41 protein-coding genes (1 of these 41 running past the window's edge) are annotated in these 57671 nt (G+C 38.1%); 15 read left to right on the top strand and 26 right to left on the bottom strand.

The annotated features are described in order from the left end of the window. Positions 1-779 carry the beginning of a DUF1553 domain-containing protein gene (locus tag LVD51_RS12920; RefSeq protein ID WP_236971797.1) on the bottom strand. Its footprint begins 2467 nt before the window's first position, so the window shows 779 of its 3246 coding nt (coding positions 1-779); its start codon is at positions 777-779; the stop codon falls past the left edge of the window. Positions 780-1002: 223 nt separating this feature from the next. On the opposite strand from LVD51_RS12920, the gene LVD51_RS12915 reads away from it, so the two are divergent. From LVD51_RS12915 to LVD51_RS12905, 3 genes are all read left to right on the top strand, one after another. Next, a complete protein-coding gene (locus LVD51_RS12915) occupies positions 1003-2205 on the top strand; it encodes a helix-turn-helix domain-containing protein (RefSeq protein WP_236971796.1) in 1203 nt (400 codons plus the stop codon). A 413-nt stretch (positions 2206-2618) separates the two neighbouring features. After that, entirely contained in the window at positions 2619-3188 is a 570-nt protein-coding gene (locus LVD51_RS12910) for a LemA family protein (RefSeq protein WP_236971795.1), read from the top strand. Between the two features lie 3 nt (positions 3189-3191). After that, a complete protein-coding gene (locus LVD51_RS12905; RefSeq protein WP_262912778.1) occupies positions 3192-5027 on the top strand; it encodes a DUF2207 domain-containing protein in 1836 nt (611 codons plus the stop codon). A gap of 679 nt (positions 5028-5706) precedes the next feature. Here LVD51_RS12905 and LVD51_RS12895 read toward each other — a convergent pair. From LVD51_RS12895 to LVD51_RS12865, 7 genes are all read right to left on the bottom strand, one after another. Then, positions 5707-6093: a VOC family protein gene (locus tag LVD51_RS12895; RefSeq protein ID WP_236971794.1), complete on the bottom strand. Its 387-nt coding sequence runs from the start codon at positions 6091-6093 to the stop codon at positions 5707-5709. Positions 6094-6105: 12 nt separating this feature from the next. Beyond that, the gene (locus LVD51_RS12890) at positions 6106-7464 is read right to left on the bottom strand and encodes a BNR-4 repeat-containing protein (RefSeq protein WP_236971793.1); all 1359 of its coding nucleotides are present in this window, start codon (positions 7462-7464) and stop codon (positions 6106-6108) included. Positions 7465-7720: 256 nt separating this feature from the next. Further along, positions 7721-9175, bottom strand: a complete 1455-nt coding sequence (locus LVD51_RS12885) for a sulfatase family protein (RefSeq protein ID WP_236971792.1) — start codon at positions 9173-9175, stop codon at positions 7721-7723. Between the two features lie 4 nt (positions 9176-9179). Next, positions 9180-10355, bottom strand: coding sequence for a sialidase family protein (locus LVD51_RS12880; protein ID WP_236971791.1), 1176 nt, complete (start codon positions 10353-10355; stop codon positions 9180-9182). Between the two features lie 524 nt (positions 10356-10879). Then, entirely contained in the window at positions 10880-12391 is a 1512-nt protein-coding gene (locus tag LVD51_RS12875) for a RagB/SusD family nutrient uptake outer membrane protein (protein WP_236971790.1), read from the bottom strand. 27 nt (positions 12392-12418) lie between these two features. Continuing rightward, on the bottom strand, positions 12419-15805 hold the full coding sequence (locus LVD51_RS12870; protein ID WP_236971789.1) for a SusC/RagA family TonB-linked outer membrane protein: 3387 nt from the start codon (positions 15803-15805) through the stop codon (positions 12419-12421). A gap of 97 nt (positions 15806-15902) precedes the next feature. Continuing rightward, positions 15903-16898, bottom strand: coding sequence for a FecR family protein (locus tag LVD51_RS12865; RefSeq protein WP_236971788.1), 996 nt, complete (start codon positions 16896-16898; stop codon positions 15903-15905). A 205-nt stretch (positions 16899-17103) separates the two neighbouring features. Here LVD51_RS12865 and LVD51_RS12860 point away from each other — a divergent pair, with 205 nt between their 5' ends. Beyond that, on the top strand, positions 17104-17634 hold the full coding sequence (locus tag LVD51_RS12860; protein ID WP_236971787.1) for an RNA polymerase sigma factor: 531 nt from the start codon (positions 17104-17106) through the stop codon (positions 17632-17634). A gap of 106 nt (positions 17635-17740) precedes the next feature. Here the strand turns inward: LVD51_RS12860 and LVD51_RS12855 are convergent, their stop codons facing one another. The 9 genes from LVD51_RS12855 to LVD51_RS12815 all read right to left on the bottom strand — a co-directional run bounded on the left by LVD51_RS12855 (position 17741) and on the right by LVD51_RS12815 (position 28528). Then, a complete protein-coding gene (locus LVD51_RS12855; protein WP_236971786.1) occupies positions 17741-18163 on the bottom strand; it encodes a hypothetical protein in 423 nt (140 codons plus the stop codon). A 4-nt stretch (positions 18164-18167) separates the two neighbouring features. Beyond that, positions 18168-19193: a cytochrome-c peroxidase gene (locus LVD51_RS12850; protein WP_236971785.1), complete on the bottom strand. Its 1026-nt coding sequence runs from the start codon at positions 19191-19193 to the stop codon at positions 18168-18170. 8 nt (positions 19194-19201) lie between these two features. Further along, positions 19202-20056, bottom strand: a complete 855-nt coding sequence (locus LVD51_RS12845) for an MbnP family protein (RefSeq protein ID WP_236971784.1) — start codon at positions 20054-20056, stop codon at positions 19202-19204. Positions 20057-20078: 22 nt separating this feature from the next. Then, positions 20079-20975, bottom strand: a complete 897-nt coding sequence (locus tag LVD51_RS12840) for a transporter (RefSeq protein WP_236971783.1) — start codon at positions 20973-20975, stop codon at positions 20079-20081. A 192-nt stretch (positions 20976-21167) separates the two neighbouring features. Further along, positions 21168-21536 (bottom strand): hypothetical protein, encoded by a 369-nt coding sequence (locus tag LVD51_RS12835; protein ID WP_236971782.1) that lies wholly within the window; start codon positions 21534-21536, stop codon positions 21168-21170. An 86-nt stretch (positions 21537-21622) separates the two neighbouring features. Continuing rightward, complete coding sequence (locus tag LVD51_RS12830) at positions 21623-23002, bottom strand: alkaline phosphatase PhoX (protein WP_236971781.1); 1380 nt, start codon at positions 23000-23002, stop codon at positions 21623-21625. Between the two features lie 203 nt (positions 23003-23205). Further along, positions 23206-24102, bottom strand: a complete 897-nt coding sequence (locus LVD51_RS12825) for a metallophosphoesterase (RefSeq protein WP_236971780.1) — start codon at positions 24100-24102, stop codon at positions 23206-23208. Positions 24103-24187: 85 nt separating this feature from the next. After that, the gene (locus tag LVD51_RS12820; RefSeq protein ID WP_236971779.1) at positions 24188-27067 is read right to left on the bottom strand and encodes a DUF1349 domain-containing protein; all 2880 of its coding nucleotides are present in this window, start codon (positions 27065-27067) and stop codon (positions 24188-24190) included. Between the two features lie 54 nt (positions 27068-27121). Then, the gene (locus LVD51_RS12815; RefSeq protein ID WP_236971814.1) at positions 27122-28528 is read right to left on the bottom strand and encodes a sulfatase; all 1407 of its coding nucleotides are present in this window, start codon (positions 28526-28528) and stop codon (positions 27122-27124) included. 336 nt (positions 28529-28864) lie between these two features. Here LVD51_RS12815 and LVD51_RS12810 point away from each other — a divergent pair, with 336 nt between their 5' ends. Further along, a complete protein-coding gene (locus LVD51_RS12810) occupies positions 28865-32269 on the top strand; it encodes a SusC/RagA family TonB-linked outer membrane protein (RefSeq protein ID WP_236971778.1) in 3405 nt (1134 codons plus the stop codon). A 19-nt stretch (positions 32270-32288) separates the two neighbouring features. After that, positions 32289-34142: a SusD/RagB family nutrient-binding outer membrane lipoprotein gene (locus LVD51_RS12805; protein WP_236971777.1), complete on the top strand. Its 1854-nt coding sequence runs from the start codon at positions 32289-32291 to the stop codon at positions 34140-34142. A 150-nt stretch (positions 34143-34292) separates the two neighbouring features. Here the strand turns inward: LVD51_RS12805 and LVD51_RS12800 are convergent, their stop codons facing one another. From LVD51_RS12800 to LVD51_RS12790, 3 genes are all read right to left on the bottom strand, one after another. Further along, on the bottom strand, positions 34293-35213 hold the full coding sequence (locus LVD51_RS12800; protein WP_236971776.1) for a DUF4412 domain-containing protein: 921 nt from the start codon (positions 35211-35213) through the stop codon (positions 34293-34295). Between the two features lie 490 nt (positions 35214-35703). After that, on the bottom strand, positions 35704-35868 hold the full coding sequence (locus LVD51_RS12795) for a hypothetical protein (RefSeq protein WP_236971775.1): 165 nt from the start codon (positions 35866-35868) through the stop codon (positions 35704-35706). A 146-nt stretch (positions 35869-36014) separates the two neighbouring features. Next, positions 36015-38585 carry a phosphocholine-specific phospholipase C gene (locus tag LVD51_RS12790; protein ID WP_236971774.1) on the bottom strand — a complete coding sequence of 857 codons (2571 nt, stop codon included), beginning with the start codon at positions 38583-38585 and terminating at the stop codon, positions 36015-36017. Between the two features lie 240 nt (positions 38586-38825). Here LVD51_RS12790 and LVD51_RS12785 point away from each other — a divergent pair, with 240 nt between their 5' ends. Then, a complete protein-coding gene (locus tag LVD51_RS12785; protein ID WP_236971773.1) occupies positions 38826-39716 on the top strand; it encodes an FKBP-type peptidyl-prolyl cis-trans isomerase in 891 nt (296 codons plus the stop codon). Between the two features lie 107 nt (positions 39717-39823). Here LVD51_RS12785 and LVD51_RS12780 read toward each other — a convergent pair whose 3' ends face one another. From LVD51_RS12780 to LVD51_RS12770, 3 genes are all read right to left on the bottom strand, one after another. Beyond that, a complete protein-coding gene (locus LVD51_RS12780) occupies positions 39824-41386 on the bottom strand; it encodes a metallophosphoesterase family protein (protein WP_236971772.1) in 1563 nt (520 codons plus the stop codon). 100 nt (positions 41387-41486) lie between these two features. Further along, positions 41487-43232: a RagB/SusD family nutrient uptake outer membrane protein gene (locus LVD51_RS12775; protein ID WP_236971771.1), complete on the bottom strand. Its 1746-nt coding sequence runs from the start codon at positions 43230-43232 to the stop codon at positions 41487-41489. A gap of 30 nt (positions 43233-43262) precedes the next feature. Continuing rightward, complete coding sequence (locus LVD51_RS12770) at positions 43263-46514, bottom strand: SusC/RagA family TonB-linked outer membrane protein (RefSeq protein ID WP_236971770.1); 3252 nt, start codon at positions 46512-46514, stop codon at positions 43263-43265. A gap of 276 nt (positions 46515-46790) precedes the next feature. Here LVD51_RS12770 and LVD51_RS12765 point away from each other — a divergent pair, with 276 nt between their 5' ends. After that, positions 46791-47294, top strand: coding sequence for an RNA polymerase sigma factor (locus LVD51_RS12765; RefSeq protein WP_236971769.1), 504 nt, complete (start codon positions 46791-46793; stop codon positions 47292-47294). Between the two features lie 7 nt (positions 47295-47301). Here LVD51_RS12765 and LVD51_RS12760 read toward each other — a convergent pair whose 3' ends face one another. Next, positions 47302-48132: a DUF4249 domain-containing protein gene (locus tag LVD51_RS12760; protein WP_236971768.1), complete on the bottom strand. Its 831-nt coding sequence runs from the start codon at positions 48130-48132 to the stop codon at positions 47302-47304. Continuing rightward, entirely contained in the window at positions 48133-50475 is a 2343-nt protein-coding gene (locus LVD51_RS12755; RefSeq protein ID WP_236971767.1) for a TonB-dependent receptor, read from the bottom strand. A 701-nt stretch (positions 50476-51176) separates the two neighbouring features. On the opposite strand from LVD51_RS12755, the gene LVD51_RS12750 reads away from it, so the two are divergent. Both LVD51_RS12750 and LVD51_RS12745 read left to right on the top strand, forming a co-directional pair. Further along, positions 51177-51482 (top strand): EF-hand domain-containing protein, encoded by a 306-nt coding sequence (locus LVD51_RS12750; RefSeq protein WP_236971766.1) that lies wholly within the window; start codon positions 51177-51179, stop codon positions 51480-51482. Positions 51483-51555: 73 nt separating this feature from the next. Next, the gene (locus LVD51_RS12745) at positions 51556-53064 is read left to right on the top strand and encodes a CotH kinase family protein (RefSeq protein WP_236971765.1); all 1509 of its coding nucleotides are present in this window, start codon (positions 51556-51558) and stop codon (positions 53062-53064) included. Between the two features lie 441 nt (positions 53065-53505). Here LVD51_RS12745 and LVD51_RS12740 read toward each other — a convergent pair whose 3' ends face one another. After that, complete coding sequence (locus LVD51_RS12740) at positions 53506-53670, bottom strand: helix-turn-helix domain-containing protein (protein ID WP_236971764.1); 165 nt, start codon at positions 53668-53670, stop codon at positions 53506-53508. A gap of 380 nt (positions 53671-54050) precedes the next feature. Here LVD51_RS12740 and LVD51_RS12735 point away from each other — a divergent pair, with 380 nt between their 5' ends. The 5 genes from LVD51_RS12735 to LVD51_RS12715 all read left to right on the top strand — a co-directional run bounded on the left by LVD51_RS12735 (position 54051) and on the right by LVD51_RS12715 (position 57593). Next, entirely contained in the window at positions 54051-54983 is a 933-nt protein-coding gene (locus LVD51_RS12735) for a hypothetical protein (RefSeq protein ID WP_236971763.1), read from the top strand. A gap of 11 nt (positions 54984-54994) precedes the next feature. Further along, positions 54995-55513, top strand: coding sequence for a hypothetical protein (locus LVD51_RS12730; protein ID WP_236971762.1), 519 nt, complete (start codon positions 54995-54997; stop codon positions 55511-55513). Between the two features lie 31 nt (positions 55514-55544). Next, positions 55545-56033, top strand: a complete 489-nt coding sequence (locus LVD51_RS12725) for a hypothetical protein (RefSeq protein ID WP_236971761.1) — start codon at positions 55545-55547, stop codon at positions 56031-56033. A gap of 346 nt (positions 56034-56379) precedes the next feature. Then, entirely contained in the window at positions 56380-56544 is a 165-nt protein-coding gene (locus tag LVD51_RS12720) for a hypothetical protein (RefSeq protein ID WP_236971760.1), read from the top strand. 53 nt (positions 56545-56597) lie between these two features. Next, positions 56598-57593: a transposase gene (locus LVD51_RS12715; protein WP_236971759.1), complete on the top strand. Its 996-nt coding sequence runs from the start codon at positions 56598-56600 to the stop codon at positions 57591-57593. Positions 57594-57671 lie beyond the last annotated feature (78 nt).

The raw sequence follows: 57671 nt of genomic DNA, 5'->3' as shown, positions 1-57671 counted from the left end.
CAAGGAGAAAAACTGCGATGCTTATCATCCAAATAGCCATCGCTGTCAGCATATCGAGCCACATCCATCCAGATAGCAGCCATGCGCTCACCGTAAGCTGGACGGGCCAACAAACGATCGACTAAAGTTTCATAGGCCTCTGGATCGTCATCAGCTAAAAACTCATCCACTTCCTCCAAGCTAGGAGGCAGACCTGTGAGATCAAATGAAAGTCGTCGAATCAATGTTTCTTTGTCTGCCCGAGGATTGGGCTGTAATCCTTGGGAATACCATTCTTGCTGCACGAGATAATCTATCGTACTGGTTTCCGATGGACAATCCTCTATATCCGGCATCGACGGGGGAATAAATGACCAATGATCTTTGTACTCTGCGCCTTGCTCTATCCAACGAGACAAAATAGCCTTTTCTCGATCCGTCAATACTAAATTGGAATTTGGTGGTGGCATCATCACTTCCTCATCATCAGAAATTATTCGATGAAACAATTCGCTTTTGGAAAGTTTTCCCGGAACGATGGCATATCGATCTCCGTGATCACCCAATGCGCTGTATGCGGATTCTGCAATATCCAATCTCAAGTCGCCTTTTAGTCCATCTAAATCCGGTCCGTGGCACGAAAAGCATTTATCGGAAAGTATGGGTTTGACATCGTAGTTGAAATCGATATTATCTGGTATATCGACACTAGCCTCTACCAATTCTTCCGGCAATGGAGATTTACATCCCTGTAGCCCAAGAAGAAAAACCATAGCAAAACCCATCCCCTTTTTCAACATATTTCCCATTTTAAAGTGTATCTATATATATTCCCATCCCTTGATCGATTCAGACAAAATCAAATCTCAGTTAATATTTACTTTTGCCAAATTAACAATAATGATGTAAAACACATACCTTTACTTCTGACAAAAATTGACTTATTTACCGCTTTATTAACCGTTAATAAACGTTTATAACATCGACATAAGACATTAATAGTCAGCTTATACCCACTATGCAATGATAGAAAAAGAAAAATATACGGAATTGGTCGAAAGGATAATTGAAAGTCCTTCTTTTGGTCATTCCAACACTTACGCCAACCTATTGCGATACTTGGTTGATGCCTCTTTAGAAGGTGAAATCCCAAAAGAAGTTACTATTGCCAGTCAGATATTTGGCATTCAAGATATCAGATCCGACAACACAAAAGTGAGGGTATATATTTACAATTTGCGCAAAAAAATAAAGAAATATTACGAAACTGAAGGCACAGAAGAAACCATAAAATTGACTATTCCCACTGGGGGATATGCCGTACTTTTCGAAGAAAACAAAGATGATGAAAAGCCTTTAAAATCTTTCAAGCAAAGAAAAGTAGTAGGCAGTGTCATAGGTTTGTTGGCATTAATAGCGATTACTATATACTACCAAAAATCAAATTCGTCATCAGAGAATACCTCCTACCCCATTTGGACTTCATTTTTTGCTTCCAACAAACAAAATGCATTGGTTATCGGGGATTTATTTATCTATAAAGAATTGGATAGTGCCACTCAAACTGAACGCACCATTAGAGATGTAGATATCAATTCGGCCAGCGAATTTCTCGCCGTTCGCAAAACCAATCAGAACACCCTGCCCTATTCATTTCTAATTAGAGGCTCTGTGGAATGGGTCAAGAGCATTACCCACTTATTTAGGGAATTCAACGAATATTTTAGTATTAAATTTATGACTGAGCTCAATCCCAAGGACCTTCAAGACCAAAATATAGTCTACGTTGGAATGTTGAAGAATGCAGGATTTTTCCGCAACTACTTCAACAATAGTCGATTTTCTTACAATGAAGCAGAATCCCCGAGCACCATATACTATCTCGACGACGATGACAAAACCCATGCATACAGCCCCATAGGTAAGGCAGAAGAATATCATACAGATTACGGTTTTGTAGCCAAATTTCCCGGTCCCAACAACAATGAAATCCTTTTATTGGGTGGGATTTGGGATACTGGTGCTTCTCAGAGTCTTAAGAATTTCACAGACGAAAAACTAATGCGTGAAATTGAAGCTGGATTGATTGAAAAATTTGGATACATCCCTCCCTATTTTGAGATATTGTTTGAAGTCAACGGCATTAACCGGACCCAACTCAATACCAAAATGCTACACGCCCATGTAATTGAGGAAAGCCAATCGGTGTGGGACGTCCACGAATAAGATGGGAACTTACCTTAGAGTATTGTACCAAATGTGAGATAGAATCTTGAAGTAAATATTATAAAATTCCACAATTCTTTTCGATAAACCTAGACCTTGGTATTTCCCAAATATACAAATGATGGCATATTCACTAGTTGCAACAAAAATTCGATACTAAATTCAGGAGCGAGGTATTGCCTAATTTTATTTACATAAAACTGCAATATTAAAATAGAAACACAATGGAACACCAACGATATCATTACAGAAAACCAATTCTCTAAAACAATTTAACCAATTGACATACTGGCGCAGTCCATACAAAAGGAAGAACTGGGATAAACAATATATTAAATATTTGGCAACAAGGTGTAAATGAAAATATTTACTGTAATTTTAGAAAATACATTAAACACTGAAACGCTAATCTTATGTTGAATCTACTTATACCTGTAATTATCCTCGTAGGTCTCATTCTTTTTGGGATTTCCATCTACAACAAATTAGTGCGCAATCGCAATATGATGGAGGAGGGGTTTAGTGGTGTCGATGTTCAATTAAAAAAACGTCACGACCTCATTCCCAACCTTGTAAATACTGTAAAGGGATACGCCAGCCATGAATCAGAGACTTTAGAAAAAGTAATGGCAGCTAGAGCTCAAGCCATGCAGGGAGGATCTGCTCAGCCCAATAACCTCAGCGATGCAATGGCCCAAGAAAATATGCTAAGTGCAGCGTTGGGTAAATTAATGGTCGTTGTTGAAAACTACCCCGACCTCAAGGCCGACGCTAATTTCAGAGAATTGCAAACTCAACTTTCTGCCATTGAAGGCGATATTGAAAAATCAAGAAGGTATTACAATGCCACTGTGAGAGACTACAATATTAGCGTTGAATCATTTCCATCAGCCTTAGTCGCCAATTGGGGTGGATTTAAAAAAGGAGAATTCTTTGAATTAGAAGACCACAATGAACGATCAAATCCAACCGTCACATTTTAAACTATGCGCTACCTTATATTTTACATCTTAATTGGTCTTTCCTGGCAGCTAACTGCCCAAGAAGAAATTCTCTCATACGATGTAGACATACTTATAGGCACAAAAAACAATATTGAAGTAACGGAAAAAATTACCATCAGATCTGAGGGTAATGAAATTAGGCGGGGGATTTATAGAAATTTTCCCATTAGTCGCCCCAATGCCAATAATGTATCTGAGCCTACTCCTATTCGGATTCAAAGCATTAAAAAAGATGGAAAATCAGAGCCATTTCACACCGAAAAAAATGGCCAAGAGCTCAAAGTCTACATTGGAGACAAAGATGTCTTGCTAGACCCTGGAGTGTACACTTATGAAATATCGTATAAATCTGAAAACCAAATATCATTTTTTGAGGAATACGACGAATTGTATTGGAATGTTATAGGCCATTTTTGGCTCTTCCCCATCAATCAGTATTCGGCGACCATCCATCTGCCATCGGGAGCCACATTTCTACAAGGCAGTTGTTATACCGGCAGTGCTGGGTCTACTGACGACCAATGTAGTCTGACCACTGGATCTGATAACTCAACCGTAATTTTGAAGAGCAAACAGGGATTAACGCCATTTGAAGGCGCAACCTTCGCCGTGGCCTGGCCTAAGGGATTTGTTACCGATGAATTCAAAACCCAATCGGTATTTTCATCATTGAATATTGGATTATTTATTCTTTCATTGGCGCTATTTTCATTATTCGCCTATCGATGGTGGCAAAAGGTAGGCCAAGATCCTGCTGAAAGAGCTATTGTTCCCCGATGGGATCCACCTGCTGACCTCAGCCCATCAGCCATGAATTATATTCTCAATCATCATATAAACAACGACAGTATCTCAGCTACATTAGTAAGTGCTGCCGTAAAGGGAAGCATAAAAATCGAAAATCACAAAAAGAAATTCACCTTTACTAAAGTCTCCGATGACATTGAATTATTCCCAGAAGAAGCGGCCTTTGTCGATCGGCTGTTTATAAGAAGTCAAGTATATACTTTAAAAAAAGGAAATTATTCAAGGTATCAATCAGCCCTAAGTAATTTCCAATCCACCCTCAAGAGTCAAAATCCGCTCAAAGATTACTATCGATACAATTGGAAATACATTATAATAGCCTGTTTACTACTAGCTATTATGGTGAGTATATGTTTTAGTTTTCAAACCAATTTAATGGTCAAAAACAGGTTGTTTGCGTTTTTTTTTACTTTTTTATTTGCCTTTATCGCCTATATCATTACCAGTATTCCCTACTTAATTCGCAAATGGTATAAGTGGCTTATTATCCTACCGATGACCTTAATTGTCGTCGTTGTCTTTACTGGATTTGTCACAAGTGTACCTTATCATATAACCAATTCAATGACGGTGGGAATCCTCTTTGGAATTTCCTCTATCGTCTTAGGTGTATATCAATTATTAATCGTTGCACCCACCGAAAAAGGTCAGAAAACCACAGCAGAAATAAAAGGTTTTAAGCTATATCTCGAAAAATCAGAAAAAGCATTGCTCGAGTTTTTTACCCCACCAGAACAAACACCAGAACTTTTTGAAAAATACCTTCCCTATGCCATCGCACTTGGGGTCGAGAATAAATGGGCCAAGAAATTTAAAGATGTTTTGGCCAAAGCCATTGAGAACAATACCTATCACCCTGTTTGGTATAGTGGCAATATCAATCAAATACATAACATCAGCAGTCAGTTTAGTTCAGCCGTATCGACAGCAGCTCCCAAATCCTCAAGTGGCAGTGGAGGTGGTGGATTCTCCGGTGGCGGAGGCGGCGGTGGTGGCGGCGGTGGCTGGTAATTGTCTCCGACATGGAACGAGATATTACCAATAAATTCTGCCGACGTAGAGACGCAATGCATTGCATCTCTACAATAAATCGAAAGATAACCGAGTAAAATACGAAGTACTGAAGGTAGTAAATCTACCTTCAACGAGGGCACCACGCCCCCCGTGTCGTGGGTGGGTGAGCTTATCAATTATAAACGTAATTCGTATTAATCGCATTGACGAGGTTGATGCGACTATACACATTTGGATAGAGAATGACGCGTCCTAAAAAAAGCTTACTGTTTTAATTAATAATCCTGTATTAGATTGACTAGTTGATTTTAATCCTATTACTAATTTATAGATCGCTTATAATCAATAGAGATCTACTTTTAAAAAAAATTGGTTTTACAACTCTGCGTTTTTCAGCTTAGGAAGTTCTTAATCGTATTGACGAGGTTGATGCGACTATACACATTTGGATAGAAAATAATGCTTTACATCCACCCCCTAACCCCCGCCGGCGGGGGACATAAGATGTCTTTAATACTTTATATCAAACAAGTAAGCGAAATAGCCTGTTCAACTTTTGAAATCTTTTTTCCAGACTATTCAACAAACATTTGTGGATGTTTTAAATGAATAATTTGAATTGCCCTTCTCAAAGCATAATGATGGAGTTGAAACAAGAACAAACTATTGATATCGATCAAACTATTTTGGGAACCGCTCGCTTACAGAGCTGAAGAGCCACACCCCAAGGATCTTTTAACATTACCAATCGACTTCCATCTGCCAATACATCATCACTTATCTCTGTTGCACCGGCATTTAACAATCGTTCTTTGTCGGCACTCGGATCATCAGATACAAAAGCCAAATGTACTGTTAGAGGATTTAACTCATTAAAATCGAGAATATCAGCATCAGTCCTTCGATACACCTCCACCATTACTTGACCACTATCATCCATTAAAAAATGCATGTATGGAGGACTATCCATAGACGATTGCACAGATAATCCCAAATGGGCTACGTACCACTGAACTAATGCCAATGGCTCAGGTACATTTAAAGCAAAGTGTTCTATTTTCATTAACCTATATTTTTATTTGACACTCACTGGAGTCTGCTCATCCTTATGCATATCATAGGGCAATTGCCAAACTTGTCCTTCTTCATCACCAAAATACATAAGGGATTCAGTCATACGATTCGGATTTCCATCGGCCCAAAAGTACATAAATGGAGACTGCCCATTGACTACCCGCCTTACATAATTGTGATTGCGCTGGCTATTTTTGGTTACCTGTTTTACTCGCTGCCAAGACTGACCTTTATTTTTAGATTTCCACATAACGATTTCTCCGCCACCACCCCATTGTTGAGGGGTGTTTTCTGTTGGCCCTACGACCATCCACTCATCGTCTGATATCCATAAGCTCCCCATATCGTAATTGTGATCTGAAGTAGTAATATGATGGGTTTCCCAATCTTGACCATTCCAATAAACTACAGACCACGTCCTAGGTCCATTAAGAGGTCCTGGCTGATGCCCTTTACCATGCACAAACAAACCAATAGGTCTCCCTTGACTATCATAATCCATATCCTTTAAATATACATTTTCTCCAAGGCTGAAAAAATCACCAACCAAGGTAGGACTTTTCAAATCTCGTATCGGTAAATCTAGGACTTGACCATCAATCGTCTTCCAAGTCTTCCCCATATCAACGGTTTCCATATAATATAAATTCGTGCGCAAATCTACATTGCCATTGGGGTGCCAATTGCAAAAGAAACCGACTTTGTTTCCCCATTGACCACTCATTTGATAGTGACCACTTCTAGTATCACCACTTCTTTTAATAGAAGCCAATGCCTGATCATCAGACCATGTGCGACCATCGATTGAAGTCTCAAAATACAATTCTCTAATCCCTGTATATTTGGTAAATAGATTTAAAAACCCTTTACCCGAAACATATTTTGGCTGAGGATAAGTCATTTCTTCTTCGGTTATTTGTGTAAAGGAAGTAATAGAATAAGGTTGATCGCTGCGATACTTAAAGCCTGGTCTAGTTTTTCCCCGACCACTGACAAAGACCCATAGATATCCATCGTCATCGATAGCCAAAGACGGATTGTCATGTGGATCATCCACACTATTTTTGTCGTAAACTACTCGTGGCTTGGACACCATTCCTGTTTGATGATCAAAACTTCCGATCATACACAAAAGATATCGATCATAGGGCCCAGTGGTACCGCCATATACAAAAAACGTCTTGTTTACTTCTTCCGCATATATGGCCAAGGGTGAATGCTTAGCTGTATAGGTGCCCAAACCCCCAGAATACTTATCTCCATAATCTGAAAACTGTCCCAAAGTAAACCATATTCCCTTGTAACCGTCGATTTCTATGTTGGAGGAATTTTGCTGAGTAAAACCATTACTGATTGACAAACAAATACACAGTATTAGGCAAAAGGAAAATTGGGAAAATCTCTTCATTATTGTTGTATTTAAAATCACCGAAGATATAATTCTTGTGTATGAACACCAAAAATTTGCCCAACATCAGTGAATATAAATTTTATATTCATAAACCACAATACACCTCCATCAATTACAATGTGATTACTCAATAATAATAGTAAAAATTTTTCTAACCCCTTCTACTAATAAATGGAATATTCCCTGACTACATAATATATAGATATCAATGTTCATGAAGGGTTAATAATAAAACATCGTCGATTAAAGTCATTTGATCCATGATTTTTTTCTTTAATATTCTCTTCTGATTCACTACTTCAGGTAAGTCTGAATCATAGAGATTATGATTTTCTTCAGGATCTTCTTCTAAATGGTATAATTCATTTCTCATCGTATCTTTAAAATCTACAATTAATTTCCATTCTGGACTTCGATAAGACCTCATATAAGCAGTACTATAATTAATCATGCTGTATTCAGCATAAAAGTCGTTGCTCCAATCCTCTACTTTCTCTCCTTTCAACAAAGGCAATACACTCTTCCCTCGTATGATCTTATCCTTGGGCAAATCCGTTTGAGTCATTTCCAACAAAGTGGGAAACCAATCCAAATTAGACTGGGTTTCCTTTATCTTGAGGCCGGGCTTGATTACATTGGGCCACTTGACTATCGCTGGCACCCTTAATGAATGGTCGTATAGATTCGGTCTTGAGTTTTTAGCTAAATTTTCTGTTGCAGGTCTCGGTGTGTTTAGAATCCAATATCCATTGCCCTTATGTTCTATCCCATTGTGTCCCATATTGTAACCGTGGTCAGAGGTAAATATAACGATGGTATTTTCTTCCAATCCCAACTGCTTCAATTGCTCCAATACTCTCCCTACATTGCGATCGACTCCAGAAACAGAAGCAAGATATTCCTTCATTTTCCTTTTAACCTTTTCTACATTTAAATCGGGAAAATCCGGATTGGGAATAACGGGATCTAAGTTTTCATAGGGCGCCCAATCTTCTTCCGCTACTGGCAGCCATTTGGAATGTGGGGCTCGATAATTGAGACATAAAAGAAAAGGATCATCCTTATTGGCATCAATAAAAGACAGTGCGTGATCGGTCAAAATATCCGTAGTCAATCCCTTTATGGTATCAATAACCCCATCCTTTTCCAAAACAGGATTAACTGGACTTTCTCCGCCCCCAGTCAAACCCATAAAATAATCAAATCCTTGATTGAGGGGATGATGTCGCTTGTCATCCGATCGGGTCCAATCCCCTAAATGGTATTTCCCCACTAAGCCGGTGGTATAGCCATTTTTTTGAATAAGTTCTGCAAAAGTAGTGTTAGAAGAATCGAGACCTACTTCATGATTGGGGTCGAATAAACGATGCCGTGGATGGGGGATAAAATCCAATATTCCCAGCTCCGTGGCGTACTGCCCCGTCATCAAACTGGCACGTGAAGGGCTGCATACAGGAGTGGTCACAAAAGCATTTTCAAAAACACCTCCTTCAGCAATCAATTGATCGATATGAGGAGTATAAGCTTGGTCATTCCCCAAGCCATTAATGGTCCATGAAGCTTGATCATCGGTAAAAATAAACACAATATTGGGTTTATTTTCAACCGTTGAATTACAGCCCCAGAGAACTAAAGCACAGAAAAAATAGAAAAATTTCATAGTTCTACTTTCTAAAATTTTTAATTCTGTGAAAGGTCAAAAAGTTGGCGTCGTGATTATTGTGCGCACCACCTAAACCATCATCATATGCCGTACGCGATAAATAAATAATATCATCGCCCTCAAACTGCCAATCGATATACTGAAAACCGTGATGACCAATGTCTTTGTGGAAGAGTAAGATTCTATCCAAGTCCCAATTGACCAAATCCTTTGAATACATAAGAGCTAAGTTGTTTCTCACTTTAGCGGGATTCATATTGGCTTTATGCTTCTTGATGTCCTCTGGAACTTGATTGGTTATCATCCAATACAATTTCGTTTCTTCATCGTATCGAATTAGAAATTTCTTAGATCCACCAGGAAAGGGTTTAAAACCTGTATTTTTATCAAATGTGGCCGTTTTCCCATCGTTAGAAATCTTAACAAAAGCTGCCTTTTCTTCAATGGTAGATCGATCGTCCACTCTCAAAATATTGTATATTTGATCGTCTGGTCCCACAACTGCATTGCCTTCTATCCAGCCACCAAAGTTGCCATTGAGATAAGTAGAATCTCTATATAATATATTACTCTTCGTCCAATTATCGGCTTTCAATAAATCGGCGTCTACAGGAATGGACATCATAAAGGTGCCATATCTTTTCCCCCACTTTTTGGGCGTTCCCATGGCACTTTCCATTGCCCTCCACAGGCGACCATTGTGTATCAATATCTGCATAGGCGCGCAGTGATATTCACCCTCCATAAGCAGGCCGTTGTTTTTGTCTGTGGGCTTGGTCCAAGTTTTTCCACCATCAGTTGACTTTCTCAACAAAGTGTTGCCGTGGTGTTTATGAGTACCTAAAAAATACAAATCTCCGTTGTGTACAAACAATTTAGACCAAAAAGCATCGCCAAATTCCGCGACTTGAGTCCATGTTCTACCTTTGTTTTTAGATAGAAATATTCTAGAAGTAGCACTTTCATGTTCATTGGATTTGGGTCCAAAAAAATCATGAGAGGCCACATAATGTCCATTCGGCAAAATCGCAATACTCGGAGAGCCAATGTATTTACCTGAAGATTGTGGACTGTGGGTAACCACTGTTCCTGGGACTAAAGTTTTATCTAATTTTTGTCCTTCAACAGTTAAAGAGCACATTAATCCGATTAATATTAAAAATAAAAGATTCCGCATACAATTATATTTTAGTTAAATTCTTGAAATTTAAATGATTACAATAACAAAATACCAACCTTGCATAGTTATAGAAAACCTTTGCACCACTAATACATCATTTTTTTAATGATTACCCATCGACAAAACATCAGCAGGCTATGACAAAATAAACGCCAATATTATATTGTCAAAACCATCGATTTATGACCATATAATTCATCGGGCTAAGTTTAAAAATTATTTTCACATCAAATAATTTTTATAAAATCAATAATAAATTAATACTTACAGTTATAGGAATTAGCCATTCGCATAGAGAATAGTAAAAAGTTTACAAACGCATGGAATTAATAAAATTGTAAATCATTCTCTTTGTCACTATTATGGGAATAAAAAAGGTAAGATCCATATATTATCACCTCAAAATACGATTATAGTTTTAAGTGATTTATACCAAATCCATATGGAATTAAAAAAAAGGACTTGCGAATAATCACAAGTCCTTTTTTAAACAATCTTAAATCAAACAATAATATATTATCCTAATACCCTTGATTTTGTGGTCCCAAATTAGGGTTGATATCTAGTTCTGTTCTAGGCAGAGGCATCAAATAGTCTCTATTTGGATCAAAATTATCGTGCACTTCTAAAGAATTCGGTCCTTTAAAGGCTTCTTCCCCTAAATTTCTTCTTTTTAAATCATACCATCTTTTAAATTCAAAAGCCAACTCTAATCTTCTTTCTTCCAAAATCACATCAATTAGCTCCTCCTTAGATAAGTTATTATTGAGATCGGCAGGGAAAGCATTCTGAACACCAGCTGCATTTCTAGCTCTCGCTCTTATTTCATTGACATAACCGACAGCCTCTTCTGTGGGGCCATTAATTTCTGTCAATGCTTCAGCTGCCGTCAACAAGACCTCTGCATACCTAAAAGCAGAATAGTCATTATCGGAGAATCTACCATCGGAATTGGCATTACCTGGATATCTTCGATATTTCGCGACATGTGGGCGCGGTGTATTTGGAAACTCGGTATATGGCATTAAAACCCCACCTATTAGTGCAGAATCTTCAAAACTAACTTTCTTTCTATAATCTCTATCGTCCCAAGAATTATATACTTCCAAAGACGGAACCAATACACTCCAACCCAAATCGTCCGCACCTCGAATACCTGTCATGGGTGGCATAATATCATCACCTGCACCACCTGCTCCGGCTTGCTGTCCCACAAATTCGGCAACAAAGATATGTTCTTCTTTATTCGGCGATCCAGCGACATATAAATCTTGAAAATCAGAGAGTAATTCGTAATTAAATCGAGACTTATTATCAATGACCCATTTGGCTTCATCATAGGCCTTCTGAAAATCGCCTTGAGTAAGATATACGGAAGAAAGATAGGAAGCAGCTGATCCCTTTGTAGGTCTAGACCGAATCCCATTGGGTTGCATATCAGGCAACCACTCCTTGGCATATAGAAGATCTGCTACAATGCCAGCATACACCTCACTTGCTGGTGATTTCGACAATACCTTAGTGGCTTCTGGATTGGTTACGAAATAATCAATATATGGAACATCTCCAAAATTGCGAACCAAATGATAATAACAAAATGCTCTAATAAATCTTGCTTCTGCAATGAGAGGATTTATTTCACTCTCATCGGTATCCAACGATTCACCCCCGCTAATAGCAGCATTTACAGCACTTATGGTCTGATAAAAATAAGGCCAAAATGCTCTTACCATACCATTGTTGTCATCCATATTAAAGTCGTTAACTTGCTGTCTTTCAGCAGGAGTACCGCGATCCCCAATATCAACCATATCACTTCGCAACATTAAGGCTGAGACAAATTGTCTACCGTAAATTCTTTCTGATGCGATCCATGAATAGGCTCCAAAAATAGCAATTTCTACATCTTTTGGTGTATTAAACAAACCTTCGGGAGACAACAATCCCACCGGTGCTTTCTCCAAATCGGTACAATTCGTAAATGCACCAAAAAGGACAAATAGCATAAATATTTTTTTTATCGTATTTTTCATTATGTCTTTTTTATGATTATTGATCAATTAAAACGATACATTTAGTCCAAAGGTGATTGATTTGGCATTGGGATAGCTTCCATAGTCCAGTCCCAAATTTCGATTCCCATTGGCAGCGCCACTAGTGGAATAATTCACCTCGGGATCAAATCCTTCGTACTTCGTAAAAGTCAACATGTTTTGGGCACTTATAGACAATCTCACTTTATTCAAATTGAAATTCGACAAAACACTGGAATCAAAACTATACCCCAAAGCTAGATTTTTCAATCGCGTAAATGAGCCATCACTAATCCATCTAGTAGAAACTCGTCTAGTTCTGCCAGCAAATGCTTTGGGTACATCGGTATTTGTATTACTAGGTGTCCATCGATCCAAGGCGTTGGTAGTCGCATTATTGATACCGGACATTAAATCCAACTCCATCAGGGTATAACTTAAAATATCGTTGCCGACAGAGCTTTGAAAGAATATATTGAGATCAAAATTTTTCCATCTAAAATCATTATTCCACCCCCAAATAAAGTCGGGATGAGGACTCCCTATAAGGGTTCTATCATCGCTATTTAAAGCACCATCGGGCTGACCGGTTAAAGTTCCATCATCGTTTTTACCTTCAATATCTCTAAATTTCTCACCGCCAGGCTCTTGTTCAAACCCGGCTCCAGTTAAGAAATTATCACCTTCTTGATACACCCCGTCATAAATCCAACCAAAAAAACTACCCACCGGCTCACCCACACGCAATATCTGAGTTGTACCTAAACCGACCAAGTGTCCAGGTCCAGAACCGTAAGCGATGTCATTGCCATCGGGCAGAGAAACTATTTCATTTCTGTTCCTCGAAAAATTGACATCCATACTCCATTCAAATTCACCGACAAAGTTCCTCGAATTAATACTTAATTCAAATCCATGATTTCTTACTTCTCCAATGTTCTGCAATTGTGAAGTGTACCCAGAATATTGAGGTAAAGGCACACTGAACAATAAATCTGAGGTCAACATATTGTAGTATTCGGCCGTCAATGTAACGCGGTCGTTATAAAAACCGATATCTGTACCAATATTGAGTTGTCGAGTTGTTTCCCAAGAGAGATTATCGTTGGCTACAGAAGTTGGTCGAACTGCATTGACTATTGCATCGTCAATGGTTGAAAAAGCAGGTGAAAACCTAGCCAGTGTTTGATAGGGTGAAATGGCTTGATTTCCCGTCACACCATAACTTACTCGCCATTTCCAGAAACTGATTAGATCTGAGTCTTGTAAAAAGGCTTCTTTTTTCATATTCCAAGCCACCGCTCCTGAGGGGAAAAATGCCCATTGATTATTTTTCCCAAAGTTAGACGATCCATCGTATCTTGCATTAAACGTAAATAAAAAGCGATCATCCAAGGTATAATTTAAACGACCGTAAAAGGAAGAAATCACCCATTCCGTCAAATTTGAACTTGGAGATTGCCATACAGCTGATGACCCTAATCCCCAATAAGAAAATGCATCTGTGATAAAGGATTGCCCTCTCGATCCCCAACTTTCACTTACTGATGATTGATAGGAATAGCCGACCAATGCATTGAGGTTATGAATATTGCCAATTTTATGATTATAAGTCAAATAATTTTCATTTAAAAATAGTGTGTTTTTTGATGCATTAATTCGTGCATCACCTCCAACATTGCGACCTTCAGTAACCGTGGTTGGCGAAAAAATCCCCGTCCTCGAGTTATAAGTCGTTGTGCCAAAAGAAGTTCTAAATTTGAGATTTGACAACAAATCGTATTCCATAAACACATTACCCTGAAAGCGATCTGCAGAATTTTCATTCTCCAACTGAGTGACAATAGCATATGGATTATCAATAGGGTCATTTAAACGAGCTACAGTAAAGCTACCATCTTCGTTGTAGATATCGCGATCCGGCTCGAATTTAAATGCAGAAGATACAACACCTGGCGTGAGTCCACCCGATCCTTCTTGGGTTCTCACCCCATTGCTTCCATCTCTACGAGCAAACAAATTCAAACCAATTTTCATCCTATCTGTAGCATTAATATCTATATTACTGGTCACAGACAACCGATCGTAGTCCGAATTAAGAATCACTCCCTTTTGATCATAGTAAGCACCAGACACGTAGTATTTCACTGATTCAGTACCCCCAGACAAGGACAATTGGTAGTTTTGAACCCCTCCTGGTCTAAATATTTCATCTTGCCAATCCGTATTACCACCCATGGATTGAAAATCGGGACGCAATTCCGAGATATAATCTACAAATTGATCGGCATTGAGCAAATCCAATCGATTGATTTCATTCTGAACAGAATAGGAAGTATTGAAATCAATTTTTGTTTTACCAGAAGCTCCTCTTTTGGTTGTAATCATAACTACACCATTTGCTCCCCGAGATCCATAAATGGCTGTAGCGGACGCATCTTTCAATACTTCAATAGATGCTATATCTTCTGGAGGGGGCATAGCACCACCTACAAAACCATCTATTACGAATATTGGATCACTATTGGCGTTGATTGAAGTACCTCCTCTAATTCTCACTTTAAGGTCTGATCCAGGAGCCCCATTATTGGATTGAATCTGAACACCTGCAGCACGTCCCTGCATAGCCTGTACACCACTACTGGTAGGATAAGCCGCTATTTGGTCAGATTTAATAGATGATACTGCTCCAGTTAAATCGCTTTTTTTCTGTGTTCCATATCCGATAACCACTACTTCGTCCAAAGTCTGTGAATCTTCTTGTAATACGATACTTATATTGGTCTTGCCAGCAATTGGCATCTCTAAGGTTTGATAACCGATGTATGAAAAAACCAGAACGTCGTTTTCATCAACATCGTTCATAATAAACTTCCCATCGAAATCGGTAGCCGTTCCCAAATTCTTGTTTTTCACCAATACATTGACACCAATCAATGGCGCACCATTGGCATCGCGAACTGTACCCGATACATTCATTACCAATTTCTTGGACATTAAATTGTAATGATCTCTATTGTTGAGATATTTTACAACCTGCCGTTCAGCTTTTGATATTTTCTTATCGGAGGCTAAAATTTCTTGAAAGTGATCGACCATCTTTTGCAAAGACTGTAAACCTTCAGGATCCCTCTTGTAAAGAATAACATAGCGATTGTCAAAAATCTTAAAGTGAATTCTAGTTCCTTTCAATATTCCAGAAATAGCCTCATTGACATTATCGGCATCTTCCTCGTTGTAATTGACCTTGACATTGTCAATCAATTCCTTATCGTAATTAAACAACACTTGATACTTCTGACTAATTTGCTGAATCGCAGTCGACAGCAAAATTTCACTGCTAGGTTCTGCCTCATTGGCAACCAATAATGGCACCTGCACATGCATAAATAGAATACACAGTAGTGCAATCATACAGGGTTTTTTACATAAAAATTGTAATTTCATATTCTAATTTAATTGAGTTAAGTAATTGTGGACAGGAACGGAGTGCCAACAATATTCCTGTTCACTATTTTATGATTATTCCATCTTCATTTTTTTCTATTGTCAAATCCATCATTAATGCCAAGGATTCAACTACCATATCCCAATTGGTATAAGGCAAACCAATGGTGTATTTCTTGTTCAACATCTCTCTATCTACTACTTGAATCTCCTTGCCATAAATGTCCTCGATCTCATTGAGGATATTCTCCAAACTTTCATTGTCATATATAAAACTACCCTCGGTCCACGATGCACTCTTCACCGTTGTGGTTTCTTTTTTCTCATAACTTCCATCATTTTTTGAAAAACTGACCATATCCCCTGGTTCCATGGACTCAATCGTCCGAGAAGCATCAGAAAAAGCCAACTCCACTTTCCCCGTAGCTAAAAATACATCGGTTTTATCTCGACGACTACTTACATTAAATGTTGTCCCCAATACTTTTATCGTCAAATCATCGGTAATCACTTGAAAGGGATAATTCTCATCGCTATCATCCAATAAATGAGATACATCGAAAAAAGCCTCTCCACTCAATATTACTTCACGACTTCCTTGTTTTTTCCAGTGGTTCGTCCACAATAATTTCGAATTGGCATTTAATCGAACCACACTGCCGTCAGGCAATTCCACAACCTTAGTTTCACCATAATGGGTAGAGTATTCTATAGTCTTGGGGCCGGCGTAATTTTGCCAAATCATTATGGTACTGATCATCAATAATATCGCGGCGGCTGCATAGTGCAACATTTTGCGATTGAAGAATTGAAGTCTATTTTGCCGTTTTCCTGATATTTCATGTTTCAATACATCCAATCGACCGACAACTTCAGTCCAATCACCAGGATATTCCTTATCCTCCAATCCTTGGCCCCACTTTTCTTCCATTGCACTCAGTATAACATCGGCATTTTCTGTCTTTTCTATCCAATCCAACAATTGATGAATTTCATCAGAAGTGGCTGTTTTATTTAAAAACTTATGGTATAACTCTTCTATATTATTTCTAGACTCCAATCTTTGTATTTTAATTTTTATATTATATAACAATTTTTACCAAAGCAAATTCGAGATACACTAAGGCAATATTTTGCATTAAATGCGATATATAAAACGATATAAATAAAAATCAGGACTAGTAAAAGTGAATTATTTTAAAAAAATAATACTACTTTTATTTTATTATTTTGTTAATTCTAAGTTTAAAAACTAAGATAACCCGGTGTCGACCAATAGCATAGAAGAGGTATTTAGAAATTATAAGAATAAAGTGTATGGCTTTATTCTGTCCCACGTATGCGATGAAGAATTGGCCAAAGATCTAACCCAAGAGGTATTCCTGTCCCTCTGTATTCACAAAGACAAATTAACAGATACCGATAATGTAAGTCGATATGTTTTTTTAACCACAAAAAATAAAGTCATCGACTATTTTAGAAAAGTGGCCCGTGACAAGAATCGTCGTATCGAGTTTATTCAATCTTGGGAAGCGAGCAAACCCAAAGTAGAAACCGAGATGAATGAAGAACATTGTCTATCCGTGCTGGAAAGTATCATCGTTCAACTTCCACCACAACAGCAAACCATTTATCGTTTAAGTAAATTACAAGGTCATCCCCTACAAGAAATAGCTCAGCAATTGCATTTGTCTTCTAACACCGTGAAGAATCATTTGGTCCAAGCCAATAAGTTTGTTCGACAGCGTATCAAACCAGAATCGATTTTCCTCTTGCTATTCCTGTCATCATTGTAAATCCATAAAAAAAGCTGAATGCCATGGTCTTCCGACTCAGGACATTCAGCCTATTGATATAATACTACATGGATTTATATAGTATTAGCTAATATTATTTTTGGTATTATTCTATGGAAAATGTTGTTTCTTCACTCTCTAATCCATCATCATCCCCTTCAGTTCCCCATACCGACGCAGTAAACACGTAAGTATTGGAAGGGGAGAAACCATTGGCTTCATTGATCACCAAATGTTCCACATAGTTGAACGAAGACTCGGTCGCATGCACGTGATCGTGATAATCAAAGACTATATGGCTCGGATCAGCTTGCGAAGCAATCTCGACTTTCACATTGTGCACTGGCTCACCGGAATGGCTTTCGAACAACACATTCAATTCTAGGGTATCCCCCATTTGCAATGTTTCGCCCTTAGGTGATTTCACATGGGCATGATATGAGTAGTCCACACCTTCAATCACATCATCGGACTTGTCACATGAAGTAATAAATAAGGCGGTCAAAAATAAAATGGATAAATATTTCATTGAATTAAAATTTTGGATTGTTAATAAAATTATAGTCGGTTAGGGTGGATAAAAAAGCAAGTAAATCCGCCTTTTCATCAGAAGACAAGGCGATGCCTAAGCGACCATTTTGATTGAGTTCTTTGGCCAAGTTAAAGGACGGCAATACACCTGCATCATAAAAATCCAAGACCTCTGCCAAAGTTTTAAATCTTCCGTCGTGCATATAAGGTGGGGTCAATCTAATATTTCGCAGGCTGGGCACAATGAATTTTCCTCGATCTGTGGAAGATTCTGTTATCCCTTCCCTACCCAAATCAGAAAAGACCGTATCCAAACCATTGTTTAGAAACTCCTCATTGGTGAACAATGGCGGCACATGACAGGTAGCGCAGTTTGTTTCAAAAACCGCTAATCCCCTTTGTTCTTCATCGGTCAATTGAATCTCTCCTCGCTGGTATTGATCATAGCGACTATCGGCCGACACCAAGGTCAAAAGATATTGAGATAAAGCTTTGAGCATTAAAGGCCCAGTAATGGTATCCATGGTCGGATAAACTTTTCTAAACTTATTGGGATAACTTTCGCTATCGTTCAATTTACTGACCACATGACCGAGGCTTTCCCCCATTTCCAGTTCATTCTCAATGGCTGCCAAAGGGACAAAGTCCAGCTGACTGACACTACCATCCCAAAAAAATTCCCGACGAAAAGCCAAATTCATAATCGGAGGTGCATCCCTAGTACCCACGCGTTCAAATATCCCTATACTGGGATGATGTTGGGCATCGGTAAAAGACAGTGATTTAGTATGACAGTTGGAACAAGCCACACTTCCGTCGATAGACAAAATGGGATCATTAAACAATTGCTTACCCAAATCAACCCCTTCCTGTGATAGCGGATTGGTATGAAGTGGATAAACAACCTCAGGAAATCCCTGAGGTTGAGGGATGGACAAAGTTTCGATACTCACATCAGTTTTTTGACATGAATAAATCAATCCTAGGCCCATAGCGCAAATTAGTATTTTGACCACTAGTTTTGTCATATCAATGTCTATTGGTGGATATGATCAAATGCAAATGCATCGGTATAATTATTGGCAAAAGGAATACCGTCAGAAGGTTTGTGTACATTGTTATTGCCCGTAAAATCAATAAGGTTTTCACCCCCAAAAAGAGAGATTACGTCAAATACCATATGCACATTGGGATGACCTTCTCCGGTCACTGATAGATCGGTATCAAAATCATAAGACAATCTGCGAACATTGTTGACAAAGGCGGAATCATCGATATCCTTCCATCCTCCCACATGATATGCCATACCCTTGGCTATGGACGGATCAACGGTATTGCCACTTGCCCCGCCAGCAGAAACCGGAGAATGACCCTCCATTTTCATAGCGACATAGCCAGAATTCCAATTCCAAAACATCGCGCTGGTTGCAGGATCCAACGAACCTGCCGCCGCCCCTTCACTTACACCAGATTCATCGACACCAACGGTGAAGGTTATCTTATTGTATTTGCCATAGGGTACATTTTCAAGATTGATCAATTGACTGGACTCCTCCGACTCATCAATTAAATAATACCCTTTGGACTCTGTAGCACTGGCCAATATTTCATCCTCGTAATATGCACCATCGGGTCCTTCCAAAACTATTTTTGAGATATAATACTTTAGCAAAGTAATATTGAATGGTTGATCCATGGCATTATTGTAATCAAAATTCGATGTATCCCCAGGTGATACCATGGTCAATTGACGCTGCACACCATCGACGATGGCTATATTGTCAAATTTGATTTCGACTTCAGATTGTCCTGAAGCCATAAGGTCTTCATCCTTGTCACATGCCGCAAATACGATAAATGCAAATAAAAAAATAAAATTATAAATCTTCATATTAAATATATTTCTAATAGTTTTAAAAAATAAAAGAAGCCTGGATGGCCCATCGCTGCTGGGCTTCGACTTCATTTTGAGAATAATTTTGAACCATGGGTAGGGAGTGGTTTACCCCAATCAAATAATTGGCCCATTTGACGCTCAATCCTGCCATAGCCCACACACCCTTGCCACCGGTTCCATGCACACTATTGCCGTTTTTATAGTGATCCCGTTGGATATATTCGCTGCCCAAGCCGAGTTGCGGTATCCAATCCAATCCCCATATTGACTGTTCTTTAAAAAAAGTTAATTGAGCTGAAAATTGGGATCCATACTGATATCCATCTCGTGAAGCTGTATTTATTTGATTGTGATTGGAAAATACAATTCCATAACTATTTTTTGTAAACACAGCCCTAGGTTGAAATAAGAAGCCCACGTGCCCATTGCCAATATTGAAGTTTTCCGGCAAATTGGAATCATGGATATCTGGATTGTATTTCCCCGTAGGTATTTTAAGTCCCAAGCCCATATCTACAAGCCAACTCGATCCATTTTTAGTCAGGTAATTGTTCACCAGTGAATAATTGACCATAATCCGACTATCAGATATACCACTAACCTCCTGATGTTCTAGCGAATTGTATCGCTCATTGGTCCGATAAGACATATTGGCCCATAACTTCAATCGGTCGGTTAGATAATATTGGGCAGTAAGATCCAACAATTGAAAATGATCCTCGGAACCGCTACTATTCTCAGCAATAGACTGATAATGAGCAGACTGCCAACCCAATCGAATAAAATGATTGCGATAGGAAGTCATCATCCCAATTCCGCTGCCCGATATACTGCAACCACAAGCGTCGCAGGCAAATACCGATGGCAAAAACATCCATAGGAATGCCAATGGCAAAATAATTCTTTTGTACATTTTATAGCTTTTAAAATAAATCCTTCCTCAGGAAAGGAATAATCTACCCCATCATCTATAACCAAATGCATATAAATACCTTTATACGATATGGATTCAAGCAATGTCATTGGTCATTGACCGATATACACAGATATATCCATGCATATACAATATTAACAATAAGGGTAATTTAGAATAGATACTGACTGATTAACCACGAGGGGGATGATGTACCGAAGCGGTATATTCAAAAGCATATAAGATCTGGCGATCTTCAAAATGATCCCGTTCGAAGGGACGATTCTCATTGAGATTTATATCTGATTGTTGAATCTCTACTACCGGAATTGGTTTGTCGTCTTGCAATCTCAAGCCTTCTTGATCACTGGCTTCCCCATTGCGTTCCAAAACACCATCGAGGACACAACTCCCTTTACACATCATTTCTGGTGTAATAGAGTATATACAGAGATTTTCAGCCACATAATTTTGTCCAATCTTAAACATGACAATGCTGGTAAGATCTTTAAACGTTGCTAAAATCACTATGGTGATCAATATGTTGGCAAGCCATTTCACGCAGCAAAGATAAAAGGATGATTGGCATAATAAAAGGGTTGCAATATAAAATTACAACCCTTTAACATATCTTTAAAAAATTCGCATTAAAGTGAATTTCTACCTTTTCCCCATGGACCTTGGATGGCCAAAGTCAATCCTGGGCTTTGAATATTAACGAAAAGAGTGTCACCCGAGGGAGAAAAACACACCCCTGCAAACTCCGATTTATAACCAATATTTTTGGCGATATGATACATTTCCCCTTCCGGAGTAATCCCAACCAATCTCGGATCACTTTTATCCTCAGCAACCACAACGTCTCCCCATGGTGCAATGGTCAAATTGTCGGCAAATTGCATAAGCTTGGAATCATGAGACTCGATAAACAATTCCAATGTACCAGGCTCCTTATCCTCTCCAGCTTCCGCCTCGTGCTTACTGGGGATATATTTAAATATTTGACCGTTGTTTTCTTTACCTCCATTGGTACAAGCGAAATAAATCTCTCCACTGCCATACCACATCCCTTCTCCACGGGCAAAACGAGCCGCTCCATTTTCGAAACCCCGATGATTGATGTCACTTTCTGGAGATTCGATATCGTCGATATCCAACCATTCTACTGCCCAAGCTTTATTTAATGGAAAGGGTTCAGTATTTAATTTCTTCCAGTTTCTAGTATCAAATGAAGGTTTGTCTTTAATAGCCAACACCTGTAGCTTCCCCTTTGTCATATCCCCATACTTTTCGGGAATAAAACGATAGATCAATCCCTCGGAATCGTCCTCTGTCTGATAAACAATTCCGGTTTTGGGATCTACAGCTACTGCTTCGTGAGAAAATCGCCCCATAGCTTTCAATGGCATAGGCTGTTGTACCCCCATGGTGGAAGAAGCCTTAACCTCAAAGTTGTAACCGTGATCTTTTTCTAAAAAATTATCCGCTCTGGCCGTAGTCTCTTCACAGGTAATCCAGGTTCCCCAAGGAGTAGGACCACCGGCACAGTTTCTATAAGTACCGGTAAGACTTAAAAATTCCCGTTCCACTTCCATTTTCTTCTCGTTGAAAACCAAGTTAGACGTACCTCCAACACCAATCTTTTTACCTCGACCAAAATCATATATGAGATCCTTATCAATTTTGGATAACAATTCTTTGTTTTCTCCATAAGGGCTTTGCTCAAGATCTCCTGGAGAAAGTTCGTGATTTCTCACAATAATCACCTTGCCATTTTCCTTAAAAGTAGCCATACCATCTGCAGCGCCAGGAACTAGAAAACCGTCTGTCATTTTTGTCCCTTTGCGCGAGATAATTTTATAGGTAAAGCCTTTAGGCAATTCCAAAATATTGTCTACATCTTTATACAAAGGACCATAACCTGCCTTTCCGCTAGGCTTCATCATCCCAAATGCATGATGATGTAGTCCCATAAAACCCATGCTGATCACTCCGGCATGTTTCATGAAATTTCTTCGAGTTCTCATATTATATATTTTATCTATTTATTCTAAGGGATTGAACCAATAACTTAGCTCATATATCAAAGTTCTAGATCGGCCCACTCATTTCTTAATATTCCCAAAAATGTAAGTCAATCATTTAACCCAAGCTAAAATAACAAAGACAGAGCAGACATTGCCTCATATACCACAAGCTTAACCAAGATTTCATATCAATCCCTCTGAGATCAAGATCCTAGGACGGTAGAATCGGTCTTACGATACCCCTTTATTTTGATTTCTTCATCCGCATCGACTTCTACAATAGCATAATTATTGTTTTCCAGTCCATCCCCTTCCACCACGGCTTTGAGGGTATAATAGTGAATATTGTTAATGGTCTGAAGTCCCCCAGCGTGATGATGGCCCTGAAATACTGCCAACACCTTCCTTGATTCTTCTAATATCTGACGGACGGCTTCCGAATTCGAAGGCCCCATTTTAGCTAGCTCACCCAAATTATCTAATCGATGATGTACAAATACCAATGCGGGCAATTCTGTATTACTGAGGGCTTCACGCAACCAGTCGGTTTGTTCTTGAGGTATAAAGGCATCGGTCCAATCAAAATCGCCTTTATCATAGGGCCTGCCATCGGAACTGTAATTGGAATCTAGAATAATGCAGTGATAGCCATTTTTGGTAAAAGAATAATAGTTTTTGGCTTCAATGTCTGTCCCGGTCTGAATATGTTGCAAAAACTGCTCTTTGCTAATACTGTCGTGATCGTGGTTGCCCAACACATAATGCCTAGGGCCATTAAACTGTGCATATTCAGACTCTATTGTTTTAAGAAAATGAAGAGTTTCTTCTTCGCTGGGTTGTGCACTTTGGTCCTTAAGGTCACCCAATTCGATCATAAAATGAAGGCGTTTGCCATTCATTAAATCTACCGCTTCACGCAACTTACCCAGAGACTGTCGATAATACCTCGACCCTCCCTCAGTAGTTGGACGATCGGCATAATGCAAATCCGTAATCATACCAAATCGCAATCCCGAAGGCCTAGGCAAAGCTTTCAACACTGGATGAGGCAACAAGGTCAATACAGCTACTGAAGTTTGAAGAAATGTTCGTCGTTCCATCGAAAAAAGATTTCATTTTTATTCTATAATAAATCTAGTCTTTGAATCAAATGAACGACTCAAGACAAAAACAATTCACGAATGATTATTTCAAAATAAACCATTGATACCCCCTAGCTGGAATATCGATAGGCAACTCCAAATTATAAGATCGATCCAAGGAAAGCTCATAGGTCTCTCCATCATCCTCAGTTACATTTACCACATCATCCAATCCCGTATAGTAAGCATTGACCTTAATGGTTTTGCGAATGGGCTGCTCCAATGGATTGTACACCATTACTAGGCCTTTCTCTTCCCCATAAGGATTGACGTGTAGTATTCCATCATAATCTTTTCCGTCGGCACGTCGAATATGGATAATATCACTGTCCAATACTTCTCTATGGTCCTTATAAAAATTTACCCATTTCTGAACCACGGCTTTGGTGGTAATAGAATCATACAACTGAGGTCCACGATAACAAGCCTGGACTCCGGCACCAAATAGGTTGGCCATCCGTCTATCGTAGTGATCCAAATGTTCGTGAAGTGGTTCAATCGTAGCGGCTTCTCCACCCCCGTGATATTCAACCAATGGAACAAACATCCAACCCATAGAAGGAGTCTTCTCCCAGGTCCCATCGTATATATTTTGACGTTCGATAATTTCTTGTTGCTCCCTTGGCAAGGACCAGTTGGTCTCGCGATACCCCATACCTGTCTTATTGCTCCCATTCATAAAGTAAAAGTCGGGCACATTGAGATAAATGGCATTGGCGCGACACCATTTATAAAATTCACTTATTTTTTCGTATTGCTCCCATTGAGAATCTTCCAATCCACGATGACCGGGATGATCCTGTGAAGCGCACACATCTCCGGGATAACTGCCGTCGTGCTCTAATACATCTTGAGATGTCACCCCAAAGAAATTATAAATTTTATTGAAATATTCTTCCCCCCATTTACTACCCAAGCAAGGAGACTGATTAAATCTTGGAGTCTGACCTGCCGGCATAACTACATCGTTGGCAGCATCGATGGACCGACTCGCCAACAAGGAATATCCACCCAAGGCGATCCCCTTGCTATGAGCATAATCGGTAAGTGACATCATGCGCAACATATTTTGCTCACTGGTATCTTCGATAGAAAACCCACTTCCAAAAGTCATAATAACCATTTCAAAACCCACTTCAGCACATTGATCGATGGCCATTTTCACGGAAGCATCATCGGCATTTCTCACATGCATTAAGATCGGATTTTCCGTTACCCAAGGGGCTTGAGATCTATACAATCTCCTCAATGCCAACCCATTTCTTTCGCGATCTCTGTCCTTGTGAAACAATTCCCAAACCCGGTAACTGGTAAACTTCTCATTGGGCTGCAATACTTTTTGTGGCCCCATTTTCGGATAAACCTCTAACAGCGTAGGCATTTTCTTGGTATAATTAACCTGAGTTGTATATAGGGGATCTTCATTCCAAGCCACACTGGTTTCGAATACATTTTCATTGGACATCCCACCAAATCGATAATCAGATTCCACCGTAATATTGGGCAACAACCATTGTTCTTTGTTATCTACAGAGCTTTCTGGCTCAGTCAAAGCCAACATCTCACTCTTAAAGTGCTCTATTGTCACTGCCTTGTCCCCAGTATTCTCTACACTTATCCATTTGGAATACATGGGAATCCCATCGTATATTTCATAGTGTACTTTGACGGTTAAATTTTTAAGAAATTCGTATTTAGCTTCCATTTCTGCTCTAGTCTGGACACTGATTTCTCCCAGTATTCTAAAGTCTTTGATATGGGACCTTCCCAGTAACAAACTATCTTGCTCAACATCTTCTTCTACTTTTTCATCCAAGGCTCCGGCTTCACCATCGGTTTTTCCAATACGTATTTTTCGAATTAAACCATTGTGTCTCGGTGCTACATTGCGCAATTGATTGTAAGATTCTCCATTCCTACTATAGGACAATTGAAAATAGTCATCTTTACTTTCGATACGCAACCAAATAGGCTCGCTACCCTCCCAACTTCCAATCTGATGCTCTTCGTTGCCGTCATAATATCCAAAGGTATGGTCAGCGGTTCTAATATTAAATTTGAGAATAGGTACTCGATTACCGAGCAATGCAATACCAGGCCCCCAAGATGTTGATTGATCTGTACCGGGATATATTTTTACGATCCACACATCGGAACCTTTGGGATTCCTGAGTTCAGCAAATACACTTTGATTGGGCATAGCCAAAATCTCTCCAGCAGTGTCTTCATTAGAAATGGCATTGCCTTCATAACTTTCGGAGACATGTAAAGTCCAGTTTTCATCCAAGGTATCAATGGGATCATAAAATATCAATTCTCTACCGGCGTCCGTCGATTTGCGTTTGATCAAACTCTCAATTAAATCATCTTGTGCTTGATAAATAAGATCTAAAGCCACACCTGGAGCTGGCCAAGCGATGTCTTTGGGCATCCATTCCGGCCGTTTTTTCCATTCAAATCTCGGCATAGTAGCCGTAGTTTCAAATCCTATCAAGTGAAAAGCTGCAGGATTTTTATGCAAATAAGGGATCCACTCAGGAAGTAAATAGTTGTGTACGGGTTGACCCAGCAGACCTCCAATGGGAACGGTAATCCCATCGACTACCAATTCGCCTTCAGGACGAATGGATCGCAACATCGATTCTCCATTCATTAAATTATCTAATCCTATAGTGGTTGCATCTTGATTGATAGAAAAAATTCGCGAAATCAATCCATTGGTCATCACCATATTGCTACCATCGGCATACAAGCTGGCCTTTTGTTCAATGGAATCAATCAACCAATCCTTTTTAACAATTACTTTTTCTGGATCATATTCGGGCAAAGAGTTTAAATATTGAGCCTCAATCTGCCCTGGCACAAAGCCCAGTAAGATCATTCCAAAAGGGATAATTAATCTAAGATATTTTCTATCAAACATAATTATTGTTCTATCATTTATAATAATACAAAAGTACTCCAATTTACTACAAAATCAATGAGTCACATAATCTGGATTCAATTCTTTAGGTAGCGGAGCATCATAAGTCGTCAACCAAGCTTGCATTTTATTTTTGAGTTTTTGTCCCACCTCTTTTTCGAGATCGATTAAATTATTTCTCTCTCCTGGATCTGACTTTAAATTGTACAACTCATATTCATCGTATTCATAATATCGATGAAGTTTCCAGTCCCCCCATCTCATAGTCGTCCCCGGTCTTGTCCGAAACAAAGTATCTCTAGCTTCATCTTCCCTTCCTGCATACGCCTCTAAATAAATGGGAAAATGCCAAAACAACCCTCTATCCAACGTCATAGATTGTCCGAGCAGTATGGGACTTATGTCTTGACCATCTAAAATTTTATTATTTGGCAGAGTCAACTTAGCTAAATTAACAATTGTGGGATAAAGATCCAACTGACTGACGGTTTGATCAGATATTGTGTTTTCTGGTATTTTTCCAGGCCACGAAAATAATAGTGGAACGCGAACCCCACCCTCATAATAAGACCCCTTACCCGCACGCAAAGGCGATTGACTGTGGACTTCTGCAATTCCGCCATTGTCTGAAGTCAAGATAATCAAAGTGTTTTCCAACTTAGGAGACGACTCTAAGGCCGACAATAATCGACCAATATTGTGGTCCATGTTTTCAACCATTGCGGCATAATGGGCGTTTTTTTTGTTAAACCCCAAAGCTAAATATTTGTCTACCAATTCCTTTTTCCCTTGAAGAGGAGTATGAACGGCATAGTAAGGGAGATAGAGAAAAAAAGGCGGACTCAATTGATCCAACAATGTGATGGCTTCTGAGGTGAGGCGATCGGTTAAATATTCACCACTGGGTCCATCGGGTAAATTGGGATTCTGGTATGGACTAAAATAAGATTTAGGGTGGCCTTTGTGATTTCCACCAATATTGATATCAAACCCCTGAGTTAAAGGGTTGGTTCCCAAGTGATATTTCCCTATAATGGCCGATGTATATCCATTGGTACTCAGAGCCTCCATCAATGTAAAGTTGGAGTCCGGCAATATCGTATTGTTTTCTACAGGGATCAATCGCCGTTGATCGCTACGACCTCGCTCAGAAGAAGCGACAGTATATATACCATGGCGGGTAGGAAACTGACCTGAGAGCATACAAGCTCTGCTGGGTGCACAATTGGCTGCGGCGGCATAGCCTTGAGTAAACAACATCCCTCGAGATAACAATTGACTTACATTAGGCGTATAGATATCTTGACTGCCATAGAGTTGACTATCCATATACCCCCAATCATCTACATTGATTAATACAATATTGGGTTTTTCCAATCCTAGGTCCTCTTTTACCGAATGTAAATTTTGACATGCTGCGGCGAACAGCACGATCAGACTAATAAAAAATTTGAAATTCATCACAAATCCATAAGTTTATATTAACACTTAACCATCATTTCTTCCAATATCTCAAAAGAATAATAGAATATCATTTCATACAATACCTAGCAAAAATTTCTCCAATTCCTATTCAGCTCAATAGTATGAGAATTGATGATTAGAAGTGACAAAAATTTGCAAAAATATTTCTTCTTAAAGATAAAATATTATTAACAATTCTTTAATTTTTAAATTTATTTTACATCTTTGTAATATATTTAAAAAGTCTAAAAGCAATTTTAATAAGACTTAGAATCATAAGATTCGATTTTACATTAAAGGATTCTATTAATTCACACTAAAACACCATCAAGAATGAGAAAAGACAAAACCTCTAAAAATTGGACGGCGTGGAAACATCGTCTTTTCATTGGCGTTTTCCTACTGATTGTAGGGAATATCGCCATTGCGCAAGATGTCACTGGAACGGTTACCGATCCAACGACAGGAGAAGCCATTATTGGAGCCACTGTACTAGAAAAGGGCACAGATAACGGAACAATCACAGACTTCGACGGAAATTTCAGTTTGAAATTGCAAGCGGAAAGTGGGACAATCTTGGTTTCATACATTGGTTACCAAACTTTGGAAATGGATGTAAAAGCAAATACCAATGTTTCTGTGACATTGGAGTCTGGGCTAGCTCTAGATGAAGTTGTGGTCACCGCATTGGGTATCAAACGAGAAGCCAAAGCCTTGGGATATGCCGTCACCGAACTGGGCGGTAAAGATATTAGCTTGCAAAATACGGTTAATCCAGTAGAAGCCTTACAGGGTAAGGCAGCTGGACTGAGTATTGGTGCCTCTGACGGCGGTCTATTTGGATCTAACAAAATTCAATTGCGTGGGGTATCTGTTTTAAACTCCAACAACAATCAACCTATTTTTGTAATTGATGGAGTAATTATCCAAACGGGAGTAGCCAATGCCAGTGCTGACTGGAGTGCGAGTTCCAATGACTTTGGGAACATCTTAAAGAACCTCAATCCCGACAACATCGAGTCGGTTTCTGTCCTTAAAGGGGCTGCTGCAACGGCACTTTATGGATCGAGAGGGATCAATGGTGCCATTATCATTAAAAATAAAGATGGGAAAAATCAGAAAGGACTCGGTATCAATGTCACCCAATCTCTGGGATTTGACAATGTATATGCCACTCCAGATATTCAATACGAATACGGACCGGGTACTTTGGCTGGATATATAGGATATGGAGAAAAAGATGCCAATGGCAATTATTATGCCTATGATGTCAATCAAGTATATACCAGAGAAGTCAATGGAGAGCAAATGTTGACGAAGATTGGGAATCCTGGCGCTGGATTAAGCTATGGACCAAAATTTGATGGTCGCCCTATTGAAGATTACGATGGTACTATACGAACATACACAGGATATCCCAACAACATGCTGGATGCCTATGACAATGGGGTAAATTCCAATACTGGAGTTGCTTTAAGTGGGAGTAGTGACAAAGGAAGTTTTTATCTTTCAAATTCCTATAATATACGAAGTGGAGTCATGCCGACCAATGAATTTAATAGAAATTCTCTATTATTCAAAGGTTCATATAACCTATCGAATTGGCTAACCGCAGATGCATCAGTTACCTTCACTACCTCTAAATCACAAAACCCATGGAATGATATAGCATCCAACTTTGCCACTGGCTCATGGCAGAACTGGTATGATACCGAAAGATGGAGCCAAGCCGAAGTATATCAAGCAAGCCATGGAGGGACTCCAAACAACAACTATGGTGATCTATATGGCAATGTACCAGGAAACAATGTTTGGTTTTCATATAATCTAAATAATGTGACTCAAAAAGAACAAGTGACCAGACCCATCGTAAGATTAACAGCTGATTTAGCCGATTGGATCTCTGTGTCTGCCGAAGCCAGCATGAATCACTATTCCATCTTCTATGAAGTCAAAACCTTGGGTCAGGGATATGCCAATGAGGGTGGAGGTTATGAGTTGAGAAACACCTTAAACATCAATCGAACTGGAAAATTGATGGCGAATTTAAATAAGAAATTCGGAGATCTTACGACCAACCTTTTAGTTGGTGGTGAAATATGGGATCAAGAAAACCAGTTTACTAGAACTTGGACAGATGGCGGTCTGGTAGTTCCCGGTCGCTTCTATATTGGCAATTCAAAGAGAACAGCAAGAACTTCAGCGGAGATCAACAATACCAAACAAATCAACTCACTATATTACTTGGCCAGTTTGGGCTGGAAGGATCAACTTTATTTAGATATCACTGGTCGAAACGACTGGTCCTCTGCATTGGTATACAGCGATGGAAGTGGAAATTATTCATATTTCTATCCCTCCTTAAGTGCATCTTGGATATTTACAGAAACTTTCGACTTGCCTAGCATTATTTCATTTGGTAAATTGAGAGCATCTTGGGCACAAGTGGGGAATGATACTGCACCATATACCATCAATAAAGGATACAGCTTGGGATCAATCGAATTAGATGGTGGAAATTTTGCTTACACCAACAATAAGTCAACGACTTTGGTGGATCCCAATATCAAACCAGAGCTTAAAAACTCTTTGGAAATAGGATTAGATGTAAGACTATTTACTGGACGATTGGGCGTTGATTTGGCCTATTACGACGAATCCATTACCAATCAAATCGGGACCATCCCCATTCCTTCTGCGACTGGATTCGGTAGCATGTTTACCAACATTGGAACTTTAACCAATTCAGGTTTAGAACTTTCACTAAAGGTTGTTCCGGTTAGCACCAAGGATTTTGAATGGGAAACCACTTTTAATTATTGGAACAATACTACAACCATTTCCGACTTAAGAGAAGAAGTAGGAGAATACAAAAGCCTAGCAGGCACTCCAACATATGGAAACTACAGAATAGGCTCGGTAGCCTATGAGGGTGGAGAATACGGCATCTTAATGTCGGACACCAAACCTTTAGAGGACGCCAATGGCAATAAAATTCTAACATGGAGAGATGATCGACGTGGTGCTTATTATACAAGAAGTTACGAAGTCCAAGAAGTAGGAAAAATAAATCCAGACTTCGAAGGATCATGGAACAATAACTTCCGTTACAAAAACTTTTCACTATCTATTTTATTGGATGCTAGATATGGAGGTCACATTGCTTCCTACACCAATAAATACGGTACTTCTTATGGATATTTGGAATCTTCATTGGCCAATAGAGATGCCGAACATGGAGGGATAACTTGGACGAGTGAATACGAAGATATCAAAGGGCAAACTTTTTATGACGGTTTAATTCCAGAAGGAGTATTTGCAGAAAACCAAATCGTCACCAGTCCTTCAGGCGAACAAGTCGATGTAGGAGGCATGACTTATCAGGAAGCTTATGAAGCAGGTCACGTCGAGCCAACTCATGCTAGTTTATACACTTATTTTAACAGTGCTTGGAGTTCGGGCGTGATCAATGACAATTGGTTCAACGAAGTCAAATACATTGCCCTTAGAAATATTTCATTGGGTTTTAGCTTTCCAAAATCAATTGCCCAAAAAATCGGCGCTCAAAATCTTTCTATGTCTGTTAGTGGTAGAAACTTGGGATACTTGTTCAACTCACTACCCAACAATTTAAATCCAGAGAGTTTCCGGAGTACGACGAGTGATGGGTCATTTTTCGAGCGATCCTTCACCCCGTATACAGCTAATTATACTTTCTCATTAAGCATTGATTTTTAATCTCCAAAAAAGAAATAAAATGAATAAAATATATAATTTAATATGGGTCCTATTGGTATTGGCTTTTGCTGGTTGTGATCGCGACAAATTCGCCGAACTCAACTCCAATCCATCTACTCTTTCAGAACCCGACCTTCGGTTTTCGATGACTGAAGCAATCGAACAAATCTATAATAACGATTATACGATCTGGTTTTATACCAATTTTCAATACCTATATCCATGGACTCAGGTAACGACGGTCCAAGGAGGTAATGGTGCCGATTTCAATCTCATGGGACCATATGGAGCGCAGGGATTGTATGGCAGTCTTTTCCCTCAGACGATGGACATCAGAATGAGAATCGATGACATGAGTGAAGAGGAGCAAGCTGTCAGACAAGGTTTTAAAGCCCTGACATATCCAATCCAAATTTCACCGGCATTGGTCAACACCGACCTTACTGGATCGATGATCTATTCTCAAGCTGGCTTAGCACCCTATACCAACCCCCCATTATTGACGCCAGAATATGACAACCAAAGCATGCTCTTTGATACTTGGCTTTCGGAATTGGATGAAGCCCTCAACATATTGGAAGATACTGACGGCCAACTTACACTGGGAAGTCAAGATTTAATTTACGAAGGCGATTACGACAAATGGGCTAAATACTGCAATCTATTAAAATTAAAAATAGCAGCTCGATTGGTCCATAAAGATCGAAGTAAAGCGCTTCAAATCGCTGAGGAAGTTGCCAACTCTCCAGTGGGTTATATGGACGACATCAACGATGACTTTGTGTATAATCGCGGCATCAACTATTATGGTACTGGAAACGGCATGTGGATAGGATATGGCAATCAAAAGTTGATAGACTTCCTAATTGAAGTTAAAGATCCTCGTGTGAGATTCAACTTTAAAAAGAACGATTTCAATGGTGAGGTAGTTCAAGCATTTATCGACGCTGACCAAGCATTGCCCCCATTTATTGAACCATTGGTTAAATTAGACGATGACGGCAACTTCGATGGCTGGAATGCTCCTGGAGAGCCATGGGTGAGATACCACGGTGCTCCAATATCTCCAGATGCAACACAAGATCCTGCCAATGATATTTATTTTAATCAAGCAGCATACAATAGAATTGCAGCTAACGGAACAGAAAAAACCTATAGTTCCACCGTATTGTTTCAAGAAAAGTTAACTCGTACACAGTATGACTACACATATCCTACTAAACCAGGAGGACGAGTGCTCGAATTGAACGACAACCAGCCACCATTGCAAGTACTACTGGGAAGTTCTGCAGAGACCAATTTGTATTTAGCGGAATTCAAGCAATTGGGAGCCAACTTACCAAAGTCAGCTCAAGAATACCTCAACAGAGGAGTGGAACTTTCGGTAAAAAGAGCCGATTTGATTGCCAAAAACAATCAATTTCCTTATTACAATAATGATCCTGTGTATACCGATCCAGATGAATCGGCCGCAGCCGGAACTTACTTAAGAGATTCCGAAGTCACCGATTTATTATCTCAAGAGGCATTGGATTTGAGTACAGATGCATTAGAGAAAATCTATATTCAACAGTATATCAACTTCATGAATACACCGAATGATTTATGGGCAACGGTAAGAAGATCCGGTGTACCAATGAAAGGTAGTTCCTACCTTGAGTGGGAAGAGTTTACCTCTTCAGGAACAGAGATGCCTATCCCGAGAAGATTCACCGTTTCGACGCCTACTGCCGACAATCTCAATTATGCGAACCAACTTAAATCGGTTCAGGATCAAGGATTCACTACTGGAGATCCCAACCCAAACATCCTGAGTCAAGAAAGACTTTGGTTTGATCAAGATAGTCCAGAGTATGGAGAAGGTCCAAAATAGTAATAAATACAGATGTAAAAATCACACCGATGGGTTATAAAAAAACCGGCTTGTCATAATGACAAGCCGGTTTTTTTTTTGTTTTATTGATAGCAATGAAACGTCCGCATTTATACGAAATACAGAACCAATAATCATTCCTATAAATCCTTAGCCACCGATAGCCAACGCAGGATAATCCGCAGTATTGATAACCTCATTGACCTTGTCTATAGATTTCGTTCTCATATAGGTGGTCTTCTTATTCTTTTTGCGAATCATTTCTATTTCCATTGGAAACCCCTTGGTTATCTGTGGAGCATAGACCTTTTTATTTTTATCAAATGCCTGTTTAAAAAATCCTTGCATTCCCGTTGCAACTTCATAATCTTCAGTAATCCAAGTATGTTGAATATAATCTTCGGTAGTTATCAAATACTCTTCACAATGGTATCCGAGTATGGTCTTGGTTTTCCCAGTTTTTTCAATGGTTATATTGTCCCCAGATTGCTTTTCTGCACTTTCTTCCGCCGCAGCTAAAATGGCTTCTTGATTCAATGGCATAGTCATTTTTTGCTTTTCCCCATCGTTATTCATAAACATAGCCATATAGCCCTCTTCAAAATTCATCACTATAAAATTCTGATTTTTCGGCTTCTTTTCGTCGACATAATTCATTCCGAAATTTGTGGAATTTTCATGGTAAAACATATCCATTTCCATCTTCTCACCTTTTTCATCTTCTATTTCCCATACAATGCGTTGGTCAAAGGCAAACTGAGCCGGTAATTCAACACTATTAATTCCCCCCAACATCTTCTGCATCATCCCCATAGACCTTTTGGTGGAAGCTGCTACTGCAGCAGAATCACTTTCATTTTCTGCCACTTCTTTGTCGCTAGATTGAAATATAGAATCCAATGCTTTCTCGGTTTGCTTCTCAGCCTCCTTTTCAACTTTGCGCTCTACAGCTCTGTTGACTCCCCTTTTTATCGCACGCTGCAACAATTGGGCATTACTTTGCTGATACACCCCAAACAGAAGTATCATAAGGATAGAAAATGGTTTAAAATAAGTCTTTAAAGTATTCATTGGTTTATATTTTTAAATTTTATCAAAACTAAAATGAACTCATGTCCGTCTATAATAGCTCTATCTCTGCTTCAATATAAATAAATACACAACTATTTAATTCTATAGAGAACTATGGCTCAAATACTACAATAATCAAAAAAACACGTTTCTCATACAAAATTACAACAATTAAAGAGTATTTATTGCACTTATCCAATTTTTAATATTCACTCTTTAACAAGGATTTTTTTAGAAAAAAAACCTTTCAAAACTTGCCTTTTTGTAATCATCGCATTTGAAAATTACTTGTATTGCCTTCTGGCAAGACCACATATACCCAAACACAAATCTATGGTTAGCAGATATTTACTTCAAATTAAATGCATTTTCAAGAAAATTAGACCCAAGCAGTAATATGAAATAATCATCGATTCATTCTCTAAAAACACAGTGTTAGCAATATGCGTTTATCGCAATGTATCCCTTAGTTCAAACATATTCATTCAACCTAATCATTGACCAAGGTCTTTCCTTGTTTCAACACCATTTCCAATTTTCTTTTTTCACATAAATCCACAATGATATTTTCTCTAAGAAATATCCAAAAAGATCGATCATTACACACCTTTCCAGCCTTGTATCCCTCATAAGATACAAATACAAAACGCATCATTCAATATGTAGCATAAGCAATGAATGTTCCAAAATTTTCCATCCATCACTCAGTCTAATAACGTCATTCTTTCGCTTAAAGGTTTCATCAACAGCATTAGATCTCAGCTTTTAACAATTGATTCAATATAATCGAATCTATAATCATTAAACCATTCTTCCCATATATGGATCGGTTTTGTTCGACCCTTCAGCCTCTACTCTACCGGCCAGCCGTTGTTGAAATTGAGGATAACCTTCTACAGAAATAGAGATGTCATACCATCCATAATTTTTCGATAAATCCAAGATAACTTCCTGCACAGCCTTATCACTTCCCTTGCTCGCCAAATCCACCATTACATCGCTACTGCCATAAACATTGTCTTTTATGATGAATTTTAAATCAATATTTTGAGAATTAGAAATAGCTAATGAAAGATTACCCGTGGTTTGGAGTTTTCTTCGACCCTTGATTTCATAGCCTTGATCGATCACAACCTGAGGATCTTTGGCATTGCCACGATATTCTCTGTAAAATCCATTGGGCCCATACAATTTCAAAAAGTATTCCCCCTCTTTAAAACCACTCAAATAAAAACTATCTTTCAGAGTATCCCCTGCAGCCACGGCATAGTTCCACACCTTGACATCTGTGATTGCTTCGTCGGGACCAAGACCATAACCATCTGGTGCATATAAAGCAAAAGGAACACCAGCAGCCCGATTGCCAAGGATGGCATCATCGGCTTTCATAGTCAACTCGAATCGGTCTCTTAATGCATTATATCTTCCATTGACCAGCAAGTGATATGGCAGAGTATTGCTATTTTTAATACCCGGCTCTTGATGTGTCATATGTTCACTAGTCAAGGGATTACGATTGACATCTTGAATTTCTTCAGTCGACAAAGCCTTAAAATTAGAGGGCAATGCTCGAAATTGCGCTCGGTGAATGGTTTGCACAAAAGCTTCGCGATCGGTAGATTCAGGCAAAGGAATTTCTTCCCCATTATACGGTCTAAATGCAGAAGTCAAATCACTGCAAATCGCTCTACGCCAACTACTAATATTGGTTTCGCGAATATTTTTACCCGTGCGGTGATTCAACACTTGCTCTATAAGCTGAATCACAGAGGTGTGATCACAAACTTCTGAATTGACATACCCGCCCTTACTCCACGGAGACACCACCAACATGGGTACACGGAATCCCAACCCCACTGGGCCGGTTCTCACTCTAGACATATCACCTTTATGTCTTTTTAATTCATCTTTTAAGTGGGCAAACTCCATTTTGGCATCGAGACTGGCACTCATTTTACCCTCATTTTCTTTATCATGACTCGGTGGTACAAATGGTGGAATATGATCAAAATATCCATCGTTTTCATCATAGGTTATGATAAATATTGTTTTCTTCCACACTTCTGGATTCTTGGTCAAAATATCCATGACCTCTGAGATATACCATGCACCATACCATGGAGCGCTCGGATGATCTGAAAAATTCTGAGGAGCACACAACCACGATACTTCCGGCAACTCACCATTGTCAACATCGGCTCTAAACTGATGCAATACATCGCCTTTCGGCAAATACATCGTGCGTTCTATCCCGTTGTCATCATAGGTAAATTCGGTGATAGTGTGATAATCTTTATCGTTTTTATTGGTCCTAAAAGCCTTGTTGTGAAGATTTTGTTCTCTTTTGGGCAACTGCTTAAATTTCTCTGCACTAAATTCCTTTCTTTTTTGCAAAGCTTGATCGAGATCCTTCTTCGTCTTTTCCATTTTTTCCAAAATCTGACCGTATCGTTCATCTAGTGGAGAAATCGACTGAAGATCTTTTTCCAATTCTTTTATGGTTTCCGGTAGCACATCGACCAAACGCGCCAAATAGTCTTGAAATCCTTCGGCAAACATTACATGATACTGACTAAACCACTCCATGTTATTATCTGTAAAATTGGCAAGCCAATCTGATTCTTCATCGTTGAACCCAACTGGCATACTAATCTCATTTTGGTATATCATCCATGAAATACCGTTTTCTTCTAGGCGTTCGGGAAATGTTTTCCAGCTAGCCCATCGATTATAGGTGACATCTCCGTTGTGTACATTGGCCTTGGACATAGGATCTATAGGATCTCTTAAAATCCCTGTCCACAAGAAATGTCGATTGGCCGTAGTTCCTGTCAAAGATGAACAAAAATTGTGATCACAAATGGTAAAGGCATCGGCCAAAGCATAGTAAAATGGCAAATCATTGCGATCGTAATACCCCATGGTCAAAGGCATATGAGCATAGTTATCTCGACCTGATTTTTTGGCAATAAGCCATTTATCATATTTGCCCCCATTTCTGGCATCAACCATATTCTCCCAAGAATGCGGCAATGAACTCATCCATGTAGATTTGGTCTCTTTGATATCCAATCGAAATGGAGCATAGGTCAAACCTTTATTATTGGTTTGCAACCATACTTTATTTTTATTAGGTAAATCAATTGCTCTAGGATCGTTGTAGCCTCGAACCCCCTTCATGGTTCCAAAGGCATGATCAAATGAACGATTTTCCTGCATTAAAACCACAATATGCTCGGCGTCCAAAAAAGTACTGCCCTGTTTGGGTTGTATCTCCAAAGCTCGCTCAATGACTGAACGCAAAAATGGAGTCATGGTAGCCCCTCCTGATAATAAACTTGCTTTTTTTAAAAATTCTCTTCTAGTGTCCATTCTTTCTACTTGATTTAGCGAACATCCAATGTAGGTAAATTTCGAACTTACCCGTGAACATCATATGATAATATTATGTAAATTAATATCTCCCTTACTATTCCCACAATATGCGATATTTCCTAGCAGAAAGATTTTGTAAATATTTATAAAAGTTAATATTTTTATGCGCTTTAAAAGCAAATGAAATTACCTTTAAATTTTTTTAATCATTGATTCAATTGTTAAAAATCATTCAAAATGCGTAAAGTCATTTTTTATTTATTAATCGTTTCCATGATTTTTTCCTTTTTTGCTTGCGACAAAGCCAAGGGATATAAAACCAAAAGTGGACTCATCCTATATACCTATTCCGATTTTGACGCCGACAGTTTAACCAAAGCGGGATCCATCCTAAAATTACGCTATACCAAAAAAGTCAATGATTCTATCGTTGAGGACAATCGCTACAGTATGCCAGCATATGAAACCGTCATGCCTCCCTTCGCTTATCCACACGAAGCGGGAGAAGTTTATGCCATGTTTCACAAGGGCGACAGCATTGTTTTAATCCAATCTGCAGACAGCCTACTTAAAAAAGCACTGTTTTATTCGATTCCAGACTACATCAAAAAAGGGGATATAATTACTACCAATTATAAGGTATTGGATGTATTCCCCAACGACAGTATTGCCAAAATCGATCAAAACCAAGAATTTGAGAATGTGATGACATTAAACCGAAAAACCGGTCCTAGTCGTATCAGCAACTATCTCAAAACCCATAATATTGATGCTACCATGTCTCCAGATACCATATTTATAGAAACCATTCAGGCAGGTACAGGGGTAAAAATAGACTCCAACGACATGATCAGTTTGAAATTTAAAGCCTCTACTTTTGGTGGAGATAGCATTATCGACAATTTAGATACTGCGAGTACAGTCACTGAATATCTTGTGGGCTCTGGTAGAATGCTTCAGGGAGTAGATGAAGGGTTAATGACGCTCAAAAAAGGAGCACATGCACGTCTATATGTTCCGGCCATGAAAGCATTCGGTGCATCTGCCCCTCCGGGATCGGATAAAGGTTTTCAAGATTTAATTTTCGAGGTAATAATAATGGACGACGATAGTCTTACTACTGAATAATTCCGGTTTTCTAATCCCCTATAATCACGATCTCTAGCGCTAAGTCATAAGTTTGGACTATAGCACAATCATCCATTTCGGGTAAATGATTAAACCAAAGATTACCACTACGGCATAGACTTCTTGACTTTTACCACATGGTCGTAAATACGCTCCTCCACCATAGTTACTTTGCCCTCTTTATCGGTGACGGGGAAAATGTATTTAGGGGTCATATTTATATCATATCCCTGTGAATTGGGGACAACTTCTACCCATAAATGACCGTAATGTTTGCCTCCGGAGATCAATTGCTGACCATTCCACATTTCTTCGGCATCGCGATGGGCAACCCATTGTCGATAAATATTCTTTCGACGGGCATCGATATCATCGATAGAATATCCAAATCCATCTCCAGCAATTCCAATATCCCAAAAATGAATGCCATCGACTATCGAATGTTCCAATGATTCATTATGACCACAAAATACAGCGACCACCCCATATTTCTTAAACGCAGGTGTATAAGCCCGCATCGGGATACCAGCTTGACCAGAACTTTTATAGGCCGTCAAGGGCAAGCTATGACCACCACTAGAATAGGGAATGTGGTGAAATTGAACAAATATTATCTGACCGGCCGATGATGCATCTTCTAATTCCTCCATGGCCCATTTCCACTGATCAGATCCGGGGTTAATATCTGGGAGATCGTCACCCGGATAGGTGGAAGCACTGATATTGATATTGGTATCAAAATCAGTACTATCTGGCAACCCATTGGAGGAATCCAAGGTAATGACCGTTACTGGTCCATAGTCGGTACGATAATAGTAGTTTTTGTATTGGGGATTGTTATTGGCAGGCAGGTTAAAATAACTTCTGTATTTATTCCTAGCCTTGGCCACTGCTTGTGGTTCATAGCCCCCGTTGCGAGCGCCAAAATTTTCCCAGTTTCCAATGGCGGGCAATAATGGTGCAGTGGTAATATTTTTATTAAATTTTCCAGCCATGTGATAGAAAAACTCATCCCAAGCTCGCTGATATCCCCCTCCCTGTACAATATCTCCAGGCAACATATAAAAATCGGGTTGTGATTTGGCCATCGATTCCAAATTGAAATTGAAACCCTCAGTTTCCGTTATCAAATAGGTTTGCACTTCATCGGGGCGACCACTGCTCATAGAAGCTTGACTACCCACAGACCATTTTCTATAGGTTTTCCGGCCATCAGGATCAGTTTCGCAGTCCGCAAATACGGCAAATTGGACTTCCATTTTTGAACCGAGATCCGCCATAGTTTTTATGGTAGCTGTATAAGATTCTTCACCTTGAACCACTCTGTAGTGATACAGGGTATTGGCACGTAAACCAACAGGAATAAGGTGGTGTTTCCAATTGGCATTTTTAAACATATCGGGAAAAGAATCGCGCTGAGATTCTTCTAATTCTGAATAGGCAAAACCAGATTCAAATCGCGGTTGCGACAACAGAGAAACGGTATCTGATTTGCCTTCTTCCCAGATGGTCAATTGTCCTGGCACAGGCAATTCTGTAACCCAAGTAACACTCAAATGCCCCTCTTCTGCTGGCAACCAATAGGGATAAATTCTAAATTGGGCATGAGATTGAGTTAGAATAAACAATAAAGCAAATAACTGAATCAGTTTAAAGATATATTTTTTCATAATGAATGAGTTTAATGTTTGCTGCCATTAATGTAATAAAATCGGCGAATGGGTTTAAATCATTCGCCGATCATAAAAAAATTTTATATGAACACTTTTTCTAATTCTGCCATCCCGGGTTTTGTTCAATATTTTTATTCAACAGCAATTCTTGGATAGGAATAGGGTTAAAGTAGTCCTTACTTTCATCAAAAGTTTTCTGAATGTTGGGATTAATCAACACCAATCCTCCTTGATCACCACCTTCTAAAATCACTTCCGAACCCAATTTTAGATATTGAGGTCCTTTTTCTGATGGTTTATCTCCAGTATATATCACTACATCGATCTCACCATTGCCATCTAAATCGTATGATCCAACCCCTGGAAAATACATACCTTTAAACTGTCTGGTCACAAAAGGGCCCTCCTTCCATCGCATAATATCATCCCATCGATAACTCTCCATGACCAATTCGATGCGTCGTTCTCTTCGAATCTCGAGAATTACACCTTTATTACTTCCATCTACATTGGGATATTGCTCGGACAAATAATCATCTGGATTGGCATTGGCTTCTGCCATTTGGATATTTGGCATCGCCACTCTGTCTCTGATCATTCCAATACTAATATCTAAATCAGCTTGTGTCAATGTACCCAATTCAGCTTTGGCCTCGGCAAAGTTCAACAAAACCTCGGCATATCTAATCACTGGGATATCGTTGTATGATTTGGTGTAAGAATCTTCTGTGGTTGCGGTAACAAATTTAACCAATTGATATCCAGTCACTGAAGCTCCAAATTCAGGAGGCAATTCATTAGTTTGACCAATTCTAGTATAACCTGGCGTCCTAATAGTTTGAGACAATCTCAAATCTCTATTTTGTACTTCTTCAAAAAATTGGACTTGATTGTAGTCCGGTCGATCGGTAAATCTCGATCCATCTGCCATCAAATAACTATTGACTAGGGTTTTCTCTAGCCCAGGTTTCCCATAGGATGCTGTAATCGTATAATAATTTACATTGTGGAACAATTGCAAATCCTTGCTGTACTTTCGCGCCAAAATAACTTCTTCTTCCAAAGCATCATATGATGAAAACAATTCCAAATAGGCTTTTTCTGGAGAAGAAGTATAAATATTATACGTTCCGCTGTCCATTAACTCTTTAGCCGAAGCCACACTGATTTCCAGAAATTGATCTGCATTGGGCAAATTCATTTCAGTATGGTATTTTCTAAAACTTCCTTCATAGAGACCTACTCGAGATAAAAATGCCAAAGCTGTCCATTTGGTTACTTGATCCACACTCTTATTGGTCGGCAAATTTTGAACAGCATATTCAAGATCGGCAACAATTAAATCCATCACATCAGTTCTCGGATCTCGAGCTTTGTACAACAATTCCTCATCATCCGATTCAATAACACCGGTATAAATGGGGACATCTCCAAATGATCTGACTTTGTCAAAATAGAAGTAGGCTCTAAAAAAACGAGCTGCTGCCAAATAAGGTTTTGCCTCATCTTCGGTAAGACCATTTTTATTGTAGTTGGCCAATAAGTAGTTGATTTTCCTCAACTCACCCCAACTCCAACCACCGCCAGCAGTCGGTGTTATTCTAGTCCCTTTAATTCGGTCTGCCAATCCCGTTTTCACAATATTGTCATCCGCCTCATTATAAATGCCTTCCGCAGAAGGAATGACACTATAAAAGGAGTTAACATATAAAGCTAAATCCTTTTCAGTTTGAAAAAAAGCTTCCGGCGATACATCAGACAAGGGTTGTCTATCTAAAAATTCGTTTTCACAAGAAAACAAAAAGCTTATAGCAGCTATAAAATAGAAAATGTTATTTTTCATAATTCTTTATTTAATATTGAGAAAAATGGACTACAGAGTAATGTCCAATCCAATCGTCAAATTCTTAGTAAATGGATACACCCTTCCGTTGGAGTCTCCCAATGCTTGTTCTGGATCGATGTAGTCTGATTTGAGTTTGGTTAAGGTGAAAATATTTTCTCCACTGGCATAAAATCGCACACCAGCCAAACCTATTTTTTGTAATACTTTATCCCCAATGGCATATCCCAAAGTCAGGTTTTTCAATCTTACATAAGCCAGGTCCTGAATATACTTATCGTTTTTAGCTCCAAGAGATCTATTGCTACCTAGAGCGATATATCCTCTCAAACGCGGATAGTATGAATCTGGATTTTCCGGTGACCACAATTTGTCCTCAAAATCTTTAGGAATAAAAGAGTAATAGGGTCTTGAGAATGGCCCCCAAAATTTATCCGCATTGGTTCCAGGATACCAATGTTGACGACCTATACCTTGGAAGAAAAAACTCATATCAAATCCATTCCAATTGACCCCACCATTGACGCCAAAGGAATACCGTGGTTGAGAATTTCCGATTTTGATTAAATCTCCGTGATTGTCCAAGGTGTTCTCGCCATTGGAAATGACTCCGTCACCATTGATATCTACATATTTCAAGTCACCTGCTTTTAAATTGGCCCATTCTCCTGGAGAGTTCTGAATCATGGCATTGACCCGTGATTGATTTACAGGATAGGCCTCAGCTTCGGCATCGGTCAAGAAAAATCCATCGATGCTATACCCCCAAATCGCACCCAATTCCTGGCCTACGTAATAATCACTTAAAAGGTTGCTCGGGTTGTCAAATTTGGTTATCGTCGATTTGTAATCAGATAATACAAAACCCAAATTATACCCAAATTCTTTACCCCCAACACTAACTCTATCATTCCATCTAGTTGATATTTCCCATCCTTTGGTCTCTAGATCAGCAGCATTCTCCTTGGGCTCTCCAGCACCAAAAACTGCTGGTAAAGTTTTCCCTTTGGTCAACATATCCATGGTTTGACGGGTATACACATCAACAGAAATACTTAATCTACTATTGAATATATCTAAATCAAAACCTAGGTTGCTGGTCAACGAGGTTTCCCAAGTAGGATTGGCGGCAATCGGTGAAGGCACCGTTAAATATTCCGTTTTACCACTTCCTTGAATATAGTTTAAAGTACCTCTAGTCATAATCGGCACATAAGCATAATTCCCAACTTGCTGATTTCCTAAAGCACCATATGAATATCTAATCTTAAGATTGTCTACTACAGTTCTCATAGGGGAGAAAAAGTTTTCCTCACTAATTCTCCACCCTGCTGAAATAGAAGGGAAGTAACCAAATCGTTTATCAGTTGGAAATCTCGAAGTACCGTCGTATCTACTATTGAATTCTATTAAATATTTACTCTTATAGTCATAACTCAATCGATTAAACACTCCAAATACCGCCCATTCACTTGCCGAACTATTGATCTGCATATCTCCTGCCCCAAGGTTCAATTCATTGAGATCGAGTGACAATAGATCCTTTCTCCAGCCACTAAAGCTTTTGTCTTTTCGCAATTCTTGGTTAGCTCCAGCAAGAATGGAAAGATTGTGATCTCCAAATGATTTATTCCAACTTGCATAAAGATTGGCCACATGATATTGATCCAATCTTTGTGTCATATTCAATTGATCATATCCCAAGTAGTTGATTACTCCTGGATGGATAGACCAAGGGGCTTCTGTTCTTCTAAAAAGATCTGTTTCTGGATAAATTCCAAATGTGTAATCACCATTTACTTCTACTTCATCAAATAAAGTCAATGTGAAGCCAGCAGTGTTTTGAAAACTATATCTTTTTTCTTCCCCTTTGGTTTTTCCCTGCAATAAAGCGGCATATAAACCATCGCCTATGGTATAGTTGTTCAATTCTGTTCGATAAGTAGCTGTACCGTCAGGGTTGACAGGAAGATAAGAAGGAAGAGCATGAACGGTTACATATACAAAATTTGTATTTACTCCCCAACCTGGATAGTTGTAGGTAGAAGTATTGAATTGGGTATTATTGTGAATGGTCAACCAATCAGTAACATCTACATCTACCTTACTTCGCAAGTTATATGACTTGTATTTATCTTGATTCAACTGCATAATTCCATTTTTCTGGTAAAATCTTCCAGATAATAGGAAACTGGTTTTCTCTGAACCTCCAGTTATGCTCAGATTTTGCTCCATCCCATTTTGCCAATCTCTAAATATCTCATTCCACCAATCGGTATTTCCATAATATACATATTGATCTTTACCATTGCGATTGTCAACCACTACATTGGGCAGGGAATGATCGGTCTGTCTTTTCTTTAATTCTTCATAATCTTCGTCGGTATATCCGGTATATGATCGACCTACCGAATTGAGAAAAGCAGCATCGTTGAGCACGGCCGAAGTATAACCATCAGTGATAAAATCAGTACTGACGGTTGGAGTTGACATCCCGTAGTTACTGCCATAACGTACACTAATCTTTCCTTTTTCAGCTGACTTAGTAGTCACCAAAATCACTCCAAATGCTGCTCGTGCACCATATATTGCAGACGAAGCGGCGTCTTTCAACACCGAAATAGAAGCTACATCTCGTGGATTGATCACATCCAAAGAGCCAGGGACTCCGTCTATAAGCACGAGTGGAGAACCTCCATTAATTGATGTATTTCCTCGAATATTAATGCTTCCTGTTTTGCCAGGTCTTCCATCTCCCATGTTGACATTAAGGTTGGGCACCATACCTTGTAAGGCTTGTGTTAGATTGGGAATAGGGCGGTCTTCCAATTCTTCACCCCCTACCTGAGTAACCGCTCCAGTAAGGTTTACTTTTTTCTTACTCCCATAACCAACCACTACGATTTCATTGAGGAGTTCGGAGTCTCCCTTCATGGTAATGGTCAATTGAGTATTTCCATCTACGTTGACCTCCATTGTAGCATATCCAATATAACTGATGACCAATACCGCATCGGAAGAGATATTGTTAAGTGAAAATTGGCCATCAAAATCAGTAGCGGTTCCGTTTGCACTGCCCTTCACTTGTACATTCACACCAATGAGAGGCTGTCCCTCTACATCCAATACAGTTCCTGATACAGAAATATCTTCTAGCACCAATCTATCAGATGAATCCACATCACTGGAGAGAGCCGACACATTACTTGACATCCATCCCAATAGGACAAAAGTCAAAAACATCGACAAATTAAATGATTTTGTAATAGTTTTAATTTTCATAATCTGTTTTCATTTATTAGTAAATCTGATTTTTAAAATACCCTATCTATATTTTTATTTCAGCCCTATTAAATGGCAAAGTTTGTACTTGTAAAGCCATTCAATTACGGTAAGGACATATGAAATAATAAGCCTAATAATACAATAGAGTAAAAAACAGATTATCTTAACTAGTGGGAAAATAGATAATCGACTGACATAACAATTTGTTAATATTATATTACCACAATTGAAAAGTTATTGCAATAGTTTCGATATAATTAAAATACAAATGCCATGTCGGAATTATCTATGGAAGTTCTAATACATCGATATTATGATAAGATATATCGATATATCCATTCACAAACCCAATCTGTCGTAGTTTCCGAGGATATTTCACAAGATGTATTTTTGGAAGTATTCCACCTGGGAGAAAGGATAAAAACCATTGTCCATATCGAGGCCTACATATTTTCAATGGCTAAAAATGCAATTAAACTAAATTGGCGGCAAAAAAAAATAAATAAGGTTTCCTTAGAAGAAAAATCTGAAGATCTCGTGGTTTCGGATCCAGACAGCATTGATACCTTGTCTTATTTGGAGCTGACAGATTGTATTGAAGAAATCATAAATACCCTTCCCCTTCGACAGAGACAGGTATTTGAAATGAGTAGAGTCGAAGGGCTATCTCACAATGAAATAGCCCTTCGACTCAATATATCAATTCATACAGTAAACAATCATTTGGTTCAAGCCCTCAAAACCCTACGTCACGAAGTACTTGTCCAATGGGACTAACCACCCATTACTTTACTACAACACTATTTTTGGTGACAGAAAAGGCACCAAAATACCCCAATGCTGCATCTTCGAAATTGCTCAGAGGATTGGCTGGAGCTACGCCTTGACCGTCTAATACATCTTTCAATGTTCTAAAATAATCATAACTCGATCGATCGACTTGCAACATTTTCAAATCTAGGGAATCTCCTAAATTCAGGTTATGAGGCAATTCAATTTCTTGAAGATTCCCATCGGTAAATTTATCATCAGCCAACCACAGATTATCGTCTTCCTCCCAATTGCTTTCATCCTCGTCATCTGTGTTAAATATGAAGTTTTCTCCATTTACCGAAACCAACAATCGATAGTAATTTTTCACATTCTCTGGATCGTTAAAATATATGGTAAAATAATATCCTTCGTCTTCAAAAAAAGACTCTTCCTTAAACTCTACAACAATAGAATCCAAGGGTATTTGTTGCTCAGGCAAAGTACTCTCTGCACTGTATTTTTCACCATCGACTTCTACATCCAATCGGTAAGTTCGTCCCCGAACCCCTTGCAAGTCGGAAGTCGCATAGATTCCTGGACTTTCTTCAGATAACACCTCCATGTTCCCTGCGTCATCGGAAATAGTGACTACGGCATTGGACAATGATGGGAATGTATTATCATCATAATATTTTACCGAATGACTTAATTTCACATAATAAGGACCGGGCTCATCCGTGATCACCCCTTCAATTACCAATCTCGGTGGAACATCGCTTAAATCTAGAACGATGACATCACGGCAGCCCGTCAAACTATAGGCCAATAGAAATCCCAGAATTAGATTTTTTAAAGCTTTCATTTATTTGAATTTAAAATTATAGGTAATAGATGGTAAAATACTAAACAAAGCAATCCGCTCTGCTCGTGTCTTTGTACTGTCATTGGGATCTTCTCCAAAGTTGATTATATAGGCGTTTCTTCGTCCATATACATTGTATATCGAGAAGTTCAAACTCGATTCAAACTTGTCGTTTGACTTCAATTGTCGAGTTGCCCCAATGTCTAAACGGTGGTAATTGGGATATCTATCGGCATTCCGCTTGGAGTATAAGTTGATGACTTCCCCTTCGATATCGTACTTTCCTACTGGGTAGGTGACGGCTTCTCCCGTTCTAAATACGAAGGTAGATGAAAATGTCCAACGCGGATTGAGCTGATAAATACCTACTATAGAAATATCGTGAGTTCGATCCCAACTTGCCGGATAATATTCCCCGTAGTCAATACCGTCAAATTTGCGTTCTGTTTTGGACCAAGTATAACTCACCCAACCATTTAACTGCCCCACTTTTTTCTTAACATACAACTCTGCTCCATAGGATCGGCCTGAACCAAAGAGCAACTCAGATTCTACATTTTCATTAAAAATAATATCGGCTCCGGTTTTGTAATCGACCTGGTTTAGCATATCCTTGTAGTATATTTCCAAAGAAGATTCGTAAGCATTGCTTTTGAAATTTCTAAAATACCCCAAGGCGTATTGATCTGCTATTTGCGGCTTAACATTGTTGCTACTGGGTATCCACAAATCGATCGGTGTTCCCGTTGAAGAGTTAGATAACAAGTGAAGGTATTGTCGATTTCTTCCATAAGAAGCTTTTACTGAGCTTTCTTCATCTAAAGTATAAGTTATCCCCAATCGCGGTTCCAATCCACCATAAGTTTTTACAATTTCACCGCTCTTGTAATTTTTTTCATCGATTACATCACCGTCTTCATCATAGGTATAGATTTCTCCAGGACCTATTTGAGCGAACCAAGAATATCTCAACCCAGTATTGATTTTTAAATTATCGGTAATGGATAGATCTTCAGACACGTAGATAGCAGTCTCCCAAGCATATTTCTTCTGCAATTCAACATCATTGACGTAAGAATTTTGCCCAGCTTTAATTTGACCGGGAATGAAGGTATGATAAATGGCACTAAGACCAAATTTCAAAGTATTCCGTGGACTAATATAGTATTCAAAGTCTTCTTTTAAACTCAGGTCTTGAATCGAAGATGTGATCACAAAACCATTGTCTTGGTCTTCGTCCCCAGCAATTTCCACATCGTAATCGTAATCACTAAATAATGCTGTAGTGTTTAAAAACAATTTGTCATTGAACAAATGATTCCATCTCACTGTGGCCGTTTTATTTCCCCAATCAAATCCAAATAAATCACTGTAACCAAACATATCTCTTCCGAAATATCCAGAAACAAAAACTCGGTCTTTCTTACCCAATCTATAATTGCCCTTGGCATTTAAATCATAAAAATAAAGGATAGAATTTTTTACTTCTTCTTTCTGAGACAATTTCAAAAACACATCTACATAAGTCCGTCGACCAGATAGGATGAAAGATCCTTTATCCTTGACGATGGGTGCCTCGACAGTCAATCTAGAAGAAATCAACCCTATGCCTCCTCCTACATTTAATTTTTTACTATTGCCATCATTCATTTTTATATCCAATACCGATGAGGCGCGACCACCGTATTCTGCAGGAATATGACCTTTGTAAATGGTGAGATCTTTGATGGCATCTGAATTGAAAACCGAAAAGAAACCCAATAAGTGGGACGCATTATACACTGGGGCATCATCCAACAAAATAAGGTTTTGATCAGAACTTCCCCCGCGAACGAAAAATCCTCCACCTCCTTCACTGGACTTTATTCCAGGTAGTAATTGGATTGTTTTAATGACATCATTTTCACCAAAAAGCACGGGAACCATGGCAATTTCCGACATATTCAATGTATTCACACTCATCTGGGTCGAGGTAACATTTTTTTCCTTTTGCTCCGACGATACCACTACGACATCGAGTTTGGTAGCGCCAAGACCCAATTCAAAATCTAAGGTCAAGCTGCTATCCAATTCTATCAATTTGGTAATGGTTTCATACCCCAGATAACTCACTTTTAAGGTATAGCTGCCTTGAGGTACGGTTAATGAATAAAACCCGTATTCATTGCTTGAAGCACCAGAGCCTAATTCCTCAATAAAAACAGCGGCACCAATAAGTTCTTCTCCGTTTACTGCATCGGAGATGGTCCCACTAATGGTGTACTTTTGTTGACCATAGCTTGAGAAGCCTATTATCAACAGAGCCATCATTATGAGATACTGTTTAGTTAAAAATTTCTTCATCTTCCTTAATTTTCCTATTAATTCAACATTTATATTTCTTAAAAAATAGTTTTAAGTCACTCGTTTAAATAGATATAACAAAAATGACCGAACTATTCAATTATTCTGTAAAAGTAACTAGCCTATATTTGATACAAAATTATATCGATTAAACCAGCTATTATTAAGATAAACAGTAGGAAATAAAATATATTTCGCGGGATTGATATTCATATTTTAAACCACAGTCCAAAATCGGCTTTACAACAAACAAAATTTTACCACGATTTTTGAGGTTATGGGTCAGTATCTCCTGTCTTGCTCCTATTCCTTCTTGTATTTACTCTCTCACATAATATCCATTGATTCTCCCTATTTATAAGAGGTGGCTTAAAAACTTTTAATAAAAATAACCATTGACCGAAGGATTTGATGATTGTCTATGTCTAAAGAGAAATTAATATAAAAATAACATAGATGAAAAAAATTATTTCATTAATTCAAAACAGCATCCTACGGTATGTAGTGGGGATGAGGCAGGTTGCCTTTCACAGACTTATACAGTCATTTTTCCCTAAGTCAACAATTGAAGAAATCTATCCTTCAATTTCGTACAGTTTGAGCCCTATTTTCAACCATTATCAATCATAATTTAAGCACAAAATATTAAACAAATTAAACCACATAATGGGTTATTTTTTATTCACTTATAATCATAAATAATGAAAAATATATTGTTTTTCTTAATCGCAGGACTTAGTATCATACTCACCTCCTGTGGCAGTCAAAAAGAAACTACTTCCAATCAATCTCAAGCTCAAAGAGGCAATCGACAAGGTCCTCCATCTGTTGAGGATATTTTCAAAATGGATAGCAATGAAGATGGGAAGCTTTCTAAAGAAGAAGTTGAAGGACCGTTATTGGAAAAATTTTCAACCATTGACACCAATAATGATGGCTACATCAGCAAGGAAGAATTACAAAATGCTCCTCGCCCTGAAAGACGACAAGGTCCCCCTAGAGGTTAAATAATACGAATTACATTTATAATTAACGGAAATCGTATAAATTCTTTTTTCGACACCTTAAATATCATCTACTATGAAAATATTTAAAAATAGTCATGCATTCTTACTGTTGTTGGCCATTCTCACATTTTCATTCATGGCCTGTGACAACGATGCTGAATTAACCGAATTGGAAGAGAGCACTGAAATTAATGAGACTTATAACGACTCAGATTTCGAAGCTACCGACTGGACGACTGAGACCCATAGTAAATCTGTGGATGGAAATTTCGACGAGGTTTTTGAAGACAATACTGTAAAAAGATTTGATATTGTCATTTCAGAAGATAGGTGGGAAGCCATGTTGAAGAATATGACAGAGCTTTACGGCAATTTTGGATCCAGTGGAGGCAACCAAGGGGGAGGTTTTGGAGGCAACCAAGGCGGAGGCTTTGGTGGTCCCCCAGTAGGTGGTGGTTTTGGTGGCAATCCGGTTGGAGGAGGAAATTCTTTTGCAGATGAAGATCCAATTTTTGTCCCTGGAGAGGTATTCTACAATGGCAAACAATGGTATCGCGTAGGTATTCGATTCAAAGGGAATTCGAGCTTACAATCCAGTTGGCAAAGTGGGATATTAAAGCTATCCTTAAAGCTGGATTTCGATGAATTTGAAGATGAATATCCGCAAATAGACAACCAGCGATTTTATGGATTTAAAAAGCTAAGTCTTAAGAATAATTACAATGACAAATCGTTTCTCCGTGAGAAGGTAGCAGCAGATATCTTTAGAAGTGCTGGATTGGCCAGTTCACATACTGCTTTTTATACCTTGTACATAGACCACGGTAATGGGCCAGAATATTTTGGGCTTTACACCCTAGTAGAAGAGGTAGATGATACTGTTATCGACAATCAATTTTCTGACAATGAGGGCAACTTATACAAACCCGATGGAACAGGAGCGACCTTTGCCCAAGGAAGTTTTACGGAAGATGTATTTGTTAAAAAAACCAATGAAGACGATAGTGATTGGTCAGATATTCAGGCGCTATTTACTGCCCTCCACGACGGAACTAGGACTGCTGATCCTGATACTTGGAGAAGTAATTTAGAGTCGGTATTTGATACAGATATCTTTTTAAATTACTTGGCGGTCAACACGGTTATTCAAAATTGGGATACTTATGGGCGGATGACACATAATTATTTCCTGTATAACAATCCAGAAACAGAAAAACTATCATGGATTCCATGGGACAACAACGAAGCCCTACAATCAGGTAATATGAACGGTTCTTTACCCCTTGATTTTGCCGGACTGAACGGCTCTCAATGGCCATTAATTGGTTTTTTATATGCCGATGAAGTTTACAGAGAAAAATATAATGAATATGTCGAAAAGGTGATTACCGAAGACTTCAATGTTAGTGAAATACAAGCCCTGTATACCACATATGCGGCTTTAGTTGAACCCTATGCGACCACAGAAGTTCAAGGCTATTCTTTTCTAAACAATAGTTCTGAATTTCAGTCTGCCATTTCTCAGCTTAAGTCTCATGTTGCTGAACGAAATGCGGCAGCGCAAGTTTATTTAAATCAATAGTTCATGAAGACATAAGTTAATGAGAAAGTGAACGATAGGTAATGAATTTCACAGGTATAGCCATTATCCAATAGCATCACAATAAACCTAGATTATACTTCACTTAATAAAATCCCCCCCCCTTTATCAGGTTAAAATTTAATCTATCCTGATAAAGGGCTTTTTATTTTGAGTTAACCTTCCATATTGACTTCTATATAGTTTTACAATTTTTATATTAATCCATTAAAACGCTTCGATTAAAAAAGGAGTAAAACCCATTAATTATAATTGAAATTATCTAATTCCACAATTTTCAAGTTAGGCCAAACCAAGGTTTAAATTCCTTGCTAAAAGACTAGTTTGAGGTGTATGAATCAGGGGAATACATCCGATTTCAATAATATTAATCCATCAACCGTACTATAAAGACATTTGTATTTCAATCTATTTGTAATCGAATTAGGAAAATCTAAACAAAGAATAGAAAATAGAATAAAAGTGAAGGGATGGGAGGAATTTAGAGATTGCTCTGACGGTATTTCTGCTGATGCCCAGTATCTGGGCTATAGACCTCTTGGATTCTCCTTTTTTATACAATTGTAGCAATTGTTTGATCTTACTCATAGACGTTGGTTTTCCTACCATCCTTTTTGATTTACATATTGTAATAATATGTAAATCAAAAAACCAAAAACTACTCACAAGGGGGTCAATATGCTCCGGATTATTTTCCCCAATATTTGGGGGTGGGTCAATATGCTCTGGATTATTTTTCAGGCGGGTCAACATGGTCCGGATAAATATTAGCTTATCTATTCAAATAAGCAGGTATTTTGATCAATTTCGCCCTCTTTTCCTTGTTTTTACCTACTTGGGTCAATATCCGCCGGATTGTCCATGTTTCTTTGCCATGCCATCCAGTTATAGCCCCTCTTTTGCCTTCCGAATTTACTGGGTCAGCTTAGTCCGGAATATCCAGTTGGCTATATGAAGGAGGTGAGGTTTTGAATAAAGTATTATTACATGAAAATAATCAACAGAAATCAATTTCTTCTTCTCGTAATTGCACAACAACTTATAATACAATTTACAATACGACATATTACTATACAGATTGGAATGTAAATGGAAGATATGTAGATTCACAGTATGATGGTTCTTCAACTTCTTATTATACTGTAACCTATACGAATTGCACAGATTCTATTTATTATTCTGGAGGCGGTGGAGTAAATTACGATGGCATTGTTAATACTTACAACAATCCATCAAATGAAGAAAAACTAGAAGCTACCTTCCAAAATTTATTGATTAAAAATTCATCATATAATAGTCTTAATCAACTTTTTGAAAATGCACCTAATTACCTTTGGCCTGTAGTCAGGGAAATTGGCATTGAAATGTTAATAGAACTTTTTAAAAAAGAACATCCCTATGTAAAATTTTCAGAAGATATTCTAGTTTCATTAAGAGCTATATCACAAGGTGATTTACAACATTTTATTTCAGAGGCTTTTGAAATTCTGTTAGAAAATAATTCTATAGCAAGTTTAATAAGCACAGTAAACTCCTTCGCATCATATTCCAGTAAGGCAGTAAATATAATAAAGACTTTTCAAACTATATATTTGTTTCTAGGTGAGACTAACGGAGAAAAACTGTGGAAAGTAATAAACAAAAACAATTATAATGTATTTAAAGATTTTAATGTTAATGGAGGATTAAAAGGATTAAGACTCCAAAAAAAAGATATTGATGTTTTTTGGTTTGATCTTGTGCAAGAGTTTAACTTACAAATCGAGACAGAATATAATAATAATGGTTCAATAACAAAGATAGGTTCAAAAGATAATAAACTATTTTTCACATATTATTATTCTAGAGATGGTATTTGGTCTATCTCTATAAATGGGAATAAGCTAAAATTTAGATTTTAATTTGAGAACACATGGAAAATATTTTAAATAACCTAATCAATACTGAATTAGTATCTATTCAAGCAGATCGTATTCGAATTCATAAATTCTATAATAATTCAACTAGTTTTAACTTTAATAAAGGTTGCCATCTGAATTTAAAACATAAGAATAATAGTCTAAGTATATTTGTAAATTGGACAATTCTTGAATTAGGAACTGATGATGAATCATTTGAGCTGACTATAAAATCTACATCTAAAAAAGATAAATCAGATACCATTCAATATTCTGGAGAAATATTTCCGAATTCCAATATAGATCATACTATAGCGCAGATTGAAGTATTTAGTATTGAAAATCTAGAAAATAATGCGTCTAGTGAAGGGGCATTTTTATTTCGAAATCGAGATTACAAAAAAATAGCTTTATTATATTTTTATTGGCCGTTTGAAGGTGGTTCAATTGCATTTGATGAAAAACATATAGACGCATATTTCAACTATAACATTTATGGTAAATCTTGTAAAATACAATCAGTAATAAAGTAGAACTGTTGTTAAATTAAGTCGAATTTCAAACATGAAAGAAAAATTAAATTTATTTAACAGAATGCATATCGAAGATATATTTGCTAATGCAGTTTCTGTAAAAGATCGTAATTATTATTTCCCAGATGGAATTTTTATATATTTAAAGAACAATGATAATAATGAATCAATTTATTTCATAGACGGTATAAAATCAACTATACATATTGAATTGGTAAATTCATATAATGAAAAAATTGATTTAACTTATTTCATGAATTCGACCTACCCTCATAAATTAACGGTTTCATCCCATAAGAATAATCCCATAGATAGTATTGAAATTTTCATGGCAGATGTCGAAAGTAAAATTCAATTTGAAAATTATGCCTTACTATTTAAAAGTAAGCATGGAAATCTGGTATTAGTATATTTAGCATTTCCCAAAAAAGGGCTAAATTTAATTGTGGATGAAAATACTATTAACGATTTTTTTGTAAATCACCCTATCGGTAAAAAATGTAAGATTGTGGATCTTTAGTTGTGATGTTGTATAATCCAGTCGTACTGATCTTATCCCTAGAAATCAGACAGTAGATTAAGATAAAAAACATCTTCAATTTACAATTATGACAAGCAGTAAATTCACATCAAAATTCAAGACTAAGGCAAGGCCAACTATAAAACTTTAATTATAGTTTTCTATCGCTAATAATCAGCGTATTAAAAGTCAAACATCTACTTAATAATAGTTTGAGATGCAAAAGAAAACACGTATATATGGTTATATTCTTTGCATTTCTTATAGAATTTAAATGATAAAATATACCCCAGCTAGTGAACTGGGAAATCAAGTTTTTGAAACGCCATTTGATGAAAATTTAGACATGAATAACCGTTGGGTTGTTATGGAAAAAATAATTCTTTGGGACGATATAGCCAATGTGTTGCTAAAACGAATGTCCTCACTTGGACTGGGAAGTGTTGATCTAAGATACGTACTATGTGCTTTGTTGGTGAAGGTTCTGGGTAAAGATAAAAGCCTGCTTTAAACATTTAGATATCATATTAATTTTTTGTATATTAAGCAGAAAACCAAATTATTATGAATGCGAAAAATAAAAAATTGTCTTGGTTTGATTTTATAAAGCGATTTCCAGATGAAGAAAGCTGCGTAAAGTTTTTATCAGACAAAAAATGGAAAGATGGTTATCAGTGCCACAGATGTAGTCACCAAAAGTACTGTAATGGCAATAAAAAATACGACCGAAGATGCACTTCTTGTGGCTATATTGAATCTCCAACAGCTAATACATTATTCCACAAAGTAAAATTTAGTCTACAAAAGGCATTGTTTATGGTGTATTTAGAATCTGTATTCAAAAAGGGAATTTCTACCACCCAATTGGCTGAATTATTGGATTTAAGACAGGGAACTTGCTGGTTGTTTAAGCAGAAAATAACGGAAGCCATGGGCAGCACCTTGCGATATAAAATGAAAGGTAAAGTAGATATATTGATATGTGAAATGGGTGTTAATCAAATAAGGAAAGAAGGTAAAATCGTAGAGAAAAAAAAGCTAGTTGCTTTGGCAGCAGAACGCGGAGGTGACCGTAAAACCTGGATTTATGGTAGAACTATAAAAAATTTAAGAGCAAAAGAATTAATTAAAATCTTTGAGGATCACATCGATAAAAAAGCTCAAATCACTACAAGTGGATGGAATGGATTTGGCCCAATATCTCTTCAATACGTAGGAGTGAAGATGAATCTTCCCCAAAAGAGAAAATCCAAAAATGCTAGATGCAGTAGAAAACCCTATAACGATGCACTTATGTTGATATATAAACAGAGTATGGGGTTTTACAATAGTCTTCGAGGCACCTATGGTCATGGAGAATATCTACAATCCTATTTAAATGAATACTTTTTTAGGCTCAACCGCTGTGATATGGAAGGAGACATCTTTGAGCACCTAATTGAAAGGATGATAAAGCACCCAGTTTTAACTTACAAAGACATTGCTAGTAAAGCGTTTAAAACAGGCTTTATTAAACACTCCACCAAAAAGAAAAAACAAAGTCAAATCCACCCAACCTAACGAGACTGTTCAATTAAGTGTGTCTACTTATCTTAGCAAACTATGAAAAAAGAGAAGAAAAACGAGAAGGAAATACTA

It is taken from the genome of Membranihabitans marinus (genome assembly GCF_021729155.1).
GTDB lineage: Bacteria > Bacteroidota > Bacteroidia > Chitinophagales > Saprospiraceae > Membranihabitans > Membranihabitans marinus.
The sequence above is the reverse complement of the archived record's forward strand: the minus strand, read 5'-3'. Positions and strand labels throughout refer to the sequence as shown.

Excerpts from the sequence above, each read along its gene's own strand:
- LVD51_RS12785 (WP_236971773.1), top strand. The coding sequence starts at position 38,826 with ATGCGTAAAGTCATTTTTTATTTATTAATCGTTTCCATGATTTTTTCC.
- LVD51_RS12780 (WP_236971772.1), bottom strand. The coding sequence starts at position 41,386 with ATGAAAAAATATATCTTTAAACTGATTCAGTTATTTGCTTTATTGTTT.
- LVD51_RS12795 (WP_236971775.1), bottom strand. The coding sequence starts at position 35,868 with ATGATGCGTTTTGTATTTGTATCTTATGAGGGATACAAGGCTGGAAAG.
- LVD51_RS12800 (WP_236971776.1), bottom strand. The coding sequence starts at position 35,213 with ATGAATACTTTAAAGACTTATTTTAAACCATTTTCTATCCTTATGATA.
- LVD51_RS12875 (WP_236971790.1), bottom strand. The coding sequence starts at position 12,391 with ATGAAAAATACGATAAAAAAAATATTTATGCTATTTGTCCTTTTTGGT.
- LVD51_RS12725 (WP_236971761.1), top strand. The coding sequence starts at position 55,545 with ATGAAAGAAAAATTAAATTTATTTAACAGAATGCATATCGAAGATATA.
- LVD51_RS12815 (WP_236971814.1), bottom strand. The coding sequence starts at position 28,528 with ATGAATTTCAAATTTTTTATTAGTCTGATCGTGCTGTTCGCCGCAGCA.
- LVD51_RS12760 (WP_236971768.1), bottom strand. The coding sequence starts at position 48,132 with ATGAAAGCTTTAAAAAATCTAATTCTGGGATTTCTATTGGCCTATAGT.
- LVD51_RS12825 (WP_236971780.1), bottom strand. The coding sequence starts at position 24,102 with ATGGAACGACGAACATTTCTTCAAACTTCAGTAGCTGTATTGACCTTG.
- LVD51_RS12915 (WP_236971796.1), top strand. The coding sequence starts at position 1,003 with ATGATAGAAAAAGAAAAATATACGGAATTGGTCGAAAGGATAATTGAA.
- LVD51_RS12750 (WP_236971766.1), top strand. The coding sequence starts at position 51,177 with ATGAAAAATATATTGTTTTTCTTAATCGCAGGACTTAGTATCATACTC.
- LVD51_RS12845 (WP_236971784.1), bottom strand. The coding sequence starts at position 20,056 with ATGAAGATTTATAATTTTATTTTTTTATTTGCATTTATCGTATTTGCG.
- LVD51_RS12720 (WP_236971760.1), top strand. The coding sequence starts at position 56,380 with ATGAATAACCGTTGGGTTGTTATGGAAAAAATAATTCTTTGGGACGAT.
- LVD51_RS12810 (WP_236971778.1), top strand. The coding sequence starts at position 28,865 with ATGAGAAAAGACAAAACCTCTAAAAATTGGACGGCGTGGAAACATCGT.
- LVD51_RS12740 (WP_236971764.1), bottom strand. The coding sequence starts at position 53,670 with ATGAGTAAGATCAAACAATTGCTACAATTGTATAAAAAAGGAGAATCC.
- LVD51_RS12820 (WP_236971779.1), bottom strand. The coding sequence starts at position 27,067 with ATGTTTGATAGAAAATATCTTAGATTAATTATCCCTTTTGGAATGATC.
- LVD51_RS12775 (WP_236971771.1), bottom strand. The coding sequence starts at position 43,232 with ATGAAAAATAACATTTTCTATTTTATAGCTGCTATAAGCTTTTTGTTT.
- LVD51_RS12805 (WP_236971777.1), top strand. The coding sequence starts at position 32,289 with ATGAATAAAATATATAATTTAATATGGGTCCTATTGGTATTGGCTTTT.
- LVD51_RS12885 (WP_236971792.1), bottom strand. The coding sequence starts at position 9,175 with ATGAAATTTTTCTATTTTTTCTGTGCTTTAGTTCTCTGGGGCTGTAAT.
- LVD51_RS12715 (WP_236971759.1), top strand. The coding sequence starts at position 56,598 with ATGAATGCGAAAAATAAAAAATTGTCTTGGTTTGATTTTATAAAGCGA.
- LVD51_RS12765 (WP_236971769.1), top strand. The coding sequence starts at position 46,791 with ATGTCGGAATTATCTATGGAAGTTCTAATACATCGATATTATGATAAG.
- LVD51_RS12870 (WP_236971789.1), bottom strand. The coding sequence starts at position 15,805 with ATGATTGCACTACTGTGTATTCTATTTATGCATGTGCAGGTGCCATTA.
- LVD51_RS12905 (WP_262912778.1), top strand. The coding sequence starts at position 3,192 with ATGCGCTACCTTATATTTTACATCTTAATTGGTCTTTCCTGGCAGCTA.
- LVD51_RS12855 (WP_236971786.1), bottom strand. The coding sequence starts at position 18,163 with ATGAAATATTTATCCATTTTATTTTTGACCGCCTTATTTATTACTTCA.
- LVD51_RS12755 (WP_236971767.1), bottom strand. The coding sequence starts at position 50,475 with ATGAAGAAATTTTTAACTAAACAGTATCTCATAATGATGGCTCTGTTG.
- LVD51_RS12730 (WP_236971762.1), top strand. The coding sequence starts at position 54,995 with ATGGAAAATATTTTAAATAACCTAATCAATACTGAATTAGTATCTATT.
- LVD51_RS12840 (WP_236971783.1), bottom strand. The coding sequence starts at position 20,975 with ATGTACAAAAGAATTATTTTGCCATTGGCATTCCTATGGATGTTTTTG.
- LVD51_RS12830 (WP_236971781.1), bottom strand. The coding sequence starts at position 23,002 with ATGAGAACTCGAAGAAATTTCATGAAACATGCCGGAGTGATCAGCATG.
- LVD51_RS12790 (WP_236971774.1), bottom strand. The coding sequence starts at position 38,585 with ATGGACACTAGAAGAGAATTTTTAAAAAAAGCAAGTTTATTATCAGGA.
- LVD51_RS12910 (WP_236971795.1), top strand. The coding sequence starts at position 2,619 with ATGTTGAATCTACTTATACCTGTAATTATCCTCGTAGGTCTCATTCTT.
- LVD51_RS12880 (WP_236971791.1), bottom strand. The coding sequence starts at position 10,355 with ATGCGGAATCTTTTATTTTTAATATTAATCGGATTAATGTGCTCTTTA.
- LVD51_RS12895 (WP_236971794.1), bottom strand. The coding sequence starts at position 6,093 with ATGAAAATAGAACACTTTGCTTTAAATGTACCTGAGCCATTGGCATTA.
- LVD51_RS12770 (WP_236971770.1), bottom strand. The coding sequence starts at position 46,514 with ATGAAAATTAAAACTATTACAAAATCATTTAATTTGTCGATGTTTTTG.
- LVD51_RS12745 (WP_236971765.1), top strand. The coding sequence starts at position 51,556 with ATGAAAATATTTAAAAATAGTCATGCATTCTTACTGTTGTTGGCCATT.
- LVD51_RS12850 (WP_236971785.1), bottom strand. The coding sequence starts at position 19,193 with ATGACAAAACTAGTGGTCAAAATACTAATTTGCGCTATGGGCCTAGGA.